The organism is Kurthia populi (genome assembly GCF_042686175.1).
Taxonomy (GTDB): domain Bacteria; phylum Bacillota; class Bacilli; order Bacillales_A; family Planococcaceae; genus Kurthia; species Kurthia populi.
On the sequence record NZ_JBHUOR010000139.1, the window covers coordinates 1 to 57,671 of the forward strand.

The following is a 57,671-nucleotide window of genomic DNA, read 5'->3' on the forward strand; positions in this document are numbered from 1 at the left end:
CCTGTTGATTTTGGTGTAGGAACTTTAATTATACAGGCTCATATTGAATGGGTCTTTTTTTATTTATTTTGAGTGGTGCACTTAATATTACAATTCGTCTTATAATAAAATGACTGATTTATGAAAATAATCGTTTATTATCGATGCCTTTCATGTCATTTCATTTTTAAATAGAAGAAACTCAAAATTTTTAGAGATTTCTGTTCAATTTCCACTTAGATAACTGGACATTTGCCTACACAAAAGACTACTCTTTTTTTATTTCTTTTCCGTTTAAACTTCTACTGAAACTTTACTTAATTCAAATTCCTCATGTAGAGCATTGGCTGCTTTTAACATATCTTCATGCGCTACTACGACCGACACTTTGATTTCAGATGTACTAACCATCTTCACACCGATGCCTTCGCGGTATAGACGGTCAAACATCGCCGCCGCAACTCCTGGATTAGAGGCCATACCTGAGCCAACAATCGATACTTTTGCTAATTGACTCTCATGCTCGATATGGTCATAGCCTAATGTACTTTTATGTGCTGCTAAAACGGCTAATGTCTCTTGTAACTGTGATTCTTTAACAGAGAATGACACCGTTGGACTGCCTTGTGCGACAAGCGCCTGTACAATAATATCAACATTGATATGATTTTTAGCTAATGTTGTAAAAATATTGGCAAGTGAGCCAGTATAGCTTTCATTATAATAAACGGTCATACGCACGATTTGCTCTTCAAAGGCAACTCCGCGCACTACTAGATTTTTTTCCACTATAACTTCCTCCTTCAAAATCGTTCCCTCAACTTCTTCATAACTCGAGCGAACGGTCATCGGCATACGATGATTTTTAGCGACCTCCACGCTACGTGGATGAAGCACACCCGCGCCTAAACGTGCGAGTTCAAGCATTTCATCATAAGACATCTCCTGTAGCTTACGCGCGCCTTTAATATAGCGTGGGTCACTTGTATACACGCCGTCCACATCGGTGTAAATATCACAGCGTTCTGCGCCAAGAGCTGCCGCAAGTGCCACAGCTGTCGTATCTGAGCCACCTCGACCGAGCGTCGTAATATTCCCTTGTGCATCAATGCCTTGGAAACCCGCTACAACGGCAATTTTATGCTCATTTAATGCTTGCTGAATCATTTTTGCTTGAATGTTTTCAATACGTGCATTGCTCGGTACTTGCTCCGTCACAATGCCCGCTTGCCACCCTGTAAAAGACTGTGCTTCAATGCCTAAAGATTGAAGCGCCATCGATAATAATGAAATTGTCACCTGCTCACCTGTTGTTAGCAGAACATCCATTTCACGTTTTGAAGGAGTCGTTGCTATCTCATTTGCCATTGCGACAAGTTGATCGGTCGTTTTCCCCATTGCAGATACAACAGCCACAATGCTATGCCCTTTTTTATATTCCTTTTGAATTCGCTGTGCTACGTGCTGAATTCGTTCTGTTGTCGCTACCGAAGTACCGCCAAATTTTACAACTAAAGTACTCAAATTTATTCGCTCCCCACATATTGTCTATGTCAGGCAGTCAACATGAATCGAAAAAAGGCCGACCTAAATTTTAGGCCGACCTTCGCATGTACGTTCATCGTTCGAACATTCATGTGTGATAGCCCTCCAGAACCATTGCTGATTCTGACAATTCCACATTTCTTAAATGTAGAACCAACAGTTAGAAAGAATAGATTTCCTAACCATTTCGGCGGCCTCCCCTTTCAACACTCCTCACCGGTTCTATCCAACCTAAGAATGTTTACTATTAGAGTTCCGCGCCTCTATCATCACTAATCTAGTGATTTCATTTGGTGCTTTAACATTATCACAATATTTGGAAAAGGACAATTATTTTTTTGAAAAATACGCAATTACGGTATTACTTAATGATTTAGGTAGTCCAGCTTCTACTAATTGTGCCTCATCTGCTTCTTTAATTTTCTTAATCGAGCCGAAATGACGCAGTAGTTGCTGCTTTCGCTTTGGACCAACGCCTGGTATCTCATCTAATACCGACGTAATGGCATTTTTTTGGTGCAACTGACGATGGAACGTAATCGCAAAGCGGTGCACTTCATCTTGTATACGCTGTAATAAATAAAAGGCCTCACTATTATGCTTGAGTGGCACAAGCTCCGGTGGCATACCGTATAGCAGCTGCTTCGTACGGTGCTTATCATCCTTTGCCAGACCAACAATCGGAATATCGAGCCCTAGCTCATCCTCTAGCACCTCGCGCACGACCTCCATTTGCCCTTTACCGCCATCTGTGACGATTAAATCAGGCCAAGGCTGGTCATCACGTAACATCCGTGTATAACGACGACGTACGACCTCACGCATCGCTCCGTAATCATCATGCGCCTCTGCCTGCTGAATTTTAAATTTACGATAATCCTTTTTACTCGGCTTACCGTCAACGAATACAACCATTGCAGAGACGGTATCGGCACCAAAAATATGTGAGTTATCAAAGGCTTCGATGCGCAGCGGTGTAACGATTTGTAATGCATCCCCTAGTTCCTCACAGGCTCCAATCGTGCGCTCCTCTTGACGCTCAATCAGCTTAAATTTCTCATCAATCGAGTTTTGCGCATTTTGCGTCGCAAGCTCTAGCAATTCTTTTTTCTTACCCTTTTGTGGCTGTAGTACAGTAGCATGCAGCGCCTCTTCTAGCATCTTCGCATCAATTTGTTGTGGGACGAGTATTTCCTTCGGTAGCAAATGCCCTTTTTCATAAAAGCGCGCCACAAATGTTAAGAATTCTTCTTCCGGCTCTCCGTAGGACGGGAACATCGATACTTCACGCTCGATTAGCTTGCCTTGACGTACAAAAAAGACCTGTACACAAATCCAGCCCTTATCGACCGCATAACCAAAAATATCGCGATCTGTGAAGTCATTAATAATAATTTTTTGATGTTCTACAACTTTTTCGATATGCGCAATTTGGTCTCGAAATTCCTTTGCTCGCTCAAAATCAAGCTGCTCAGAGGCTTCATACATTTTCTTCGTTAATTCTTTTTTGACATCATCCTGCCCACCCTTTAAAAAGCGTGAAATTTCCTGCTTCATGTCATCATAGGTTTCCTTAGGAATGTCTTTGACACAAGGCGCAAGACACTGGCCGATATGATAATAGAGACAAACGCGATTTGGCATCGGATCACATTTGCGTAATGGATATAAACGATCTAGTAGCTTCTTCGTTTCAGCAGCGGCATAGCCGTTTGGATAAGGACCAAAGTATTTTGCGCGGTCCTTTTTCACCTTACGCGTAATCATTAGGCGTGGGTAGCGTTCATTTGTTATTTTCAAATAAGGATATGTTTTATCATCCTTCAGCATAATATTATATTTTGGGTCATGTAATTTAATTAGATTAAGCTCTAGTAAAAAGGCTTCCATATCCGAGGATGTCATAATGTATTCAAAATCGACAATTTCACTAACTAAGCGCTCCGTTTTCGCATTATGTGAACCGGTAAAATACGAGCGCACACGATTTTTTAAAACTTTCGCTTTCCCTACATAAATAATCGTTCCTTGTCGGTCCTTCATTAAGTAGCAACCCGGCTTATCCGGTAAGATAGCGAGCTTTTGTTTTAATAAGTCATTCAATGACGTTCCCCCCTCATATACTCATTATACAAAATCGAACAGGCGTTCACAAAAAAAGAGCGCTTATGCCGTAGCACAAGCGCTCTTCTTTCTATATGTTGTTGCGTATTAAGCGTGTTTTGATACGAATTCAGCTAAAGCTTCTTTTGGTTGGTAACCAACAACTTTATCTACTAATTCGCCATCTTTGAATAATACAAGTGTAGGAATTGACATAATACCGAATTCAGCAGCTGTTTGTTGGTTTTGGTCAACATCTACTTTTACGATTTCTGCTTGTCCTTCGATTTCAGGTGCTAGTTCTTCAAGAACTGGCGCGATCATTTTACATGGTCCACACCAAGTTGCCCAGAAATCTACTAATACTAAACCTTTTTCAATATCGCCATGGAATGACGCGTCTGTTGCATGTTTAATTGCCATAATTATATAGCCTCCTTAGTTCTCATTACCGAAAGTTTAGCACATTTCAAGGGTGCCTGCGACTTTTTTGCTTGATATAAAGATATATCCGCATAATCTAGCGAATGAATCTTCCGGTATCTCTTTTATCCAATGCGGATTTCCTATAAAGTCGTCTCTTTCATATCTTTTTTAATATAAAACGGGGAACCACATTGCTGTGATTCCCCAGTGTTTTTAAAATTACGCGTTCACTTGAAGCGCTTTAACTTCTTCGATTAGAAGAGGTACTACTTCGAATAAGTCGCCTACAATACCGTAGTCAGCCACATTGAAGATGTTTGCTTCTGGGTCTTTGTTAATAGCAACAATGACTTTTGAATTCGACATACCCGCTAAATGTTGGATTGCACCAGAGATACCTGCAGCGATATAAAGGTCTGGTGTTACAACTTTACCTGTTTGGCCGATTTGTAGTGAGTAATCACAGTATTCTGCGTCACATGCACCACGAGATGCGCCAACCGCACCGCCAAGAAGATTAGCAAGCTGTTTTAATGGTTCGAAGCCTTCAGAGCTCTTTACGCCACGACCACCAGAAACGATTACTTTCGCTTCTGAAAGGTCAACGCCTTCTGTCGATTTACGAACAACGTTTTTCACGATTGTACGTAAGTTTGTAATATCTACTGATAATGCTTCAGCAGAGCCCGACTTCGATGCATCTTTTTCAAGAGGCTCGATGTTATTCGGACGTACAGATACTAATAGTGGAGAGCTTTGAGATTCCACTTTTTCAAACGCTTTACCAGAGTAGATTGAGCGGATAAATTGTGCGCTATCGCCTTCACCCTCGATTTTTGTGACGTCTGAGATAAGACCTGCTTCTAGTTTTGCCGCAACTTTTGGTGATAAATCTTTACCAAGTGCTGTGTGACCAAACACGATTGCTTCTGGGCCTTCTTGGTCGATTACCGCGTTAAGCGCTTGACCGAAACCATCAGAAGTATAATGTTGTAAGTGTGGGTGCTCCACTGTAATAACACGGTCAGCACCATAAGCGAATAGCTCACCTGCTAAGTCACCTACTGATTGGCCGAATAATGCTGCAACGACTTCGCCGCCGCCAGAGATCGTTTTACCTGCTGCGATTGCTTCAAATGATACATTTCGTAACGCGCCTTCACGTGCTTCTGCTAAAACAACTACTTTTTTTGACATTGTAAATCCTCCCATCAATTTGTTTACTTAGGATGTTAAATAACTTTCGCTTCAGAATGTAGTAATGATACTAATTCTTTCACTTGAGCTGGTAATTCACCTTCAAGTACGCGACCTGCTGCTTTTGTTGGTGGAAGGAAAATTTCCACAACGTTTGTTTTTGGTTCTACATCGTCTTCATCGATGTCTAAATCATCTAACTCTAATTCTTCAAGCGGTTTTTTCTTCGCTTTCATAATCCCTTGTAGTGAAGGATAGCGAGGTTCATTTAAACCTTGTTGTGCTGTGATTAATAGAGGTAGAGCTGTTTCGATTTCTTCTGAATCCCCTTCAACGTCGCGAACGATGTTTGCTTTACCGCCACTAATTTCAAGAGAAGTAATAGTTGTTACATAGTTAATGCCTAATAATTCTGCTAAACGTGGAGCTACTTGACCTGAGCCGCCGTCGATTGCAACGTTACCGCCTAGGATTAAGTCTGCTTCTTTATCTTTTAGGTATTCTGCTAAAATAGCTGAGATTGTATATTGGTCTAAATCATCTAAATCTTCTTCAGCGTTGATTAATACGGCTTTATCTGCGCCCATTGCTAATGCTGTACGAAGTTGTTTTTCTGACTCCTCATTACCGATTGTCAGTACTGTTACTTCGCCGCCCTCAGCGTCGCGGATTTTAATCGCTTCTTCGATGGCATATTCATCGTACGGATTGATGATGAATTCCGCACCGTCTTCTTGAATTTGACCTCCGTTAATAACGATTTTTTCTTCCGTATCAAAAGTTCTTTTTACTAATACAAAGATGTTCATAATCGTAAACCTCCCTATGTGTATTATCTATTTTCCCTTAAATACTGGCTTGCGTTTTTCTACAAACGCTGCGATGCCTTCTTTTGCATCTTCTGTCTTAAAGCATGCTGCAAAGTGCTCGGCTTCCGCTTCTAATGTTTCCTTTAGATTGGGTGTATCGCCTAAACGAAGTAGGTCGATGGCTGATTTTAATGCTAGTGGACTCTTTTCAGCAATTTTTTGTGCTTTTTGAAGTACACTCGCTTTCAGCTCCTCTTCTGGAAAATGAGCATTAGCTAACCCCCACTGTACAGCTTCCTCACCTGTTAATGACTCAGACGTAAACATCATTTCTGCTGCTTTAGCAAGTCCAACATGGCTCGGTAATCGTTGCGTACCACCATACCCTGGAATTAATCCAAGGTTAAGCTCAGGAAGCCCAAGCTTGGCATTAGACGCGACATATCGGATATGGCAACTCATGGCTAATTCCAATCCGCCACCTAGCGCAGCACCATGAATGGCCGCGATAACTGGTTTCTCGAAAGTTTCGATTTTTCTGAAAATTTTATGCACAGCCATTGTCTGATCATGCATTTGTTTTTCCGTTTCAACTTGCGTAAACTCTTTAATGTCTGCACCAGCTGAGAAAAATCGGCCTTCGCCGTGAATAACGACAACACGTGTATCTGGATCGTTGGCAATTTTATCAAATAGACCGTCAAGCTCGACGATCAGCGCATAGCTCATTGCGTTCGCGGGTGGGCGATTAATCGTAATGACTGCTAGGGCGCCTTGGTTCGATAATTGTAGAAAGCTCATTCGCTAATTCCCTCCTATATGTAAGAGGCTGAGCAAAAGCTCAGTCTCTAAATTATGACTTAATACCATTTAGCAATAACTCATATACTTTGGGTGCTAGTGCGAGCAAATCAAATTTTTGGTCTTTCATCACCCATGAAGTCGTTACTTCATCAATGGTTCCAAAAATACATTGTCTCGCCAAACGAATGTCCATATTCGCTCTGAAGTCACCTGCATTAACACCTTGTCGTAAGATTTCATCGATTAAATCGAGATAACCTTTTAAAATAGCATTAATTTTCGCTCGAACTTCAATATTGGATTGGCGCAATTCTAGTTGTGTCACGATCCCGAGATGTTTATTATCCGTTTGTACTTTAAAGTGACTTTCAATCATCTTTTGCAGTTTCTCAGAAGCTGTTTCATTGCGATCTACAATCACTTGTAAGCGGTTAATAAAAACTGCCATCTTATCTTCAAAAACGGAGATTAAAATATCCTCTTTATTTTTGAAGTATAAATAAATGGTTCCATCCGCAACACCAGCCTGCTTCGCGATTTTCGAAACTTGCGCTTGATGATAGCCGTTTTCTGCAATAACAATTACTGCAGCGTCTATAATTTGCTTATACTTCGGCTTTTCTTTCCTCACTTTGTATCACCACCATATCCAAAAAATGAATGGTTATTCATTCACATCTTTATAATAAATGCACCTGGTAAGTTTTGTCAAGCAAGGTTATCATTTTGTTTTGCTTTTTCTTCATCAACAAGCTGACGACGCAAGATTTTCCCTACCGCGGTCTTCGGTAACTCTTCTCTAAATTCGTAAATACGTGGTACTTTATATGATGCTAAATTTTTACGGCAGTAACGATTTAATTCGTCATCACTCACCTCTGCACCTTCTTTTTTCACGATAAAGGCTTTTACAGTTTCACCGCGATACGGATCTGGTACTCCGATAACGACACATTCTTGAATCCCTTCATGCTCATATAACACCTCTTCGACTTCACGCGGATAAATATTGTAGCCACCTGCGATGATGATATCTTTTTTACGGTCCACAACGAAGAAATAACCATCCTCGTTCATATACCCCATATCACCTGTCAATAGCCATCCATCACGTAATGTTTGTGCTGTTTCCTCAGTACGATTCCAGTAGCCCTTCATAACTTGTGGTCCTTTAATGCATAACTCGCCCACTTCTCCAACGGCTACTTCCGTCATCGTCGTTGTATCCATAATCGCCGCATCAGTATCTGGCCAAGGCACACCAATCGAGCCTTTCACACGTCGGTCAATCCATAAGAAATTACTATGCGTTACTGGCGAAGATTCTGTTAGACCATAGCCTTCTACTAGCTTACCGCCTGTCACTTCCTCGAACTGATCCTGTACTTCAACTGGTAGCGGTGCTGAGCCACTAATACATGCCTTAATCGATGATAAATCATACTTCGCAATATCCGGATGATTTAAAATGCCAATATAAATTGTTGGTGCTCCTGGGAATAATGTCGGCTTATGCTTATCAATTGTTTTTAAAAGCTCTGTCGCATCAAACTTCGGCACTAAGAGCATTTTAAAGCCCATCATGACACTAAGTGCTAATACCGTTGTCATGCCGTACACATGGAAAAATGGTAGCACCCCAAGTACCACATCCGGCTCCTGCTCATCCTCTGGAGTACGATAATCATTCGTCCACATTGCACAGGCCTGCACATTCGAGACAATATTACGATGCGTTAGCATAACCCCTTTTGGGAATCCTGTCGTGCCACCTGTATATTGTAATAATGCCAGATCCTCATTAAAATCAAATGCTTCATCGATTGGTATTGCCGTATCTGGGCTTGTACGTAAAATTTCAGTAAATAAATGATTTACCCCTTGATGTTCCACTGAAACTTTGAAACCATACTCTTTTCGTTGCATGAACGGGTAGACGACATTTTTCGGGAATGGTAAGAAATCTTTTAAGCCCGTTACGACGATATGTTCTAAGTCTGTATCCTTCCATGTTTTCATAATACGTGGATACAAAATATCGAGTGTAACGATTAATTTTGCACCAGAATCTTTTAGTTGATACGCCACTTCACGCTCGGTATAAAGTGGATTGGTCATCACAACCGTACAGCCGGCATACATCGCACCAAAAAAGCTGACTACCGCCTGTGGTGTATTTGGGAGCATAATCGCAATGCGATCCCCTTTTTGAAGGCCAAGTTTTTGAAGATAATTTGCAAATTTATACGCGTATTGTTGTAACTCTTTGAAGCGAACTTCTTTTCCCATAAAATAGATCGCGACATTATCTGGTGTCTTATCCGCCATCTCTGATAAATACTGTTGCAGCGGTATCTCTCGGTAATCGAGTGATGTTGGGACTTCTTCCGGATAACTTTTTAACCAAAGTTTCTCAGTCACTTGCGAACACCCCTTTGCAATAATAAGTTAAAAACTTACATTAAGTATATCGGACGGAAATAGAACTTTCAATGAATAGTCACTCATTTTTTCGTTTTTTCGAGAAAATTCGTAACCAAAATAGAATTTTTTATTTTCGAACGTCCGATTTCTAATTATTGATACACGATTATGGATGTTTGCCCGCAATATTTTTTCTGCATGTATTACCAAAAGATTAGCTAGCACAAAATGGTCAGAACCTCAGAAAGCGTGTTTTAGCTACGACATATTTCAAAATAAGTGTCAGCTAGCGACCATTGTCGGATAACTTTTTAGCGTTTTCCTAATGATGTTGCAAAAACTGTCAACAAAAACAATTAAATTGCGACAAACGCGCAAAAATATAGCAACGCTGCCCAGTCAACCGAAGCATTTTTGACCCAAAAAAACATAAAAAGGGCTGTTTTGCGCTCTCCGCCGGTTCTTTAAAGGACCGTTTCAGACGATACATTCACTTTACAAAAAAATAAATGACAACTTTTTATAAAAACAGCTTCCTAAGCAGATCTCATAAAATACCAGACCATAGCGCAACAAAAATACCCCTTAATTTATTAAAATCGGACAAAAATAGCCCCTTAGAGCACCTGAAACGGGTCATTTTTTTATCTCTCGATTACAATAATGTCGTAACTATCGCCAGTAGTTTGATAATTATTTTTCATTTTCTTATTTTTATGCAGATGTTTAACAAAATAGCATGGCTATATTCTTAGCGATGGCACATATTTAAAGATATGTCGTATCCAAAAGCCGCTTCTTAGTGTAATGAGCGATTTCAAATGAATAAAAAAAGAGACTGCTTTTACGCAGTCTCTTTAAAACTTATGGAATCGTCGAACCGATAACAAATGACAGACCTAACGAAATTGCAAATGAAATAAAGCCAACTGCCATATTGCCCTTTGCAATCTCCTTATCAACGTCAAGTCGCGGTGTAACAAATTCAAATAATAAGTACGCAATAATTAATAATACGAAACCAAACATACCCCAGCCAATTGTTGCGAGTAATGTGGCGTGATGCTCAATCGAATAGCGAAAGACATTACAGATACCAATAATCTTCCCGCCGGTCGCCAGTGCGACAGCGACGTTTCCTTTCTGAATTTCCTCCCAGTTTTTATAGCGTGTTACCACTTCAAACATTGCCATTGCGACAAGCAAGCATAGTAGTACAACGGTATAATAACCGGTCATTTCTACAACTGGATGTTGCCAAAATGCGTCCATGAGCACCGTTCCCCTCTACTTAAATTCTACAACCGTTACGCCATAGCCGCCTTCATTCGCATTACCAAAATGGTAGCCTTTTACGCGAGGATGTCGTTTTAATAATTGTTGAATTCCTTCGCGGAGCGCGCCTGTTCCTTTACCATGAATAATCGATACTTGGTGATAATTCGATAGTAAGGCATCGTCTAAATATTTCTCCGTACGGTGCATCGCATCTTCATAGCGCTCACCACGTAAATCAAGCTCAAGTTTTACTGCTTGGCTACGATTTCGAACACTTGAGACATTAACGGTATCTTTCACTTTTTCAGGCTTGATGTATTCTAGATCTTCCTCTGGTAATTTCATTTTTAAAATACCAATTTGAACAGCCCATTCACCTGACTTATCTTTTTTCAGCAATGTACCGCGCTGACCATAGCTAAGCACTTTTACTTCATCGCCTGCTTTTAATTCCTGTGCACGCGCATTTAGTTGGCGTTGTTTTTTCAGAACGCGATTTTCCTGTGCAGGTGTCGCATCTTCAAGACGTTTTCTCGCATCAATAATTTCATGCTCCTTGACCGCTTCATTCGCACGGTGCTGCATTTTATGAAGCTCATCAATAACATCCTCTGCCTCGCGCTTCGCAGCATCAACAATTTTACGCGCTTTTTCTTTTGCTTTTTTCGTTAGCTCTTCTTTTGTCGCTTCGTATTCCGCTATTTTACGGTCTAAGTCGGCACGGAGCTCATTTGCTTCTGCCACAAGGCGTGCTGATTCTTCCGCATCTTTCTCTGCTTGAATACGAGACGTTTCAAGGGACGCAATCATTGATTCAACTTCATGCGTTTCTGTACCTGTATAATTTTTCGCCGTATCAATAATATGCTCGGGTAAGCCTAAGCGCTGTGAAATTTCAAAGGCATTTGAGCGCCCTGGTACCCCGATTAATAAACGATACGTCGGACTTAATGTATCGACATTAAACTCCATACTCGCATTAATTACACCTGGACGATTATAGCCATATGCTTTTAATTCTGGGTAGTGGGTCGTCGCCATTACACGCGCGCCGCGACCATGCACTTCGTCTAAAATCGAAATGGCAAGTGCAGCCCCTTCTTGTGGGTCTGTACCCGCACCTAATTCATCAAATAACACAAGCGATTCATGGTCAAACTCATGTAAAATATCGACAATATTCACCATATGACTGGAGAATGTTGAAAGGCTTTGCTCGATTGATTGCTCATCGCCAATATCAGCAAATAGTTGCGTAAAGACAGCAAGCTCTGAGCCATCTAATGCAGGAACCGGAATCCCCGCTTGCGCCATTAAGGTACAAAGACCAACCGTTTTTAGCGTAACCGTTTTACCACCTGTATTTGGACCAGTAATAACGATTGCTGTAACATCATCGCCAAACTCAATGTCATTGGCAACGGCCATATCCATATCTAGTAACGGGTGGCGCGCCTTTGTTAATTTCATATAACCGCGGTCATTCATTTTAGGCATCGTGCATTTATTCGCTTGACCGTATTTTGCCTTAGCAAGGACAACATCAATAGCACCTAAAATTTGTACGAGTATAAATAAGCTATGTGCGACTTCTTGCACTTTTGCAGATAACTCCATTAAGATGCGATCTACTTCTGCTTTTTCTTTTACTTTTAGACCTTGAATTTCATTATTCGCCTGTACAACGGCATCTGGCTCAATGTAAAGCGTTTGACCTGATGCGGATTGGTCATGAATGACACCGCCGTAATGACTACGGTACTCCGCCTTTACAGGAATAACAAAACGGTCATTACGAATCGTAATAATTGAGTCTGACAGCATTTTCGCTGCAGCACTACCGCGTGTTAAGCTCGCTAAACGGTCACGCACTCGGCCTTCTTGTGTACGCAGTTGTGTACGAATGCCGCGTAATGCTTGGCTCGCTGAATCCATCACTTTGGCATTATCATCAATACAGCTGTTAATTTCATGCTGTAAACCAGTTAAAATTGGTAACTCCTCTTTTTTTGCTTCAAATAATGGAATGGCAACTTCTTCGTCTGCCACTACGGTTTCAATAAATTCGCGTAAAATACGGCTTGCGCGAATCGTGCTTGAAATCTCCATTAATTCTTTCGGACTTAGCATCCCACCAATTTGTGCGCGGCGTGCGTGTGGACGAACATCAAAAATGCCGCCCATTGGCACACTTCCTTTTAGACGTAAAATAGATAAAGCTTCATCCATTTCCGCTAGTAAACCTTGTACGGCTTCAAGTTCTGTTTCTGGTGCTAGTTTTGCTAATCCTTCTTGTCCAAGTGAGCATGTCGCAAAACTCGCTACTTGCTCACGTACTTTATCAAACTCTAGTGTTTTCAATGCGCGCTCGGCGATCATTCAAAACGCCCCCTACTTATTATTTAAAAAATCCATGAACTTCTCAAAGCTCCATGTGTTGACAATCATGTCTTTGTAAAGCCACGCTTTTTGTGCGTATTTCGTTCCAATATCCATATAACGTAGTTGTTCAATCGCATGTGCATCGGTATTAATCGCTACGGGTACACCTGCTTTTGCAGCCATCTCTAAATGCTCAACACATAAATCAAGGCGATATGGATTTGCATTCAACTCTAAAATTTTACCATATTCTTTCGCCCATGCAATGAGTTGTGCCATATCTGGGTTGTAACCGTCACGCTGATGAATAACACGTCCTGTCGGATGCGCAATCATATCGACATGCGGATTTTTTAGTGCAGTATGCAAACGCTCCATAATTTGCTCCTGCGGTTGTGAGAAGCTTGAGTGAATCGATGCAATAACAAAATCTAAGCTACTCATCACGTCATCACTAAAATCGAGTGAGCCATCCGGTAAAATATCCATCTCTGTACCGCGTAATAAATGAAATTCTGGATGTGCGTGATTGAAAGCATAGATTTCTTCTTTTTGCTGTTCTAAACGTTCTGGCGTCAAGCCATTCGCCACTTTTAAATAGTGTGAATGGTCGGTAATTACCGCATAGTCATAGCCGCGCTCTATCAACGCCTCACCCATTTCGCGAACAGTATGTGCGCCGTCTGACCACGTCGTATGCATATGTAAATCACTGCGAATATCCGCAAGCGTTACGAGATGCGGAATATCGGCATGGCGTTCAAATTCTGTATGTCCGGCACGTAACGTCGGTGGTATAAACGGTAAATCGAAATGATTGAAAAATGCTTTCTCTGTCTCAAATGTTAACACAGAACCATCCGGCTGCTCGACGCCATACTCGCTAATTTTTTCATCGCGCTCTTTAGCGATTTGACGCATGCGTACATTATGTTCTTTTGAGCCTGTGAAGTGATGCAGTGCTGTTGGGTACTCCGCATCCGTCACAATACGGAAATCGGCATTCGCGGCATCATCTCCTGCTAAAATAACCGAAATTTTCGTATCACCCGCCGCTACAATTTCGGTATACGATAATGCCGCTAATAATTTGTCCTTCACGACAAGCGGCTGTGCAGAGGCAATAATAAAATCAATATCCTTGCTCGTTTCTGCTACACGTCGAAATGAACCCGCTACAGAAAAGCGCTCAATCTCTTCAATGGCCTCTAAAACAGCATTAATCTCTTTAACATTTTCCTCAAGCTGCCAAATCGGATGGCGCTCTGAACGCTGACCAAACGTTTCAAGCTCTTTTAATAGCTTTTCAACCGTTTTCTTACCAAAGCCCGCAAGTTCACCTACTTTCCCTGATTCACAAGCTGCCTTTAAGCTATCTGCCGAATCGACACCTAGCTCCTGATAAAGCTTCGCGATTTTTTTACCACCAAGACCAGGAATTTTCAGTAGTAATGGTAAGCCTGCTGGCACTTCCTCTTTTAACGAGGTCAAATCACTTGATTCACCTGTTTCTAATAAATCATGGATAACAGCGGCTGTCCCTTTACCGATACCTTTAATTTTTGTGACATCTTCTATTTCTTCGATGCTACGCGGGTCATTCTCAAGCGCAGCTGCTGCCTTACGAAAAGCAGAGATTTTAAACGGATTTTCACCCTTTAATTCTAAATACGTTGCAATCGTTTCTAATGTGTTAATAATTTTCTTTTTATTCATACTGAGCATCCCCTTATTAAAAAGCGAGCGCCCACAACAGTAGGCGCCCGCTTTTCGTTATTATTTCGTATAAACGAACCACAATTGTTGGAACATTGTCGAAATGAGTGGTGTATATTTAAGTATTAAGTTTGTTAAAATAGAACTGTCAATGAAGTTCTGAATACTTTCAATTGGTAGTAATGCCAAAATGTAAAGTAAGAAGAATAACATGAAGTACACCTGGATAAAGCCTAATAAACCACCTAGAAGACGGTTAAAGCCCCCTAGCACTGGTACGTACTGTACGAAATTGAATAGTGATGCAATAATTTTAAAAACGAATTTGACAATAAAGAAGATCAAGACAAATGCCAAAACGTTATAAAATGTTTGCATTAAGTCTGCACCATCCATACCAAATTTCAGCGCAGTATCATCGGCAACTGTTGGATATGGTACGTACATGACAAATTTTTCAGCTAACGATTTGTAGCCGATAAGCGCAGCAATAATCGCCGCTACTAATCCTACTAAATTAACAAGCTGATACAGTACGCCACGACCGACGCCTGTAAGAATACCTGCAATTAGTACTATAATAATGATTAAATCAATCATTCACGTCATCCTTTAATTTTTTAAGTTGTGCTTCTAATTCTTCAATGCGTTGCTTGTAGTTCATCGAATCATTGACCGCATTAACTGCTGTTAGGACAGCTAACTTGGCAATATCTAAAGAAGGGCTGGCACTGCGAATACCTCGCATTTGTTCGTCGACGGTGTTTGCTACATGCCGCATATGACTCGGCGATTCCGTTCCCACCATGTTATAGGTTTGTCCATAAATGTTTACAGAAATACGATTTAAGCGTTGCTCTGACAATGCCCGTTCCCTCCTTTTAAATCCTATTTCTAATAATACCATGAAATGCAATATCATGTGAATAATCTACTAAAAGAAAGGGCGAGAAATTATGTCTACAATCGTTTTAAAGTTATCTGCTCAAGATCAACAAAAAGTTCATGACTACTATGATGCACAAGCTGTTCCAACAAATGCACCTGGAGCCGTCTTTATGGCGAAAACCCCGCATGCAACGATTACCTCTTATAAGTCTGGAAAAGTAATGTTCCAGGGTACGGAGGCGGAGCAAGAAGCAAATCGCTTCGGCGAATTTGAAGCACCTACTACTACGACGTCACCAAAGGGTGATAAGCTCCCAGAAAAATTCGCCAATATGAATGTACTCGGTTCAGATGAGACAGGAACGGGTGACTATTTCGGGCCGATTACGGTAGCGGCGGCGTATGTACCTCAAGATAAAATGGCGTTACTCAAAGAACTTGGCGTCAAAGATTCAAAAATGCTAACCGATGCTAAAATGCGTGCTATCGCCCCTGCCATCATGGAAGCCGTCCCTTACAGCGTGCTGACACTGCATAATGATAAATACAATAAAGTAAAGGCACAGGGCTGGTCCCAAGGGAAAATCAAGGCGCTCCTACATAATCAAGCACTGCGCCATGTGTTATCAAAAATTGCGCCAACAAAGCCCGATTTTATTTTAATCGACCAATTCGAAGAGCGTGACACATATTATCGTCATATCCAAGAAGAAAAAGATATCATTCGTGATAACGTTTTATTCTCAACAAAGGCAGAACAACTGCATCTTTCTGTCGCTGCCGCATCGATTATCGCACGCTATGCTTTTCTTTCTGCGATGGACCAATTATCGGTGGAAATCGGTGTTGAGCTACCAAAAGGTGCCAGTGCGAAAGTAGACCAAGTCGCTGCAAATATCTTACTATCACAAGGTGAGGAAGCGTTACAATCCGTTACAAAATGGCATTTCGCCAATACAACAAAAGCATCGCGTATTGCCGCGAAAAACCGTATGATTTAACGAACAAAAAAGAGGAATGGCCCGCTATGGACCATTCCCCTTTTTTTGTGTTCTAAATCTTATTTTGCAGGAGCGTCTTCAGTTACTTCGATATCTTGTAATTGTGCGCCATCTACGTATTTAATATCGTAGTTTTTCACACGGTTGTTTACAGGAACGATTTCTGTACGGAAGTATGTTGGAACAGTTACTGCTTGTTCAAACATATACTCTTGCCAAGCTTTGAACGCTTCACCACGGTGATCAGCATCTAATGATTCTTTTGAATCGATATCTGCTAATAATGTTTCTAACTCAGGCGTTGTGTAACGGCTGTAGTTAAATTGTGCATTTTTCGCATATAAGCCCATTGGTGATGGGTTTGTACCTGTACCCCATGCAGCCATAAACATGTCGATATCTTTATCATCTGCTTGTACTTTATCGTAGAAGCTGTTGAATTCGATTGGACGACCTGTTGTTAATTCAACTTTAAGACCAACATCTTTCCAGTTTTGGATATAGAATTGAACGATTTTATCATCTTTATCCGTACCAGCCATTGTTGCCATTTTGATTGTGAATTCTTTACCGTCTGGATCTTCTACAAAACCATCATCATTTTTATCTTCGTAACCAGCTTCTTTAAGAAGAGATTTCGCTTTTTCAGCATCATAGTTAAAGCCTGTTAATGAATCATCATAGAATGACTCGAATACTGGTGGAATTAATGAGTTACCACGTGTACGTAAGCCATCGTAGTAAGCTTTTGCTACTTCTTCGACGTTCATTGCGTAAGCAACTGCTTGACGTAATTTAACATCTTTCATTTTCGCATCTTCATTTACAACAACTTCGCCTTTTTTAGAATCCCATTTACCCATTTTGAAACCTAGGTAAGAGTAAGCTAATTCTGGGCGACCAAGAATTTGTGCGTTTTTAAGATCTTTTACATCTTCGTATTGGTTTGCTGCATAGCTTTGTAAAATATCGTGCTTACCTGCTTTCATCGCTGCTGCTGCAGAAGATGAAGGTACAACTTCGATAACGACTTTATCTAATTTTGGTTTGCCACGGAAATAGTTTTCGTTTGCTACCATTTGAACAGACTCACCATTAACAACTTTATCAACAACGAATGCACCAAGTGTTACTGGATTTTTACGTACTTCATCAGATTTTACTAAATCTTTTGCTTTAATGCCTTCAAGTTGGTGCTTAGGTGCTGCGTAGCCCCATAGACCGTCACCACCAGAGTAAATTGCTGGTGAAACTTTCTTAAGTGTTAACTCCATTGTGTAGTCATCCACTTTTTTAATACCGCTAATATCTTTTGCTTTACCATCGTGGTATTCTTTTGCACCCTCGATGTTTTGGAAATCAGAATCATAACGTACACCTGTGTAATCTTTGTCGGCAATAATATAGTACGGATAAATAACATCTTCGATTGTAAATGGTTTGCCGTCAGACCATTTTACATCTTTTTTAATTGTAACAGTTGCCGTGTTTTTATCTTCATCTACTTTTAAAGATGCTAAGCCTTCATCACTAATTAAGAAGTCTTCTTTTGTATCAAAAATCGAGTTAGAAGTCCACTCCATGATTGTTGCATCATAAGCATCCTCGTATAATTCCCAGTTAAAAATCCCTTGGAATGGTGAGTCACTTACAAGACCAACTTGTAATGTACCGCCGCTTTTTGCTTCTGCATCATTTTTCACAGTATCTGCTAACTTACTTGTGTCTACCTCTTCTTTACCACTATCTTTGCCTTTTTCACTGTCACTACCGCCGCCACAAGCTGCAAGTACTAACGTAATGATGCCGACAAGAAGTAGCATCAGCCAATTCTTTTTCTTCATCCAATCTCCTCCTCTTTTTTCCCTCTTTGTTACCCCAATCTTTGTTTAGCATCTGCTGAACGTCGTAGAGCTTGTCCAATATAATTTATGCCAAGCATCAATACTAAAATCAGCAGCGATGCTGGTAACCATACCCACCACTTCTCAGCGATTACCGTTTGATTATTGGCAAAGCTGACAAGGGTTCCTAGACTTGGTGTCGTATCTGGTAAACCAAAGCCTAAGAATGTAAGACCTGTTTCAATACCGACATTGCCGGCGAAGTTAAGCGTTAATTCGACGATTAATAATGAGCTCAAGTTTGGCATAATACCTTTGAACATAATCGCGAAGTCGCTTGTACCCATCGTTTTTGAGGCGCTAACATAATCACGTCGACTTTCCGACAATGCTTTACTGCGGACAAGCCTTGCGGTACTTACCCACATAAACGCGCTCATAATAAGAATGAATGACCATACATCATATTTTGGAATGATCGTCACGAATACGATGATGATCATTGTAGATGGTAATGTAATGATGAAATCGATTAGACGCATAAAGAAGTTATCAATGATGCCACCGTAGTAGCCACAAATAATCCCAACTGCAACGCCCAATATACCGGTAATTACTGTAATGGCAATGGCGATAACGATAGAGTTACGCGCCCCGATAATTAATTGCCCTAAAATATCACTACCGCCTTGGTCTGCACCAAGGATGAAGCCATTTTCACCTGGCTTCGCAAATTCATCTAATAAACTAATTTTCATTAATGCTTCTTTGTCGATAAATGGTGCCCAAATAATCGACCCTAATATAATGAATGCGACGATGATTAAAGAACCCATCGCGATTTTATCTTTTTTAAACTCACGCCAAATGACCCGAAAACCAGTCGCTGGCGTACTTTCTAACTCATGTTCAGTTAATTGTTCATTGTTAAATTGTTGTTCCATCGTATTCACCTCTTCTTTCGGTTTAAGTTATTATTCGATACGGATTCGTGGGTCGACGATACTTAAAATAATATCTGACAATAGACTACCTAATAACGCAAGGAAGCCATATAGCATAACAAGTGCCGTAATAACACTATAGTCACGCCCCATGATTGACTGAATGAATAATTGTCCCATACCAGGGAAACCGAAAATTGTCTCGATGAATACAGAACCACCAAGAATACCTGTAATAGAGAACCCTAGAAATGCCGCAATCGGTAATAATGAGTTACGGAAAATGTGACGTGTATACACTTTATTCATCGGAATCCCTTTACTGCGAGCTGTTTTTACAAAATCCTGCGTTTGTGCGTCAATAATTTCAGAGCGTAAGTACTGAATGATACTTGTTGTCGCTAAGAATGCGTACGTAATCGCTGGTAAAATTAAGTGATACACCTTACTCCAGAAGTACCCCCATGTACCAGGGTCCTCCCCTACAGATACAGTACCTGACGTCGGGAACCATTGTAACTGGTAGCCGAAAATATAAAGGAAAATTAGCGCTAATACGAATGTTGGAATCGCATAGCTGACAAAGCTATAAAGCACAATTGTTTTATCGCGTAATGTATTTTGATAACGACCTGCAATCACACCTAATGGAATTGCAATTAAATACGTTAAAATAACACTTACAAGTGATAACCATAGTGTATTTAGACCACGGTCACCAATTAGTGAGGCAACACTTACTTTAAAGGTATAGCTATCCCCGAAGTCCCCGCGGAACATATTTGTTACCCAGTGCCAGTACTGTACATACCACGGATCATAGAAGCCTGCTTGCTGACGTAACTCTTCTAAACGCGCCGGATCCGTTTGTGGTGTAATTAAGCCTGTAAATGGATCCCCTGGCATAAATTTCGCCAAAATAAAAATCAACATACTCAGCACGAATAGCTGTGGAATCATAATTAAAAATCGTCTAACAACTGTTTTCCACATATTATTCAGCCCCCTTTTCGAGACCAATCATCGCCGTTTTATGCGTCGATGAAATTTCTTTTAATGGATATACTTTACCGTCTTGATCGTAGTAACGATGTGAATCGGCTTTATAAATGGCTTCGACCTTTTGACGCTCGATTTTACGCTCGATGCGTGTCTCAGGCTCGATATTTGGAATCGCTGATAATAAACGGTTCGTGTAAATATGTTGTGGGTTGTTGAAAATATCATTTCGTGTACCCGTTTCAACAAAGCGCCCTTTATACATAATTGAAATATGGTCACACATATGACGTACAACGCCCAAGTCATGTGAGATAAATAAATAGCTAAGACCATATTCCGTTTGAATATCCTTCATAAAGTTCAGTACCTGTGCTTGTACCGATAAATCAAGTGCTGATACCGGCTCATCCGCAATAATCATTTTCGGATTACAAGCAACTGCGCGTGCAATACCAAGACGCTGCTTTTGACCACCAGAGAATTCATGCGGGTATTTCACCATTGCTTCCTCAGATAAGCCGACAATTTCAAGCAGCTCGATAATGCGGCGTTTCTCCTCTTGCGGTGATAAGTTCAAGAAGTTGCGAATCGGTTCTGCGATAATTTCCTGTACGCGTTTACGTGGGTTCATTGCAGAATGGCTATCTTGAAAAATCATTTGGATATCACGATTATACGCACTATCACGTTTTCGACGTTGATTCGTCACATCCTGTCCTTCGTAAATCACTTTTCCAGATGTGATTTTTTCAAGACCAATAATCGCCTTCCCTGTCGTTGATTTTCCTGAACCTGACTCGCCTACAAGGCCATATGTTTTCCCTTTTTCAAACTCCATTGATACACCATCAACCGCATAAACATGGTCAACGACTGTATTAAAGAAGCCACCGCGAATCGGATAATGCACATTTAAATCTTTTACTTCCATAAACGACGTCATTGTACGACACCTTCCTTCGTTTCTTGCTCTTCAAAATTGAAGGTTTGCCAGCATGTGCAGCGTACAAGATGTCCTGGTGAAATTTCATGCATTTGTGGTTCCACTTCATGTGCATTTTCGCTCACCCATGGAATACGTGGCGCAAAACGACAACCTGATTTTGGCATTTTCGTAAGCGTTGGTACCATCCCTTGAATCACTTGCAGACGGTCATGATCACGTTCTGTTTGTGGAATCGAATTTAATAATGAACGTGTATATGGATGCTTCGGATTTCTAAATAGCTCCTCAACTGGTGCTACCTCGATTACTTGTCCTGCATACATTACAGCTACGCGTGTCGCAACTTCTGCTACAACACCTAAATCATGCGTGATTAACATAATTCCCGCATTTGTTTCTTGCTGTAGCTCGATTAATAAGTCTAAGATTTGTGCTTGAATCGTTACATCAAGTGCCGTTGTTGGTTCATCCGCAATCATGATACGTGGCTTACACGCAATCGCAATCGCGATCATTACACGCTGACGCATCCCGCCTGATAATTGGTGTGGGAATTGACGCGCAACACGCTCTGGATTAACGATTCCTACTTGGTCAAGCAGCTCTAGCGCACGTGCTTTTCGCTCTTGATCGGTCATCTTCGTATGGAACACAAGCCCCTCTTCGATTTGGTCACCGATACGCATTAATGGATTTAGTGCAGAAAGGGGATCTTGGAAAATAAAACCGATGTCATTTCCTCGTATTTTATTTAATTTATCCTCCGAATAATTAACAAGGTTTTCTCCTTTGTATAAAATCTCGCCAATTACGGTTGTATTGCCCGGTGGGTGTAGACCTACAATGGATGTTGCAAGTGTACTTTTACCACATCCTGACTCTCCAACAATCGCAAGTACTTCATTTTCATTTAATGTTAAGTTCACATCGTGAATTGCATCATAATATGTATCCTTAATTCGAAAACTTGTAAATAAATGATTAATTTCTAACAATGGCTTTGAAAGTGTCATCATGCCCACTCCTTTCTGTTTATATTCACAAAACTATTACGAAAGAAAAATATTTCGGTAATTAAAATGTTATATTGTTTATTAATATAACATAAATTTCTAAATTGTCTATATATTTAGAACATTAAAATGAATCATACCTATATAAAATTTATTTTTAGTCCAATAGGCGCTTGAAAGTTTTTTGTTATATTACAATTATTTACACATTTATTGTATTTTTCAAATTAACATCTATCTTTATACAATAAAATTTAGTTAAATTTTCTCATTAATGTTTTATATCATCTATCTATTCCTCATTTTACTATAAAATCAAACCTAAAAAATCCCTTTTTATACTTTTTCAAGGTCGAAAAAGCAACAATCATACGCAGTAATACCCTGACATATTTTTACGCACAAAAAAACACCTCCAACAAAATTTTGTTGGAGGTGTCTTACATTGCTTATAGTATTAACGTAATGTTACGCCATTTTCTTGTAATGCAGCAACAACTTTGTCATGTACTGCTGTGACATCTTCATCTGTTAATGTACGTTCAGGATCGAAGTACGTTAAGCTAAATGCGATTGATTTTTTACCAGCTTCCATATGGTCGCCTTCATAAACGTCGAATACATTGACTGCTTTTAGTAATTTACCACCAGCAGCTGTAATAATTTCTTCTAATGATGCAGCAGTTGTTGTACGGTCTACAACTAATGCGATATCACGAGAAATTGATGGGAAGCGAGGAACTGCTACATATTGTAATGGTGCAATGTCAGCCGCAAGTACTTGCGCTAAATTGAACTCTGCTACAAATGTATCTTTCACGCCAAGATTTTTTTGTTCTTGTGGATGTAATTGACCTAAGAAACCAATACGTTCACCATCTAATAAGATGTCCGCAGTACGTCCTGGGTGCATACCGTCAACTTTTGCCGCTACGTAAGTGATGCGGTCTGCTACGCTTAATTTTTCAAATAATGCTTCAAGCGCGCCTTTTAAGACGAAGAAATCCACTTGTTTGTGCTCACCTTGCCAAGCATTTTCTACCCATTTGCCTGTCATCGCAAGTGCTACATGTTCACGTTCTAGTGGTAGGCCTTCTGCTGTTTCACCTAAGAATACTGAACCAATTTCATATAACGCCACTGTGTCAGCTTGACGAGATATGTTATAAACAAGTGATTCGATTAAGTGTGGTAAAACGGATTGACGTAATGTGCTACGTTCTTCACTCATTGGCATTAGAAGGCGTGTTGTTGGTGCTGTTTCTAATGCATATTTTTGTGCTAATGCATCTGATGTTAATGAGTATGTTAGTGCTTGGTAAAGACCTGCTTCTTCTAATTGGTAACGGATTGTACGACGGACTTGTTGATTGCGATTCAAGCGACCTGGTACGATTTCAGCAACTGGTAATGTTGTTGGAATTTCATCATAGCCGTACAAACGTGCGATTTCTTCAACGATATCTTCTTCGATTTTAATATCTTGACGGCGTGTTGGCGCATCAATAATTAATAAACCATTTGCAGGCTCAACATCAAAGCGTAAACGTTTTAAAATAGATACCATTTCGTTTAATGAAATTTTCATACCTAAACGGTTGTTAATAAAGTCAGGTGACACAACAACGCGTGCTGGTTCTTTATCTAATTCATCAACTAAAACTGTACCTTCTAAGACGTCTCCGCCAGCAAGCTCTGCCATTAATTGTGCGGCACGTTCTGCTGCTGGTAATACGCGATTTGGATCTAAGCCTTTTTCAAAGCGAGCTGATGCTTCGCTACGTAAGCCAAGGTCTTTTGAGGTGTAGCGTACTGATAAGCCATCGAAGTAAGCTGATTCAATGACAACCGTTGTTGTCGCTTCTGTTACTTCTGAGTCAAAGCCACCCATAACGCCGGCAACTGCTACTGGTTTTTCACCATTTGTGATGACTAAGTTTGTCGCTTTTAGCGTACGGTCTTTTTCATCTAATGTTTTAATTGCTTCGCCTTCTGTTGCTAAACGAACAGCGATTTCACCAGTACCTAATTGGTCATAGTCAAAAGCATGCAGTGGTTGGCCATATTCTAAAAGAATATAGTTTGTAATATCAACGATGTTATTTAATGGACGGATACCTGAAACCATTAAATATTGTTGTAGCCATAATGGAGATTCTGCCACTTTCACATTTTTAACAACTTTCGCTGCATACATTGGATTCAGTTTTGTATCTTCTACTGATACTTTGATGACATCTGCTGCTTTTTCAGCAATTGTTTCATGTGCTGTATCTGGTAAAGTAATTTCTTGGTCTAAAATTGCCGCTACTTCATACGCTACACCTAGCATAGACATCGCATCTGCGCGGTTTGGTGTTAAGCCTAATTCAAGCACAACATCATCAAGACCTAATACTTCAATTGCGTCTGCGCCAACAGGAACATCATCTGATACGACATAAATACCATCAGCATAAGCTTTTGGAACTGTTTTACCGTCGATACCTAGTTCTTGTAAAGAGCAAATCATCCCCATTGAAACCGTACCACGAAGTTTACCTTTTTTGATTTTTTTGCCGCCTACATAACCATTTGGACGAACAGCAACGATTTTTTGACCAACTGCTACATTTGGTGCGCCACAAACGATTTGTGCTAATTCTTCTTCGCCAAAATCAACTTGGCAAATATTTAAGTGGTCTGAATCAGGATGCGGAGTTGCTTCTTTGATTTGACCGATTTGTAATTTTTTAAGCCCTTTTGATAAGTGATTGACTGCTTCAACTTCGATACCTGAACGCGTAATTTTTTCCGCTAATTCTTCTGGTTCTAAGCCACTGATGTCAACATATTGAGATAACCATTTTAATGATACTAACATTGTTTCGTCCTCCTCCTAATCTTCTGCGCGGTGGAATTGTTCTAAGAAACGCACGTCATTTGTATAGAAGTGACGAATATCATCCACACCATATTTCAGCATTGCAATACGTTCTGGTCCCATACCAAATGCGAAACCAGTTACTTTTTTCGGATCATAGCCAGCCATTTCAAGTACGTTCGGGTGAACCATACCTGCACCTAGAATTTCAATCCAACCTGTGCCTTTACATACGTTACAGCCTTCGCCGCCGCATTTGAAGCAAGAAATATCCATTTCAACAGATGGCTCTGTGAATGGGAAGTAGCTTGGACGTAAGCGAATTTCGCGGTCCTCGCCGAACATTTTCTTAGCGAATAAATCAAGTGTTCCTTTTAAGTCGCTCATTGCGATATCTTCGCCCACAACTAATCCTTCGATTTGGTTGAATTGATGTGAGTGTGTCGCGTCATCATTGTCACGACGGAATACTTTACCTGGGCAAATAATACGGATTGGTTTACCTTGTGCTTTCTCCATTGTACGAGCTTGTACTGGAGATGTATGTGTACGCATTAAGATTTCTTCTGAAATGTAGAATGTATCTTGCATATCACGAGCAGGGTGACCTTTTGGAAGATTTAATGCTTCAAAGTTATAATAATCTTTTTCTACTTCTGGACCTTCCGCCACTTCATAGCCCATACCTATGAATAAGTCTTCGATTTCTTCAATGATACGTGTTAATGGGTGATGATTCCCCACTTTCACCGTACGACCTGGTAATGTGACATCGATTGTTTCAGATTCTAATTGCGCATCTAATGCAGCTGCTTCAAGCTCCACTTTGCGAGCATCTAAAACTTCTTGGACTTGTGCGCGTGTTTCATTTACTAATGCACCCATTTTTGGACGTTCTTCTTGAGGAAGTTTCCCCATACCTTTTAATAAATCCGTGATTGGTCCTTTTTTACCTAAATAAGCAACACGGACATCATTTAACTGTTTCAAGTCTTGTGCAGCAGCGATTTTTTCCAGTACTTCTGCTTTTAATTGTGCTAATTGCTCTTGCATTTTTTTGCTCCTCCTTCCAAGTGTAGGGTCTCTTCAACCCCGATGCATTTCTAGGTTTCGTTACATTCAATCGCAGTAAAAAAAGAAAAACCCCGCCCCCAAAAAGGGACGAGGTTAAAATTCGCGTTACCACCCTAGTTACTGCCAAAGCAGTCACTCATTTGAATTAACGGCTCATCTGCCGGCCAACCTTTACAGCGTGATGCTGGTCCCGGTGGCTGCTAGCGGGGTGAACTTCTAAGAATGCGGCACTCGCCTCGCTTGCAGTCTATGGCGCGGCGTCCCTACTAGTCAACATCCTTATACTTTTCCCGGTCAATGCATTTCCATTATGTTTCCCATTCATTATAAACAAGTCATGTCATAACTTCAAGTGTTGTTACAGTGCAAAATGGTAAAGAACGATTCCTGTCGCTACCGCTACATTTAATGATTCTGCAGCGCCTTTAATTGGAATAATGACGTTCGCATCCGTTTGTGCAAGGAGTGATGCATCAATACCACTACCTTCATTACCCATAATTAAAGCAAAATCATGCTCTTTTTCTACTTCATTGTAAACAACTGAATTTTCAAGCGCTGTACCGTATACAGGCACATTACGCTCTTTTAAATCGGCTACCCAATCATGTAAATCACCACGTACAACAGGAATATGGAAAATAGAGCCTTGTGTTGAACGTACTGTTTTTGGATTGTATGGATCGGCTGAGCCTTTGCCTAAAATAACGGCATCAATCCCTGCTGCATCGGCTGTACGAATCATCGTACCAATATTTCCTGGGTCTTGTACAGCATCGATTAATAATAGACGTGTCCAGCCTGCTTGTGCCGCTTCGTCCACTTCTTTTTGTTTACATTGTGCAAAAATACCTTGTGAGTGCTCTGTTTCCGATAATTCTTTTGCAATCGCCTCAGATACTTCGATCAAGAAAACATCATCTAAATTCCATGATACGGGAATCGCTACACCTTCACGAATGATTAAATGTAATACTTCTGTATGTTTTAGCGCTTCTTCAACTAAGTGGAAACCTTCAACAAGGAATTCTCCTGATTTATCGCGTTCTTTACGAGTTGTCGCAAGTTTTTTCCAATATTTCACGAGCGAGTTTTGGTTTGATTCAATATATTTCATGTTTTTACCGCCTTTAGTTTGTAGTCCTCCAAATAGTATACACGAAAAAAGAAGATGTCCCCATTATTTCGAGAACATCTTCTGATGGATTTTACGCAATCGGCTCCTGCACAGCAAAAACATATTGTTCAATTGCCTGTGCGACACCGTCTTCATCATTTGTGGCCGTAATATAGGTTGCCATCGCTTTTAATTCATCATTGGCATTTCCCATTGCGACTGCCGTACCACATTCTTCAAACATTTCCATATCATTATAGCTATCACCAAAGCACATCACGTCATCAAGCGAAATCGAAAATTCAGTCGCTAGCTCTGCTAAGCCATGCGCCTTCGATGTACCATATTTCATTACCTCAAGATTCAATTCATCCGAACTTGTAATTTCTATATCTGGTAGAGCATTAATTTCTGCGCGAACAGCGGCTAGCTGGTGCTCGTCTTCAAAGAAAGCACCGAGCTTCATTGGCGGGTTTTGTAATACCTGCTGAAACATTTCAGGTGAAAAATCGCCCTGTTCATCATTGCCCCACATATGCTCCACACCGTAACGTTTAAAAATATGGATAATCTCTTGCCCCGTTTCAACCGGCATAAAACGACGTGCTAATAATTCAGCAGCATTTTTCCAAATTTCGGCGCCATTATTACAAATGAGTGGCTGCTCAAGCGCTACTTGATCCGACACACATTGTAAAAAGCTTCGACTGCGTCCTGTTGAAATCACGACGTAAAGACCGCGTGCTACCGCCTCATGTAGTACTTGTCGTGTACGTTCTGTCACGATACCCTTTGAATTGGCCAGCGTCCCATCCACATCAATTGCTAGTAATCGAACTGTCACTCCATTTGCCTCCTAGTTGTTCACTTCAAATACTAGTTTACCAAATTGTTCGTTGATTTCTAAATATTTAAGCGCGGCTGCCGCTTCATCTAGTGAATACGTGCGGTCAATTACCGGGTGCATATTTTGTGCTTCAATCCATTGCAGCATCGCACGGAACTCATCGCGGCTCCCAAGTGTACTGCCTTTTAACGTTTGTTGCGCATAGAAAAATGTACGCAAATCAAAGTCCACCATATCTTCTGTTGTAGCACCGAAAACAACTAGCGTACCACCACGTTTTAGCACCGCTAATGAACGATTAAACGTCGCACGACCAACACTTTCAATGACGACATCAACTGTTTCATCGGCGAGCTCCTGTAGCCAGTCTGCATCATTAGCTAACGCCATATCGGCGCCTAATTCCAGTGCGGCCTGGCGTTTTTCTGCGGAACGAGAGGATACGATAACACGTGCACCAAGGCTTTTCGCTAAAGGAATCATAAAGGTCGCAACACCGCTACCTGCTCCTGGAATAAACACCGTATCACCAGCCTTTACTTGCCCCTTTGTCACAACAGCTCGGTAGCCCGTCAGTGGTGCAATGCCGATTGTTGCCGCTTCAACAAATGATAACTGCGCAGGCTTTATCTCTACCTGCTCCTCTGAAATCGCTAAAAACTCAGCAAAGGTACCATGATCCGGCAAGCTTAAAATTTCAAAGTCATCTGGTGGTACCGCACTTTCGTCGTACCAACGAAGCGATGGATTAACGATAACCGCATCTCCAACTTGTACGCGCGTAACTTCATCTCCTACCGCTTCAATGATGCCCGCTGCATCACTTCCTAAAATAAGCGGCGCATCATCTTTTGTAAGACGCTTCGGTGTATATAAATCACGACGATTAAGCCCCGCTGCCTTAATTCGTACTAATACATCTTTTGCGCCAATTTTTGGTACCTCAAGCTCTCCTACACGTACTTGTTGCTGCTCCACATACACTGCCTTCATATCCAAAACCCCTTTTTTCTAAATAATCAATCTATTTGTAAGTGTAGCAAAAAAAGAGCAGTCTCTAAAGCGTTTCGGACTGCTCTTTTCATTATTTTTCAGCTTGATAGCTTTTCTTAACTTTCGCACTCGTATTTTTACCTGCTTCTGTGCGGGTAATCACGAGCTTCCCACCTTTTGCTTTTAGCGACTTCAGCTTAAATGTTGCCGTAGATGACGTTGCACTCACGCGGCCTAGCCCATTACCAAGCGTATCGTAAAACTTCACGACATCCCCCTTTTTCAGCCCCTTCACAACAACTTTGTCATTGGCTTTGCCTTTTTTATTTGTAATTGTGACATTTTTTGCAGATACCGCTTTACTAACAGGCTCTGCTTTAAATGCAATACGTTTTTTCACTGATTCTTGCTCACCAGCTGCTTGTGCTGTAATGGCGATTTTTCCTGCTTTTTTGCCTAATTGCTTCACTGATAATTTCGCGGTAGATGACGTTGCGGTCGTCGTTGCTAACACCACGCTACCACGAGAGACACGCACTGTATCGCCTTTTTTAACACCTTTTACCGTTACGGTATCACTTTTCGCTACACGGTTTGTAGCCGTTGCTGTGAGTGTACGCTTTGTTTTTGGTGCCGCAGTTGAAATCAATGTCGATTCATCAAATTTCAAATCCATATCATAGTAGTGATCGTAATTGATTTCCGCAACGACAATATGGAACTTCGCTTGAATGCCATTTGCAATGACATTTTTGCCACTAACCGTTAATGTGGCCGTGCCGTCTGCATGTCGCTCAAGTGGGATTTTCTTGCCATTTGTATCAATGATATCCTGATAGCTTGCTCCATTAAGTAACGAAATCTTCACCGTTTCAACACCGTCTTGCACGGTCAATTGTGCTGTCGGATTCATATTTGCTTGCGTATTTTTTGATAGCTCACCTTTATAATACGGTGCCACCTGTACCGTATATGCCCCGTTATCGATTGTTGCTGCCTGTGCGGCTGCTGGTGTCAACGTTAGCGTTGCTGGTGTAATTGCTGCGACACTAAGTGCTGCCGTCAAACAAAATGTAGACCATTTCTTCATGTCGTTCGCTCCCTTTAAAAAGCGGCCATCGCCACATTATATTATTTTTCTTTTGAGAATTTCACAGTTGTTTTTGCACTAATATGCTTGCCATCTTGAATACGCGCCACTGAAATTTTACCGGTTGCTTTACCTAATTGCTTAATGCTGATTTTTGTTGTTTTCCCTGTTGCCGTTACAGTTTTCAATGATTTACCCGCTGCATTGTAGACACGAATTTTTTGACCTTTTGCTGTTCCTTTTACAGTCACAACATCCGCCTTGCCTTTATTGTTTTGTACGCTAATTTGCGTTTTCGCAACTGCTTTCGCTACAGGCTCAGCCTTGAATGCTACTGCTTTTTTCGCTGATTCTTTTTCATCTTTAGCCTGTGCTGTCACATACACTTTACCAGCAGCTTTGCCTAAGCTTACATCTGCAACACGTAAGTATGCACCAGTCGCTGTTGCTGTTTTAAGCACTTTCCCTTTAGCGTTATAAAGACGGACTGTATCCCCTTTTTGCAGACCATATACTTTTACGATATCTGCCGCACCTTTTACATTGCTCACTTTACCTGTTAATGTACGGACTGTTTTAGCCTTTTCTACTGGTGTCACTTCTACTGGAGCCTTCACGCCAGCTTCCACTACTGCCTTTTGCGCTGCTACATTTGCATAACCAGCTACCCCTGCTAAATCTGTACGCTCAGTTAAACCTGCAGCTACCGCATTTGTAATGGCTGCTTGCGCTGCTTGTAACTGTGCTGTTGCTTCTGTTAGCTGCGCTTTTATTGTAATTGAATCTGCCGCTGTAAATGTTAATTTACTAAATGCATCCGCTGCTTTTGTTGTGAACGGTGCTTTGTATGCTGCAATCGCCTCTTGTTGTGCTGCATAGCCTTCAGGTGCTACAAATGCCGCTGCATCTGCTGCTGACAATGATGCTGTTGCTGATGCAATGATACTATCAATATTTTTTAGTTGTGCCGCCGCTGCTGTAAGATCCTCTTTTGTTTTCACTGCATCTGCTGCTGTGTAGCTAATTGCTGATTCTTTGTCAAAAAAAATTTTATATTCTGTCGCTGTTGGCGTGAAATCAAATGTGAATTCATGCGACATCACGCCCATTGGACCTGCTGTGTATGCAATTTTAATCGTTGGATCTTCTTCTAATGACGCAATTGTAAACGTCACTTTTTGTAAGTCTTTATCTGTTGCCCCTTTTTCTAGTACAACATCTTTACCGTTTACTTGGAATAATGTGAATAGACTGCTAACATCCATTGTTACTTTATATACATCGCCATCTTTGACAACCTCTGTGTTCGCAAACATTGCGTTATAGCTTGCTGTTGGAACACCTTTGTATAAAATTGTTGGTGTTACCGCTGTTGCCTGCGTTGCTTCGGTAGTCGTTACGCTTTCTTCTGCGTGTGCCATTGTTGGTGCAATTGCTGATAATGCGATTGTTAGTGCAATTGGTGCTGTGAATAATTTTTTATACATGTCAATAAAACCCCTTTTATTATGTAAGTTACTAACAGTTTAACAAGGGTATTTTCAAAAAGTAAACACCTAATTGAAAATAATTATCATTTTCAAATAGATAATCGAATTTCGTTGTTTTTTACCATTTTTTAGGGGTAAAATTAGCTATTTACACTATTTATTCAGTATGCACCGAACTTTTTTTCTGTCAATTAAAATTTCAATAAAAAAAGACATGAAATTCATGTCTTAAAACGTTTTCCAAAATAATACAAAGAACACCATTGTAATAATCGCAAATACTGCAATCATGACCTTTTTACGAATATCTAATGGCATAAAACGTAATGTTACCATTAACACCGCAACGAATGACGATTGCCCACGATGAATCGCGTTCTTCTCGTCTCCTTCATCTTGCGCTGTCCATTTTGTTGTATCATACGTCAATTTTAAAAACGTCAATGCAACAAGTAAATAGATAAAGCCTTCCACATTATTTCCTCCGTTCTACCTTCACTTATTGTAGAGAAAAATAGGCATATTTTCAATGATTAGCAATGCCGATAGATGGCTATTTGTTTAGGTGACTAAATTATAAGAACGTTTTTCACTTCATCTATCAAGTAGTTAGTTTCCTATTTATTGCATGAAAAGAAGTATGCAGTTGAAATTATCTGGATTCAAACACCAGTGCTTCGAGTCGTTTTGTTCATTCCGACTCGACGAAGAACACCGCTTATTTTCTCAAGGAAGATAAGCGTCCAGCGAATTTGTCCGGATTCATCGACTAGATTCGATTCATCACTTAGATTTATCCGAATGCAAGCGCTAACTCTTTGGGCTGTTTCGCACTCTTTTACGTGACATAGATCGTCACTTGCTTTATTTTTTCAAGGAAGATAAGCGTCCAGCGAACTTATCCGGATTCATCGACTAGATTCTTGGGTCAAATCACTTCTTCCTACGCGGCTAGACACCGCTTGTCAGAAGCTTTATTTGCCCTTCGAATCTGAACGAGTCGATTCATCACTTAAATAAAAAAAAGACCAACTTGTCCTCTGCCAAGTTGGTCCGGGTATAATAGCGGCTGAGTGTTCATCCCCCTCTGTAGACTACGACTCAGTGAACTCCCTATTAGCTTGCATGATCATTGACGTTCTCTGACGCCTTTTAATGATTGTTCGTATTTATTAGTCTGCTAAAAGTGACACAAGTACAGCTTTTTGAGCGTGCATACGGTTTTCAGCTTGATGGAAAATATATGAATGCTCTGGGTTATCAATAACAGCAGCTGTTACTTCTTCCTCGCGATGTGCTGGTAAGCAGTGTAGGAACATATAATCTGGTTTTGCATGTGCTACTAATTCCTCGTTAATTTGATAGCCTTCGAAGTCTTTTAAGCGTTTCGCTGCTTCTTCTTCTTGACCCATTGATGTCCACACATCTGAGTAAATAACATCTGCATCTTTTACGGCTTCAACAGGATCTGTTGTCACCGTTACGGTACAGCCATTGCTTGCGGCAATTTGTTGTACTTTAGCGATTACTGCTGGATCTGGTTCATAGCCAACTGGTGCAGCAATAACTGAATCCATACCAACATGTGCACAAGCAGCTACTAATGAATGCGCTACGTTGTTACCGTCACCGATATACGCAACTTTTAAGCCTTCAAATGAGCCTTTTACTTCAGCAATTGTTTCAAGGTCAGCTAATGCTTGGCATGGATGTGACACATCTGTTAAGCCATTGATTACTGGTACTTTTGAATACTGTGCTAATTCTTGTACCATTGTATGTTCATTTGCGCGAATCATGATGCCATCTACATAGCCTGATAGTACAAGCGCTGTATCGTGAACTGTTTCGCCACGGCCGATTTGTAAGTCGCGGGCATTCATGTACATGCCTTTACCACCTAGTTGGTGCATACCGACTTCAAAAGAAACACGTGTACGAGTTGAGTTCTTTTCAAAGATCATCGCTAATGTTTTACCTTCTAATAATTTAGGTGAACCTGATTCTTTTGTGACAATTTTCATTTTGATAGCTAATTCGACAAGCTGTTTGATTTCATCGCTTGTGTAATCGACTAATGACAATAAGTGTTTGCCCTTTAATGTATGAACGGGTTGTAATTCAATTTCTTCTAGTAATTTCATTTGTCATCGCTCCTAAACGTTTAACTTTATGTACCTATCATACAACTGTATATTTATGAAGTCAACTGCATTTTTATGTTTTTTCTAAAAAATTTTAATTTTTGCATTTTAAAAACGCTATAAACATTGATTTAACAATATTTACAGCGCTTATTATTTTTCTTTTTTATTTTCAAATTTCAAATTTCATTATGCAAAATATACTGTTTATACACTTTATTTTGTATATTATTCATCTTTCAGGCGTTTCACATACAATAGATAGGCGGCGATACAGGCAATAATCGTCCAAATCGAAATGTTTATAATAACAGCTGGCGCACCTTTTTCACCTAAATCAAGTAGTAGTAGCTGTGCACTCGGTAAATAATCCGCTACTTTTAAAAATGGAAAACGGTCAGCAAAGCTACTTAGCATACTACCTAATGAGAAAATAAATAGTACAGGTAATACTGTCAATGTTGCTTCCATTACTGATTTCGCATACAGACCACAAATTGTACCAAGCGCAATAAATAAAATCGTCATCAAAATAAGGGCTATTGTCATCGGTGCATCCGGTACAAAATCCATCACAAAGGCAACTACTGCAATAATAAATGCCGTCATCACAAATACTAAACTGCTTTTACCAATTAAAATATCTAGTGGCGATGCCGGAGTTAAGGTCAGTGAACGCAAGGTATTGCGCTCTTTTTCCTCCGCAATTAACGTTGCCTGAACAAACGCTGTCAACATACCAAATGTTAAGTTTAATACGACAATAATGAATTCTTTTTCAAACATGGCGGCAAAAATAATCGGTGCCAATAACATAATCGAAATCGCATAATTACGTGTAAACTCTTTATAATCCTTCATAAAAATAGCCTGCATTCGTCTTATCGATAGATTCATATTAAATCACTCCCTGTTACTTTCATAAAAATATCACCTAGCGTCGGTTCCTTCGTTAAAATACGCTGAATCATTCCCTGACGCATCCACTCACTTACCTTTGTAGCTGTTTCTTCACCATTTAAAGCTAACTCATGTGAAGCGCCACCTTCTAACTCAACAACTATCAATTCCTCGCGGTACTGATCCTTTAGTTCCTCTACGGTACCAATCGCTTGAATCAGACCATCATGTAAAAAGGCTACACGATTACATAAATTTTCGGCTTCAGCCATATCATGTGTCGTTAAGAAAATGGTCGTTCCTTGCTCATTTAACGCACGTAATCCACGATAAATATGTGCCGTATTTGCTGGATCTAATGCTGAAGTCGGCTCATCTAAAAAAAGGATTTTTGGCTTATGCATAATGGTGCGGGCCAATGTTACACGCTGACGCATCCCTTTTGATAAATGCGTGACACGTTTTTTGCGATGCTCTGATAAATTAACAAAAGCAAGTGCTTCGTCTACCGCTTCCTTCGGCAAATTATATAAATCCCGGTATAACACTAAATTTTCTTGAATCGTCAACCGTTCATATAGACCACTATTATCTGATAGCACACCAATTTCTTGACGCATCACAGGCTTCGTCATATCTTTTAACGAATGTCCTAGTAACGCTCCAGTCCCTGCATCTGGACTAAGTTGTCCCGTTAATAATTTAATTAACGTCGTTTTCCCTGCGCCACTTGGACCAAGAAAACCAAAAATTTCACGTTCTTTAATCGAGAAGGTTACATCATTTAATGCGGTTTGCTGCTTAAAATGCTTTTGAATATGCTGTACATCAACTGCTAGCATGTCGCTCACTCCTTGTATTGTTTGTACCTCAACAATACGCAACAAAAGCCCATCTGACTGCTGTTTTTTGCTTAACAGTAGCAAATACCGGCTGAATGGTACTTATTTTTCCGTAAAAAAGTTTCCCGGGAAATTAAATATGTAGCAACTCTTTCAACTCTTGCAGCTTTGCTCTTGATAACGGCACAACAGCTTCTTTCCCTGTTGATAAGCGTAAGCTATAGCTATTTTTTGTCCACGTAATAATCTCACGTATTTTTTGCAAGTTGACAATATACGAGCGATGACAACGATAAAAGCCATAGGTCTGCAATTTCGCTTCCATTTCTGTCAGCGTCATTTGGCATATATAGCTCTCACCCGCCACATGGACATGTACAACACCTTCAATACTCTCAATAAAATCAATTTCAGGTGGATTAAATAAAATAACTTTATCATTTTTCTTCGTCTTAATTTTCTCGACAACAAGTGGCTTTGAATTTTCTTCAACTACCTCATCCGCGTCATCCGAAATATCCATACTATGTAATCCTGTCTCATCTAAACGATAAATTTCGTCACAAGACAATACATCCTCTAAATTAGCCGATAAAATCACTATGTTTTTATGTTGTAAATCCTCAAACAATTGAAGTCCTTTTTGTCGTTCTGCATCCATTAATTCTAAAAAAGGTTCTTCTACAACAATTAATTGCTGTTCGGCAAAGCCTATGCGTAGCAACTTTAAAAAGGCTCGTTCACTTTCTGATAGTGAGCCTACCTTCATGCGTTTTATTTCTTCTAGTTGATAACGCTTTAGCCATTCTTTGTCCTGTTGCTTCGTCGTGCTCAATTGGCATAAAAACCGTACTGTCTCACGAACCGTTAGGCGCTCATAGTCTCCCTGATTCGCTGTGAAAATATAGCCTTCTCTATTGGCTAATTGCTGCAACAAGCTTTTTTTGCAGGCAACATTCGCATGAATGCCGATAAGCCCCCGTTTTATTGGTAAATGAAATGCTGGATAAATGATTTTTTGATGTTGAATCACTGTTGGAATATTCATGGATGGCCCCTTTCTTTTTCAATATTTTACCACAAAAAAAGAACTAGCCTGAAAGCTAGTCCTTGTTCTAATTAATCAAATGTAATGCGTTTCACTGTCTCAGCATCTAATTTTTTAATAACGGCTACAACTAAATCCACCGTATTATCGAAGTCATCACGATGTAAAATACCTGCATGTGAGTGAATATAGCGTGTTGCGATGCCGATTGATAATGCGGGTACACCATTCATCGTTAAATGAATTGATCCTGCATCCGTACCACCGCCAGGAATGGCTTCGTATTGGTATGGAATATCATTTTCTTCCGCTGTCTCTACAACTAATTCACGTAGACCGCGGTGTGACACCATTGAGCCGTCATAAACGATAATTTGTGGTCCTTTACCAATTTCACTTGCCGCTTCTGATTTCGAAATTCCCGGTGTATCGCCTGCAATACCAACATCAACCGCAAAACCGATATCTGGATTAATTTTATGTGTCGCTGTTTTTGAGCCACGTAAACCAACTTCTTCTTGTACAACACCACAGCCATACACTACATTTGGATGCTGTTCATCTTTTAAGCGTTTTAATACTTCAATTGCAATCGCACAACCAATACGGTTATCCCATGCTTTTGCTAATAAATGTTTATCATTTTTCATGACAGTAAATTCGAAGTATGGTGCAATCATATCCCCTGGACGAATACCCCATTCTTTTACTTCTTCATCTGATGTGGCACCTACATCAATAAACATGTCTTTAATTTCATATGTTTTTGACCGCTGTGCTGCCGGTAAAATATGTGGTGGTTTTGAACCGATAACACCGACAATTGTTTCCCCTTTTGATGTCACGATTTGAACACGTTGTGCAAGCATGACTTGACCCCACCAGCCGCCTACCGTTTGAAATTTAATAAAGCCTTTTTCTGTAATTTGTGTTACCATAAAGCCGACTTCATCTAAATGTCCAGCCACCATAATTTTCGGACCATTGGCATCGCCGACCTTCTTCGCGATAACTGAGCCTAAATTATCATGATCGATTTCATCCGCATAAGGTGTAATGTATTTTTCCATAACCTCACGTGATTCTTTTTCATTTCCCGCAATGGCGCGTGCATCTGTTAACTCTTTTAGCATGTGCAATGTTTCATCTACTTGTTGTATCATCTTCGCATCCCCTTTATTTTTACTCATTCTTACTAATTATACTACGAAGTCCGAACTATCACATTAAAAAAACGACTCAGTATTACTAACCGAGTCGCATTCGATTAAAATTTGCCGCTTGAACCAAAGCCTGCTTCCTTACGATCTGACTCTAAATTTACAGGGCCTTCTTCCATCGTAATATTCATGACAGGTGCAATGACCATTTGAGCCATTTTCATGCCTTTTTCGACGATAAATTGTTCTTTCCCGTGGTTGATTAAAATAATCTTCACTTCGCCGCGGTACCCTGCATCAATTGTACCTGGTGCATTTAATACTGTCACAGCATGCTTCAGTGCTAAACCGCTACGTGGACGTACTTGCGCCTCTGTCCATTCAGGCAATTCCATACGAATTCCTGTAGCGATGCCACGTGATTCACCTGCTGGAATTACTACTTCTTCATTTGCAAATACGTCAAAACCTGCATCACTTGCATGCGCTTTATACGGAAGAATCGCATCTTCCGTTAATTTCTCTACTTTAAACGTTGTCACTGTCTTCACTCCTATCTACTTTATCGTAACGAAATTCGATAAAAAGAAAAAGACTTGAATAAAAAAAGACTGCACCTTTTTAAGTACAGTCCTTCATTTTAATGATAAAGTGCTTTTTCTGCCCCAACAATTGAATGATCCGCTAACACAAATTTCGGATAGCCATTCGATGTGTACACAATACTTTTCACAGCAAGTGATGTGTTTGCTGCAATTGTATTTGTGATTGATGCCTTACCAAAGTATAAACCATCATAGGCATATGTTGGTGACTTCGTTACAACTTGCTCGGGAATCTCTGTATAGAACTCATTAATATTCGATGCCACTTTTTGCATAATTGTTTTTTTCGCTGTCATATACTGCCCACTCGTTAATTTCAAACGTGGTACCCCACCACTTGAATAAGTCACAGCAGCTACTTTAATAATTTTATTTTTTGGAACGGCTTCACCACGTGTAGATGTACTAAATGCCATTGTTTTGTATTTATACTCATCTTGCTTCACTAATACTGCATTGACATGATCTACAGATGTATAATAGTTTACTGGTGTCGCAGAATCTTTTACTTTTTGAACAACTGTTTTCTTTGCCGTCACATAACGACCATTTGAAAGTTTTAAACGTGGTGTACCACCAGCTGTATAGGAAATATCATTTACTTTAACAACTTTGCCCTTTTCGATCGAATCTGCTTTTTTTGAATCTGTGAATTCAACACTTGTAAATGTCGCATTCGATTTTTTTAATAATGCATAGTTCACCTTATCTTTTGCTGTGTAATAATCATCCACATCAATCGCTGGATTTACTTTTAAAACATATTTCTTGTTTGCTGTAATATAGCGTCCATTTGAGAGTTGTAAACGTGGTGTCCCATTAGCTGTCTTCACTACACGTTTTACTTTCACAATGTCACCTTTTTTAAGTGTACCTTTTTTCGTTTTTAATGCCGTTGTTGTAAACTGTGGAATGGACTGCTTTGTCACAATTTTACCTGGGTTCGTGTTGTAATAAGTCGTTGTTGTCGGCTTGCTTACTTGTGTCACCGATTCGCCTGTAAAGAAGCTTAGTGACACGCCTGATGCAAGACGATTTAAATCAACGCCACCTGAAATCCCCGGCACACGACCACTATCTGTATACTGCCATAAATGATGCGCATGACTAGGTTTTTGTGAACTATAACGCGGGATCCAAACAAAATCGAAATCTGACGTCTTTAAATTTAATTTACTATATAAGTGATTGGCTACATATAAGCCAACTTTTTTATTTGATAAGCTTCGTAATTCATCTACATAAGCCTCAACAATTGCACGCATTGTGTATGGTGTGCGCTCATTTGTAAATTCCTCTACATCTAACACATAAAATTTTGTGTTTTTTGAAGCACGATTATAAAAATTACGCGCTTCTGCACGTGCACTTGCAGGTGTGCTAGCTAATACATATGAATAAACACCAAATGGCACATCATACTTTGTTGCACTCTTTTCATACGAATCATGCATATAATCTTCCATGCCTGAACCATACTGTGTACGAATAATAACTAAGTCTAAAGATTTAGATGCTTTTGACCAATCAATATTTCCTTGCCACTTTGAAATATCTGCAATGACAGGACTTGTTGATAATGGCTGAATAGCAGATTTCGGTGTCTCCGGACCATATTCCCAAGGCACTGTACTTTCTGGTTTTGCTGTGTTTACATGCCCATCATTTTCTGCTGTTAATGTTTTTGCAGCAGCTTGCTCATATCCAATAAAAGAAATTGCAGCAATAATTAAGCACACAACAAAATACTTCACTTTTCCCATATTACACTTTCCTTCCTCGAAACAATTTAGTATAAATGACTTAAAACTATTAATAATATAGTACCATTTATACTCTTTTTTTACTTTAACAAAATGGTTACAAATTTATTACAATAGCTAGCAACTAATTCCACATTATAACATAGTTAGTAGAAACATTGGAGAATACACAGGATTTTTGCCACGCAAAGAGGCTTTGATATACGTATAAAAACAACCGTTCATATGAGCATAAAAAAACCGGAATCGCGCTGTAGCGCGGTTCCGGTTTTTCGTTGCGAACGCTAAAAAAGGAAAATGACGTGTTTTGTCCCAGCCTCTTCTTTTGTTTTTATAGCGCCATTGCTGGACCAAAAAATTCAAAATGAATATTTTCTTTTGACATACCTAATGCTGTTAAGTGTTGAATCATCGCTTCCATGAAGCCAACTGGACCACATAAGTATACTTCGCCAGTTAAATCAACTTGTGCAGCTAAGAAGTCTTGGTCAATATGGCCTGATGCTGCTGTTGTTACAGGAACGTATGTCGCATTTTTACTTGGGAATGCAATGCCTAATAATTCGCGTTCGAATGGGTGTAATGGAATATGAGATGCACTATGAATGAATTTCACTTTTGCATCATTTTCTTTTACTGCAGCTTGATACATTGCTACAAGTGGTGTAGCACCAACACCTGCTGCTAAAAATGTTACAGGTGTTCCTTTTGCTGTATTGTAAACGAAATCACCTGCTGGTACAGATACCATTAATTCATCACCCACATTTAAGTTTGCGTGTAAGTAATTTGAGACGACGCCAGCTGGTGTAGCTTGTTTTTCAGCTTTTACAGAAATACGGTATTCTTGACCGTTATACGCTTGTGATAATGAATATTGGCGGTTGTGTGTATATGGATGCCCCGGAATATTTACTTGTACAGAGATGTATTGACCTGGCAAATATTCTGGTAATGCCGCGCCATCTGCTGGTACTAAGTAAAATGATGTAATTAATTCATTTTCCACCACTTTTTTCGTTACTTTAAATGGTTTGAAGCCGCGATAGCCACCATCTTTTTGCTCTGCCTCTTGATATAAGACCTCTTCTGTTTGAATGAATGCATCTGCGATTACCCCATATGCTTCGCCCCATGCGCCTAAGATTTCATCCGTTGCAGCATCACCTAAAACTTCTTTAATTGCTGCAAGTAAAAATTGTCCAACGATTGGATAATGTTCCGGTAAAATTCCTAATGAGCGGTGTTTTTGGCCGATTTGATGAACAACTGGTAGGATCGCTTCTAAGTTTTCAATATTGACTGCTGCAGCATAAACTGTATTTGCTAAAGCTGTTTGTTGACGCCCTTTTGATTGATTTGTATGGTTGAAAATATTTAATAGTTCAGGATGTGCTTCAAATAAATTTTTATAAAATGTTTTTGTAATAGTAACACCATGTACTTCTAATACTGGAGCAGTTGATTTAATAATGTTCATTGTTTGTTGTGATAACATGTTCGACACGTCCTCTCTTCTTTTAACACCTTTAATATACTCCGCTAAAGTTTTAAAAGCAATATATAAAATACATCTTTAACAGAAAAGACATATTTTAAATACATCTTTAAATACAAGACTCTTTTTCATTGCTCTGTTATACTATCTATGAATAGGTGGTGAATCAAGTGCGATTAACATTGTACACAGACTATTCATTGCGAGTTCTTTTATTTCTTGGTGCTAAAGAGCCTGACGCTTTATCAACAATTAAAGAAATTTCAGATGCGTATGGTATTTCAAAAAATCATTTAATGAAAGTATCGCATGAGCTTGGTAAGATGGGCTATGTCGAAACGATTCGAGGTCGTGGCGGTGGTATTCGTCTTGCAAAACGCCCAGAAGAAATTGGAATAGGCGAAGTCGTCCGTCAAACAGAGGAAGATTTCTATTTAGTCGATTGTTTTAATCCCGAATCAATCGGGTGCGTAATCTCTCCAGTCTGTAATTTAAAAGGTGCTTTAAATAAAGCACTTCACGCATATATAACGGTACTTGATGAATATAAGCTAAGTGATTTTCTTCATAACAAACAGGAAATTGCCGCATTATTATTCAATGAGTAAATGAAAGGACTTAAGCCATGTGCTTAAGTCTTTTTTTACGCAAAAAAAGGCGCAATCCTAAGATTGCGCCTTTTAAAGAAGCATCGGTGCTTCTAATTATTTAGCTAATTGAGCTTTTGCAGCTTCAGCTAATTGAGCGAATGCAGCAGCATCAGATACTGCTAATTCAGCTAACATTTTACGGTTAACGTCGATGTTAGCAAGTTTTAAACCGTGCATTAAACGGCTGTAAGATAAACCGTTGATACGTGCAGCTGCGTTGATACGAGTGATCCATAATTTACGGAAATCACGTTTCTTTTGACGACGGTCACGGTATGCATATTGACCTGACTTCATTACTGCTTGGTTAGCTACTTTGTATAATGTGTGTTTAGAACCAAAGTAACCTTTAGCTAATTTTAAAACTTTTTTGCGACGTGCGCGTGTTACTGTACCGCCTTTTACGCGTGGCATACTAATTACCTCCTGCTATTCATCTCTATGTAAGATGAATATTCTATATTTTTTATGTTGTTTGAACGATCTAAATGATTATTTGTAAGCTAATAAAGATTTGATACGTTTGTAGTCGCCTGCTGATACGATACCAGCTTTACGTAGGTGACGTTTTTGTTTTGTAGATTTGTTTGCGAATAAGTGGCTTCCGTAAGCACGGTCAAATTTTAATTTACCGCTACCAGTTTTTTTGAAACGTTTAGCAGCGCCACGGTGAGTTTTCATTTTTGGCATTTCGAATTCCTCCTAAGCTTGTTCAACTAAAAAGTTATTTTTTTTCGTTCTTAGGTTGTAATACTAAGAACATGCTGCGACCTTCCATTTTCGCACGTTGTTCAACGGTTGCTACTTCTTTACAGTCTTCAGCGAAACGGTCTAATACACGTTGACCGATTTCTTTGTGCGTAATTGCACGACCTTTAAAGCGAATAGACGCTTTAACTTTGTCTCCTTTTTCAAGGAATTTAATCCCGTTACGTAATTTTGTTTGATAATCGTGTTCATCGATAGTAGGACTTAAACGTACTTCTTTTAATACGATTACTTTTTGGTTTTTACGTACTTCGCGATCTTTCTTTTGTTGTTCGAATTTGAACTTACCATGGTCCATAATACGAGCAACCGGTGGCTTAGCTTGTGGAGCCACAAGGACTAAATCCAAGTTTGCACGTTCTGCAATTTTCAAAGCATCATTACGTGTTTTAACTCCTAGCTGTTCACCATTTTGGTCGATAACACGAAGTTCACGGGCACGGATACCGTCGTTTACATACATGTCTTTGCTAATGATAATCCACCTCCAAGTAGTGTCGCGAATACAGTGTTTGGGCTTGATTGCCCGAAAATCGGTCGGTATTTCGATGTCCACAAAAAAAGGCGGACATAGTCGAAATTCGAAATGTCCGCCCGCAATATATATGTTCATGCGAAATGCGCATGTGCGATTTGTTTTCATAACCCGCTCGTACTAATTAAAGACGAGAACTAGGTGAGAAGCGGGCAGCCTCTTCTTAACCTCAAACTATTGTATTCATTAACCTCACTTATATTATCACATAGAAAAAGGGGTGTCAAACTTATTTTCAATAAAAGTTTCACATCCCTTTTTTTCTACTATTTAATAACTAATCGTTTCCCCGCTACTAAATGATTGGTATTCGCTAAGCCGCTTCTAGCTGCAATGGTACGTTCTGGCACACCATATTTCACCGCAATACTCGATAATGTCTCACCAGCACGAACTGTATGTGTAACACGGCCTGATGTTGAAGTAGATTTCACCTTGTAGCTTACTTTCGTTGTTTTCGCTTGCTTTGTATCATAACGTGTTAAGCCATATTGTGCAATAATGGCATTTAATTTCGAGCTATAATAACGGTCTGTTGCATAAACCCCTTGTAGTGCACGCGTTGCTTGGCGGTAGTTTGATGTATTTGATACCCAAGCGACGCTTAAGTGGCTGCCTTGCATCACTTTCGTGTAATCAACCATTGATGCCCATTTAGACGGATATGAACGGAAATGATCTTTAATTGTTACGAGCTTCTTCCCTTTTTGCTCCTGTGTTTTAAGCACAATTGATTTACCGCCATAACTACCTTTGACACCAAATAAATTATTTGCTGATTGCGTTAGTCCACTCGTACCGTAATTACTTTCTAAAGCCATTTGCGCAATCATAACAGATGGATATAAATTCATTTGATTCGCAAGTGTTTGGGCACTGCCAGCATATGTATAAACAAAATCTGATTTATAATCTGCATGTGCGTCCATTACTCCCGCTGATAATATTCCTGTAAAAGCCACAGCGGTAGCGGCTCGTTTCCACATTTTTTTCATAAAATCCCTCTTTCAATTAAATTCTGTACTTTATCTATATCCTTCTACATTCCTCTATTTTCACAAAAATATGTACAAACAAACCATAAATCATACATTTGTATTATTTTTTATGTAAATGTTACAAATGACATCAAAAAAAGCAGAAAAAATCGCATAAAAGAAAGAGGCTTTGACATATGTGTAAAAACAACCGCTTCTATGAGCATAAAAAAACCGGAATCGCGCTGGGGCGCGGTTCCGGTTTTTCGTTGCGAATGCTAAAAAGGAAAATGACGTGTTTTGTCACAGTCTCTTTTTATAAAATTTAGCGATTTGCTTCTGCCACTAATTTTTCTAAGAACTCAGCAAACGCTACTGTTTCAGAATCTTTAGAGCCATATTTACGTACGTTTACGCTGTCAGATTCTACTTCTTTATCCCCTAGTACTAACATGTACGGAATTTTTTTCATTTGTGCTTCACGGATTTTATAACCAAGTTTTTCTTCACGGTAATCCATTTCTACGCGAATACCAGCAGCTTGAAGTTGTTCTTCTACTTTTTTCGCGTAGTCGAAGTGAACGTCATTTGATACTGGGATTACTTGAACTTGTACAGGAGCTAACCAAGTTGGGAATGCACCTTTGTATTCTTCGATTAAGAAGGCTACGAAACGTTCCATTGTTGATACAACACCACGGTGAATAACAACTGGACGGTGTAATTCACCATCTGTACCTACATAGCCAAGGTCGAAGCGTTCTGGTAATAAGAAGTCAAGTTGTACTGTAGATAATGTTTCTTGTTTACCAATCGCTGTTTTTACTTGAACGTCTAATTTTGGACCATAGAACGCTGCTTCGCCTTCAGCTTCGTAGTAATCTAAGCCAAGGTCATCCATTGCTTCTTTTAACATGCTTTGTGCTTTTTCCCACATCGCATCGTCATCGAAGTATTTTTCAGTATCTTGAGGGTCACGGTAAGATAAACGGAATTCGTAGTCATTTAAATCAAAGTCTTTATAAACAGCTAAGATTAATTCAACTACTTTTTTGAATTCTTCTTTAATTTGATCCGGACGTACGAAAAGGTGGGCATCGTTTAAAGTCATCCCACGTACACGTTGTAACCCTGAGACAGCACCTGACATTTCATAACGGTGCATCATACCAAGCTCTGCGATACGAAGTGGTAAGTCACGGTATGAGCGCATTGCTGATTTGTATACCATCATATGGTGAGGGCAGTTCATTGGACGTAATACTAATGTTTCGTTATCCATTTCCATTGGTGGGAACATATCTTCTTGGTAGTGATCCCAGTGACCAGAAGTTACGTATAAATCTTTAGAGCCCATTACTGGAGTGTAAACATGTTTGTAGCCTAGTGAAACTTCTTTATCAACGATGTAGCGTTCAATTGTACGACGGATTGTTGCGCCGTTTGGTAACCATAATGGTAAACCTTGACCTACTAATTTATTGGTAGTGAATAATTCTAATTCTTTACCTAGTTTACGGTGGTCACGTTCTTTTGCTTCTTCAAGCATTTGAAGATGTGCTTTTAAATCTTTTTTATCGAAGAATGCAGTACCGTATACACGTTGTAACATTTTGTTTTTAGAATCTCCGCGCCAGTATGCACCTGCTACTGATAATAATTTGAATTCTTTAATTTTACCTGTTGATGGTACGTGGATACCGCGGCAAAGGTCGAAGAATTCGCCTTGTGAATAGATTGATACTTGTTCGTCTTCAGGAATTGCTTCAAGAAGTTCTAATTTATATTCATCATCAATTTCTTCAAATTTCGCTTGTGCGTCTGCACGAGATACGTCATGACGTACGATATCTAAGTTTTCTGCAACGATGCGTTTCATTTCTTTTTCAATTGCCGGGAAATCTTCCGCAGTAATTGGTGTTTCAGAATCAACATCATAGTAGAAACCATTTTCAATTGTTGGTCCGATACCTAATTTAATGCCAGGATATAGACGTTTTAATGCTTGCGCTAAAAGGTGCGCAGTTGAGTGACGCATAACATCAAGTGATTCGTCATCTTGCTGTGTTAAGATGGCGATTGTACCGTCTTTTTCAAGTGGTGTTTTTGTATCAACTAGTTCTCCGTTGAATTTACCAACAAGTGCTTTTTTGCGTAATCCTGGGCTAATTGCCGCTGCTACTGAATCTGTAGTGATCCCTTTTTCAAACTCTTTTACAGAGCCATCAGGGAATGTTAAGTTAATCATGTCTGCCATTTTAAAATTCTCTCCTTTGGTATGTTTCGAGCGCTCTAGGCCACAAGCTGGAGATTTTTTGCATAAAAAAATCCCGTCCGCAAAGGGACGAGATGTATACTCGTGGTTCCACCCTTCTTCCTTCCATGTACCCACTGGTGGCGTACAAAGACGAAGCTCTCGATCGGCTAACGGGCCGCTACCGTCGACAATTACTCATACTTCACTGCCGCTGCTCCAAGGTGGTAAATCATTTGCCGTACTAAGAAGCTCGCACCTAATACTTCTCTCTCTGAAAGTCGTACAAATCATTGTTGTCCTTTTCGTTGCATTTATTCATTTTATGAAACAAATTATATACGTTTTTTTATAAAACTTCAAGAGGTGATGATTAAAAGCTACGACGATTTTCACCTGTCATATCAACAGATTTTGTAATTGTGCGAATACGCTCCATAATTCGGCCTGCTTTGACAGGGTCAATATCCCCTTTTGTTCGTGCCAAATGCTGCTCAAGCTCTTCATAATTTAAATTCGATGAAATAAATGTAGGCAGGCTCTCCGCCATACGATAATGGAGAATCGTTCCCAAAATTTCATCACGCGTCCACGCTGTTAATGTTTCCGCACCTAAATCATCTAGCATTAAAACAGGTGCTTTTTTCACGAAATCAATCTTTTCTTCTAACGAATTTTCACCAATTGCACTTTTTAGCTCACGTAAAAATTCTGGCACATACACTAAAATCGTACGTACTTGCATCGATGCAAGCTCATTTGCAATCGCTGCTAGCACAAAGGATTTTCCGACACCAAAACTCCCGTGCAAATAAAGGCCAATATGTGGCAAATGCTCCGGATCTTTTTTCGTTTGGCTAATAAAGGCCATTGCTTCTTTATACGCATTAAGCCGCTGTTCACTATCAACTTTAATATCTTCAAGTGTCGCCTTCATTACTTCACGAGGCATGTGCATACTCGAAATCATTGAAGCCATTTTACGACGGTCATCCTCTATGCGTTTCGTCTCACATGGTACATACTCTAAATCGATATTGCCACGTTCTACAATTAGTTGCGGTACAAGGCCATTAATTGGATTTTTACACAGCGCCACCGACTCACATTGACTACAGTCATGTTGTTGTGATGTGTATTCAAATAACTTATTCATACCACGTTCTATTGTTGTTTTTGATAACTGATGTTGCTGAATAAACGCCTGAATCGCTGGATGTGCCAGCACACCTTGTTGCATCTTCGCTAAACGTTCTTCAAATGCGCCATCCATTTTCTTTTGGATTTGATTTTTTATCGGTTCCACGGCGTTCACCTACCCTTCATCAAGGCCGAGTTCTTCTAATATTTTCCGACGTTCCGCCTCAAAATCTTTTTCGGTCGTTTGTTCAGATTGTTCTTCCACATGTTTTTTATGCTGACCATCTTTAAACCAGCCCGGTAGTTTTGTTTCATCTACTTGTGGTTGTTTCGTATAGGATGTTTTATAATATTTCGTTGATTTTGATTGCTGGTACGCCTTTGCATAATCAAGTGCTGCTTCAGCAGTCGCAATATTTTCCTTACGCCAGCTCCCTGCAATGGCCTCTAAGAAATTCAGATTAATTGAATTCGTGCTCACAAAATAAGCGTAATGAATCAATGCATTAAACACTTCTTGCGGCATATCAAATGATTCCAACGCTTTTTGAATCACTTTTACATCATTAGAAAATGGTTCTTTACCGTCATTCAACATTTGAAGGAAGGTCATGGGCTCTGTTTGCTCAAAAAGCTCAATCGCTTTTGTTTTCAATTCATTTTCTGAATACGCATCATCTTTTGCCAATTCGATTTGATAAAAAGCGCCCGCTGCAGCACGCAGCACTTTATATTGTTTATGCATCGCATCACTTGCTACTAATGTCTTCGGCTCTTCCTTCACTTGCTTTTTATGCTCAAAGTCACGTGCCATCTTCATCGCTTCTTCTGCTGTTTCAGCACCTGAGTAGCGCCAAGCACTCGCGATTGCATGCATATAATTTTTATTCAAGCGACCATTATTTCGTAAGCACGTATAATGAATCAATACATTCACGACAGGCATTGGCATATCATACGACATAACTAATTCTTCTACTAACTCAATATCTTTTGGAAAAGGTGGTCTATCTCCTGCAAGCGCACTTAGCGTTTCAATTGGTGACAATGCATTGAAGTTTTCAATCACGCCATCCTTTTTCGTCTTACTTTCTTTTTGTGGCTCTTCAGTTTGTATCTTTTCTTCCACCTTCACAAATTTTTTCATTGTCGGTGGCTCTGTAGAAATCGTCATCTTATAATAGCCGGATGCTGATTTTTTTAATTTTGCTTCATTAATGTGCATCGTTTCATCTAAAGCCATCATAATAATTTGCTGCATATCTTTCGGTGATAAATGATATAAAAAGGCCGTTTTTGCAATTAGCACTTTCATTTCCGGTGTCAAAACAGACTGCGGCACTAATTGCTCTGACAATCCTTGACGTAGTGCCTCAAAGTCAAAATCATGTGTATCAAATGGGATGTCTTTTGGCTTCTCTACACCTGTAGACATCTGCAAGTCATTTGGTGGCATATGTTGCTGCACCGGCTGATAGACATCCATAAATGAGCGCGACACATCACTATAACCTGCCGTTGTCGACCCTTTCACAATAAAGCGCTGTCTTAATAAACGATACGCATGCTCCCCAATCTTGCTATATAAAAACATCGATAAAATAGGGTCATCAAAAAATAATTTCGCATCAAGCGGTGGCATGACATCATAAATAAAGGATCGCATCGTATCTTCCTCACGACGCCAGCTACGTAATAATCCTATCGCTTCTAATGCAATACGTGATTCAAACACTTGTGCAATCGGCATATCAAGTGCATTCATTAAATGATAATGCGATAGATTTGTTTCGATCATATCCTCACCCTCAGCCCATAGCATAAAATATAAGCTAACAGCATCGGGACCGATTAATGGTTGATAAAGTAATGTAATTAATTTTCGTTCATAGCTTGATAATGGGAAAGGAATACGAATCGACAGTCGGTCTACTGGCTGTAATTCTCGATATAAATTTACCACTGTAATGCGCCTCCTTATTGCCCTTGTTTACTATTCATCATTCGATTGCTCTTTTTCCTTCGTTTGCTTTTCCAGCAAATCACGCATTTCCTCCAAGAACACCGAAATATCTTTAAATTGACGATAAACAGATGCAAAACGCACATAAGATACCTCATCAATTTTTGCAAGGCGCTCCATAACCATTTCCCCAACATCTTCTGATTTTACTTCTGCATTACCTTGTCGTCGTAATTCTTTTTCAATATTAAAAACAATTTCTTCGAGTACAGACAATGCAACCGGGCGCTTCTCACACGCGCGAATTAACCCTCGTAGCACTTTTTCATGGCTAAATTCTTCACGAGAACCATCTTTTTTCACAACGATCAATGGCATTTCTTCTACTTTTTCAAATGTTGTAAAACGGAAGCCACATGATTCGCATTCACGACGGCGGCGAATTGCCTTATTGTCATCTACAGGGCGACTATCAATTACTTTTGTTCCGTTATATTGACACGTTGGACATCTCATAGTTTTCTACTCTCCTGATATATATCTTATAGTTTACTTATTATATCAAAAAACCACATTAAAAATCGAATAGATGTCGTTATTTCTAAAGAAAAGTCTGACTTTCTTCCGTTTTAAAACGCAAAAAGACCGAGTGGCATTCTCGGTCTTTTTCAATACATATGAATTAGGATTTTTTTAGGGTTTAAATTAAGCGTTAACTGCTGTTGCTAAACCAGCGATTACTTTTTTCGTTAAATCAACAACACGTGAAGAATAACCCCACTCATTGTCATACCATGCAAGTACTTTTACCTTTTTATCGCCCATAACCATGGTTGTTAGGCCATCAATTGTTGCTGATGCAGGATTTGTGTTGAAGTCGCTTGATACAAGTGGCTCTTCTGTGTAATCTAAGATACCTTTTAATGCGCCTTGAGAAGCTTTCTTGAATGCATTATTTACTTGTTCAACCGTTACTGTTTCATTTAAATCAACAACTAAATCTACTAATGACACATTCGGTGTTGGAACGCGTAAAGCCATACCATGTAATTTACCTTGTAATTCCGGTAATACAAGTGTTAATGCTTTTGCAGCACCTGTAGAAGTTGGAATGATTGATTCTGCGCAAGAACGTGCACGACGTAAATCTTTATGTGGGTTATCGATATTTTTTTGATCATTTGTGTATGAGTGCACAGTTGTCATTAAACCGTTGTCGATACCAAATGTGTCATTTAAGACTTTTGCTACTGGCGCTAAGCAGTTTGTTGTGCATGATGCATTTGAAATGACATCATGTTTTGATAAATCTAATTTATCATCATTTACACCCATCACAATTGTTACGTCTTCATTTTTACCAGGTGCTGTTAAGATTACTTTTTTTGCACCGGCTTCTAAATGCTGTGCAGCTTTTGAACGTTCATTGAATTTACCAGTTGCTTCGATCACGATATCTACGTTCATTTCTTTCCAAGGTAATAAAAGTGGGTTACGCTCAGCTACTAATTGTATGCGCTTACCATTTACAACTAAGAAATCTTCACCGGCTTCAACAGAACCATCGAAACGACCATGTGTCGTGTCATATTTAATTAAGTGAGCTAAAGTTTCTGAAGGATAGCTAGCATTGATTGCTACAATATTTAAATCCTCTGCCATAGCCTTTCTAAATACCATACGACCGATGCGGCCAAATCCGTTAATCGCAATTGAAACTGTCATTATATAAATCCTCCTATGTGGTTGTGTTTGAATTGAACATCTTATTTGCAATTAGTATAGCACATTAAACGAAAAGGAAAACCTTTTTTCACTTAAAATTTAAAGATTTTATTTTCTGACAATTTAATAAACAAAAAAACAAGAGCTTTTTACAGCTCTTGTAGAACACCCCATTTTTTTAAAATATAATGTAATTGTTCTTTTGTTGAGGCAACCGAATCATTGTTATAAATGACCGCATCTGCTCCTTTTTCTTTTACTGAAATCGGCAGTTGTGAGCTAATGCGTGCGCGTGCCTCTTGCTCGGTTAAATCATTTCGAGCCATCAAGCGTTTTAATTGATTTTCCTCTGAAACAGAAACGACAAGAATATTCTCGACATAACTTTGAAGACCACTTTCAAACAATAACGGAATATCCATAACAACGTGTGGATGCCCGTCAGACAAGTGTTTGTCGCGTTGTCGAAGCATTTCTTTTCGAATCGCCGGATGAATAATCTCATTCAATTGTTTTCGCTTTGTTGGGTCATGAAAAATCAAATCTCCTACTTTTTTACGATTCATATGGCCATCTTCTAAAATGACATCGTCGCCAAACTGAGCCGCAATTTGCTGTAATGTTTCACGACCTGGTTCGACTACAACACGTGCGACTTTATCCGCATCAACGATTGGAATATTTAAATCTGCAAACATTTTTGCGACCGTACTTTTTCCACTTGCAATACTTCCTGTTAAACCGATAATCATTTTTCTTCCCCCTAGCGTTGACAGTTTGGACAATAAAAGGAGTTTCGTCCAGCGATAATTTGTTGCGCTGTATTAGTATGACACATTGGGCATTTTTTCATCCCATACATTTGCAAATGGTGTTGCATGCCTCCTGCTTCACCGTTAATATTTCGATAATCTGAGATAGAAGAGCCACCAAATGCAATGCTTTCTGTCAAAACTGCAACAATTTCTTGAAATAACTGTCGTAATTGGGCTTTATCTATTTGGGACACTTTTCGTCCCGGATGTATTTTTGTTCTAAATAGTGCTTCGGTTGCGTAGATATTCCCACAGCCGCTTACGACTTGTCCGTCCATAATAACAGCTTTGATGGCTTTATTATTGTACTTTCTCTGCGTACATTTTTCTAGAAAATAATCCATTGCAACGTCGTCAAACGGTTCAGGTGCCATTGCAAGTAGCGGCGGATAATCCGCAACTTCTCGCAATAAGCGTAATTCGCCAAAGCGACGAATATCCGCATAAATTAACCATTCTTCCGCTGCTAACTGCCACATCACATGCATATGCTTGTGAAATTTCCCTTCTATCACATCATCCGGATGTGCAACATGAAACCATGCTCCTGACATCCCTAAATGATTGACGATTAATTGTTGTCCGCCGTTTTTCGACATCGTAAAGAAAATATATTTTGCATGTCGTTCAATATGTTCAATCGTCATTCCTTCTACTGCTGCAATAAATGCTTCTGGTGTTTGGCCTTTAATAATTGCTTCTTTTCCAGCCGCTTTTGATGCGTAAATAACCGGAGACACGATGACACGTTGAATTGTTTTATGTTCAACAGCTGGTTTCAGCATACGAACAACACCTTCTACTTCTGGTAATTCAGGCAAAATCTCTCCTCCTATTTCGCGTCGTACCATGTATTACCAGATGCAGCATCTGCTTTTAATGGTACTTTTAATTTAACAGCTGCTTCCATCACAGCTGGCACAAGCTCTTCTAAAATAGCTAATTCTTCAGGTGGTGCTTCAAAAATCAACTCATCATGTACTTGTAGAAGCATTTTTGCTTGTAAATTTTTCGCTTTTAGTGCAGCCGCCATATCAATCATTGCTTTTTTTATAATATCTGCTGCTGTCCCTTGGATTGGTGTATTCATTGCTGTACGTTCTGCAAAGCTACGTACATTAAAGTTACGGCTCTTTAAATCCGGTAAATAACGACGACGATTTAGTAGCGTTGTAACATAACCGTCCTTTTTCGCTTGTTCAACAATCGAGCTCATATAGCCCTGTACGCCTGGGTAACTTTCAAAATAGCGTTCAATAAATTCGGCCGCTTCTTTACGCGTAATACCCAAGTTTTGTGATAATCCATAATCACTGATACCGTATACAATACCAAAATTTACAGCTTTTGCTTGGCGACGCATATTTGATGTCACATCTTCTTTCGCTACACCAAACACATCCATTGCTGTTTTCGTATGAATATCTAAATCATGCTTGAAAGCATCGATTAAGTTCGCTTCATCTGCCATATCCGCTAATACACGTAATTCAATTTGTGAGTAATCGGCAGAAAACAACTTCCAGCCCTCATGACTTGGCACAAATGCTTGACGAATTTTACGCCCTTCCTCTAAGCGGACTGGAATGTTTTGCAAATTCGGGTCAATCGAGCTTAGACGCCCTGTAGCAGTTAATGCTTGCTGATAACGTGTATGAATTTTATGATCCTTTTCATGTACGACCTTTAATAAGCCTTCGATATACGTTGATTTTAACTTTCCAAGCTGACGAAACTCTAGAATGTAATCAATAATGTCATGCTCAGGTTGTAGCTTTTCAAGCACATCCGCTGCTGTTGAATAACCGGTTTTTGTTTTTTTAATAATAGGAAGTTCCAGTTTTTCAAATAGAACAACGCCTAGTTGTTTCGGTGAATTAATATTAAATTCTGTTCCTGCTAATGCGTAGATTTTTTGCTCAATCGCATCTAATTTTAATGTAAGCTCCTCACCCATTTCGATTAGACGTTGCTCATTTACAACAACCCCAGCACATTCCATGTCACATAAAATAAGTGCTAGTGGTAACTCAATCGTTTTGTATAATTCAAATTGCTCTTTATCTTGTAATGCTTTCTCAATCGTCGGAAGCGCATGCCAAACAGCTAATGCTTTACGTGCTACATGCTCTGCTAGTACGACTTGCTCTGGTATAGCACGTTTTGCGCCCTTACCATAGACTTGCTCCGCTACTTGCACATCATAATAGCCATAGCTTTTCGCAACCGTAGCCACATCGTCTAAGTTTTGACCTGCTTCATCAATATAGGCAGCTAATAGCATATCGGCTTTGACACCATTTAATGCGATACCAAAGCGGTGAAGTGCAGCTCGTTGTGCCTTCACATCATAAACATATTTTATTTTCGTATCATCTGCTAAATATGCTTTGACTACTTCAGATTGCTGTACCGCTTCAAATGGCATATAGTAAGAAGCTTCACCAGCCGTAAAACCAACACCTAAAATCGCACAGCTATGATAATGCTCATCCTCTAGCTCGACATGCACAGCCATTGTGTCCGTTAATTTATCCGTCATATCATCGACGATTTCCCACGCGATATCTTTTTTCTCTGTCGTTTCCTCAACAGCTAAATCACTTTTTTCAATTAATGATTTAAATGACAGCTCACGCCAAATACCAAATAACGCTTCTGTATCTGGTGCACTCCATGCCAAATCATCAATCGATAACTCAAGTGGTACATCACGGTTAATTGTCGCAAGCTCTTTACTCATTAAAGCTTGCTCCTCATTCGCCATAAGTTTCTCTTTTAATTTTGCACCTTTGACGTCCTCAAGATGTGCATAAACTTCTTCAACGGTCGGATGCTGCGTTAATAATTTAATAGCCGTTTTTTCACCCACCCCTGGGACACCTGGAATATTATCTGATGAATCGCCCATTAAGCCTTTCATATCAATAATTTGCAGCGGTGTTAAACCGTATTTTTCCTGAATATGTGCCGGTGTATAGTGCTCAATATCGGTCATGCCTTTACGCGTAATATAAACTGTTGTATTATCCGATGCTAATTGTGTTAAATCCTTATCACCTGAAATAATAATCGTTTCAAGGCCTTGTTCATCTGCTTGACGGCTCAATGTTCCAATAATATCATCCGCCTCATACATTTCTAATTCATAGCGCTTCATATTATACGCATCTAATAATTTTCGTAAATACGGGAATTGTTCTGACAGCTCAGGCGGTGTCTTTTGACGACCTCCTTTATAGTCTTTAAATGTGCTATGGCGGAATGTCGTTTTCCCTGCATCAAAGGCAACTAAAATGCGCGTTGGATTTTCTTCTCCTAAAATCTTTTGTAGCATCGTCGTAAAGCCATATACGGCATTTGTATGAATGCCTTGCTCATTTGTTAAAAGTGGTAACGCAAAAAATGCGCGATAGGCTAAACTGTTGCCATCTAATAATAGTAACTTTTCTTTTGTCATCGTTACATTCCCTTCCTAGTAAACTTATCTCTTCTATCTTACCATGCCAGCAACAAATCGTCGCACACACGTTCTTTTTAACGCAAAAAAAGACCGGTAGAAGTCTCGGTTACTTCTACCGGTCAAATGGTGAAAAAATAGCAGCCGTTCTCGTCACAGAACGCCCTCGTTTCTGTCCGTCTGCGATTTCGTCACGATTTTCGCCACACACAAGTAGCTCCAGACGCAAAATTACCAATTGGCAACAAGGGGATCGTCTGAATAAAAGGGAATTTGAAGGGGGCCTTCGCTATTTATAGTACCAATACTCTTTGAAGACTTTATAAACGAATTGTAAAGATATTGTTAAGATGGTATTTTCGGTAGCATAACACGCATCGTTGTACCCTGGCCTACTTCACTTTCAACCTGGATTTTACCGTGATGAATTTCAATTAAATGCTTCACAATCGCCAGGCCCAGACCTGTACCACCTGAATTTCGACTACGCGCACGATCAACACGATAAAAGCGTTCAAAGACGCGCGGAATTTCTTCTTTCGCAATCCCAATCCCTTCATCTTTCACTTCTAAAATGCCAAATTTCGAATTGTCACTTAGTCGCATCGTTATCGTCGTGTGCTCAGGCGAGTAGTTAATGGCATTAAATAATAAATTCACAATAACTTGCATCAAACGATTCGCATCACCTAATATAACAATGTCATCGGGTGCTTCAACCTGTAGTATCATTTCCTTTTCTTCAAGCTGCTGTGCAGACATCTCTGCTGCTCGCTTCACTAAATCATTCAAACTTGTCGGCAATAAATCTAGCTGAAAGCCATGTTTTTCAAGCTTCGAAAGCTCTAGTAAATCATTGACAAGCATTTGAAGACGATTGCTTTCCTGATTCATAATCTCAAGGAATGTTAGTAATGTTTCTTCATCCTTATATGCGCCGTCAAGCAATGTTTCGGAGAAGCCTTTCATCGACGTAATCGGTGTGCGTAATTCATGTGAGACATTGGCAACAAAATCTTTACGAACCTGTTCTAGCTTTTTAAGCTCTGTAATATCATGCATGACAATGACCACACCTAGCCAGTGCCCATGCTCCCCAATTACTGGCGCACCATACACTTCCATATGACGCATTCCACCATCAAGCGGAATCTGAATTTGTTGGCGATACGCTTCTTCTGTCATAAAGACATGGTCAACAAATTCTTCGAGCTCAAGTGGCATACCTAAATCCCGGAATACATGCTCAGTCACTTCATCATATTCTTTTTCAAATAGCTTTAAAAACACACGATTGACGACAGAAATATCGCCCTCGCGTCCAATCATAATCAACGAACTGCCCATATTTTCAATCAGTGTTTTCAAACGCTCTTGTTCAATCTCACGCGTCATCATCATATCTTGTAAATTTCGGGCTAGCACATTAATGGAGCTACTTAATGAAGCAGTCGGTGCTTCTGCAGATTCATAAGCACGCGCACGGTAATTTCCTTTTGCTAATTCTAAAGCTGTATTCGTCACATGGTCGACAGAAGACGTCACATTATGCAAAATACGATTGCTAAGTAGCATTAGTACAATAAATGCCACAATGAGCGCACCAATTAACACAAGCCAAAATGATAATGCATCATGGACTTGGCGAT

The 57,671-nt window shown here is 39.7% G+C and carries 49 protein-coding genes, 1 riboswitch and 2 other annotated features (1 of these 52 running past the window's edge); of the genes, 2 read left to right on the top strand and 47 right to left on the bottom strand.

Annotated features, from left to right (window positions below):
- Positions 1-273 precede the first annotated feature (273 nt).
- The 13 genes from ACFSY7_RS18085 to zapA all read right to left on the bottom strand — a co-directional run bounded on the left by ACFSY7_RS18085 (position 274) and on the right by zapA (position 15,528).
- Positions 274-1,503: an aspartate kinase gene (locus ACFSY7_RS18085; protein ID WP_380149037.1), complete on the bottom strand. Its 1,230-nt coding sequence runs from the start codon at positions 1,501-1,503 to the stop codon at positions 274-276.
- Between the two features lie 111 nt (positions 1,504-1,614).
- A riboswitch (Lysine riboswitch) is annotated at positions 1,615-1,798 on the bottom strand.
- A gap of 56 nt (positions 1,799-1,854) precedes the next feature.
- A complete protein-coding gene (gene uvrC, locus ACFSY7_RS18090; protein WP_126989271.1) occupies positions 1,855-3,627 on the bottom strand; it encodes an excinuclease ABC subunit UvrC in 1,773 nt (590 codons plus the stop codon).
- 108 nt (positions 3,628-3,735) lie between these two features.
- Positions 3,736-4,050 carry a thioredoxin gene (gene trxA / locus ACFSY7_RS18095; RefSeq protein ID WP_126989270.1) on the bottom strand — a complete coding sequence of 105 codons (315 nt, stop codon included), beginning with the start codon at positions 4,048-4,050 and terminating at the stop codon, positions 3,736-3,738.
- Positions 4,051-4,272: 222 nt separating this feature from the next.
- Positions 4,273-5,250 carry an electron transfer flavoprotein subunit alpha/FixB family protein gene (locus ACFSY7_RS18100; RefSeq protein WP_380149038.1) on the bottom strand — a complete coding sequence of 326 codons (978 nt, stop codon included), beginning with the start codon at positions 5,248-5,250 and terminating at the stop codon, positions 4,273-4,275.
- 35 nt (positions 5,251-5,285) lie between these two features.
- Positions 5,286-6,059 carry an electron transfer flavoprotein subunit beta/FixA family protein gene (locus ACFSY7_RS18105; RefSeq protein ID WP_126989268.1) on the bottom strand — a complete coding sequence of 258 codons (774 nt, stop codon included), beginning with the start codon at positions 6,057-6,059 and terminating at the stop codon, positions 5,286-5,288.
- A gap of 27 nt (positions 6,060-6,086) precedes the next feature.
- A complete protein-coding gene (locus tag ACFSY7_RS18110; protein ID WP_139992565.1) occupies positions 6,087-6,860 on the bottom strand; it encodes an enoyl-CoA hydratase in 774 nt (257 codons plus the stop codon).
- A 52-nt stretch (positions 6,861-6,912) separates the two neighbouring features.
- Entirely contained in the window at positions 6,913-7,494 is a 582-nt protein-coding gene (locus ACFSY7_RS18115) for a TetR/AcrR family transcriptional regulator (RefSeq protein ID WP_380149039.1), read from the bottom strand.
- A 77-nt stretch (positions 7,495-7,571) separates the two neighbouring features.
- Entirely contained in the window at positions 7,572-9,284 is a 1,713-nt protein-coding gene (locus ACFSY7_RS18120) for an AMP-binding protein (protein ID WP_380149040.1), read from the bottom strand.
- A gap of 867 nt (positions 9,285-10,151) precedes the next feature.
- Complete coding sequence (locus ACFSY7_RS18125; RefSeq protein WP_186439524.1) at positions 10,152-10,559, bottom strand: DUF350 domain-containing protein; 408 nt, start codon at positions 10,557-10,559, stop codon at positions 10,152-10,154.
- A gap of 15 nt (positions 10,560-10,574) precedes the next feature.
- Positions 10,575-12,944, bottom strand: coding sequence for an endonuclease MutS2 (locus ACFSY7_RS18130; protein WP_139992567.1), 2,370 nt, complete (start codon positions 12,942-12,944; stop codon positions 10,575-10,577).
- A 12-nt stretch (positions 12,945-12,956) separates the two neighbouring features.
- Positions 12,957-14,663 (bottom strand): DNA polymerase/3'-5' exonuclease PolX, encoded by a 1,707-nt coding sequence (gene polX / locus ACFSY7_RS18135; protein WP_380149041.1) that lies wholly within the window; start codon positions 14,661-14,663, stop codon positions 12,957-12,959.
- Between the two features lie 60 nt (positions 14,664-14,723).
- A complete protein-coding gene (locus ACFSY7_RS18140) occupies positions 14,724-15,263 on the bottom strand; it encodes a CvpA family protein (protein ID WP_126989261.1) in 540 nt (179 codons plus the stop codon).
- On the bottom strand, positions 15,256-15,528 hold the full coding sequence (gene zapA / locus ACFSY7_RS18145; protein ID WP_126989260.1) for a cell division protein ZapA: 273 nt from the start codon (positions 15,526-15,528) through the stop codon (positions 15,256-15,258). The genes ACFSY7_RS18140 and zapA overlap by 8 nt, the downstream gene beginning before the upstream one ends.
- 91 nt (positions 15,529-15,619) lie before the next feature.
- Here zapA and rnhC point away from each other — a divergent pair, with 91 nt between their 5' ends.
- Positions 15,620-16,552 carry a ribonuclease HIII gene (rnhC, locus tag ACFSY7_RS18150; protein ID WP_380149042.1) on the top strand — a complete coding sequence of 311 codons (933 nt, stop codon included), beginning with the start codon at positions 15,620-15,622 and terminating at the stop codon, positions 16,550-16,552.
- A 59-nt stretch (positions 16,553-16,611) separates the two neighbouring features.
- On the opposite strand, the gene ACFSY7_RS18155 is transcribed toward rnhC, so the two are convergent.
- The 21 genes from ACFSY7_RS18155 to hmpA form a co-directional block, all read right to left on the bottom strand.
- On the bottom strand, positions 16,612-18,396 hold the full coding sequence (locus tag ACFSY7_RS18155) for an oligopeptide ABC transporter substrate-binding protein (RefSeq protein WP_380149044.1): 1,785 nt from the start codon (positions 18,394-18,396) through the stop codon (positions 16,612-16,614).
- A 29-nt stretch (positions 18,397-18,425) separates the two neighbouring features.
- Complete coding sequence (locus ACFSY7_RS18160; RefSeq protein WP_380149046.1) at positions 18,426-19,340, bottom strand: ABC transporter permease; 915 nt, start codon at positions 19,338-19,340, stop codon at positions 18,426-18,428.
- 30 nt (positions 19,341-19,370) lie between these two features.
- Positions 19,371-20,333, bottom strand: a complete 963-nt coding sequence (gene opp4B / locus ACFSY7_RS18165) for an oligopeptide ABC transporter permease (protein WP_126989256.1) — start codon at positions 20,331-20,333, stop codon at positions 19,371-19,373.
- Between the two features lies 1 nt (position 20,334).
- On the bottom strand, positions 20,335-21,285 hold the full coding sequence (locus ACFSY7_RS18170) for an ATP-binding cassette domain-containing protein (RefSeq protein WP_139992579.1): 951 nt from the start codon (positions 21,283-21,285) through the stop codon (positions 20,335-20,337).
- Positions 21,282-22,301: an ABC transporter ATP-binding protein gene (locus ACFSY7_RS18175; RefSeq protein ID WP_126989254.1), complete on the bottom strand. Its 1,020-nt coding sequence runs from the start codon at positions 22,299-22,301 to the stop codon at positions 21,282-21,284. The genes ACFSY7_RS18170 and ACFSY7_RS18175 overlap by 4 nt, the downstream gene beginning before the upstream one ends.
- Positions 22,302-22,758: 457 nt before the next feature.
- Positions 22,759-25,164, bottom strand: a complete 2,406-nt coding sequence (pheT, locus tag ACFSY7_RS18180; protein ID WP_380149049.1) for a phenylalanine--tRNA ligase subunit beta — start codon at positions 25,162-25,164, stop codon at positions 22,759-22,761.
- Positions 25,165-25,179: 15 nt separating this feature from the next.
- Entirely contained in the window at positions 25,180-26,217 is a 1,038-nt protein-coding gene (pheS, locus tag ACFSY7_RS18185; protein ID WP_126989252.1) for a phenylalanine--tRNA ligase subunit alpha, read from the bottom strand.
- 101 nt (positions 26,218-26,318) lie between these two features.
- Positions 26,319-26,545 (bottom strand) — a binding site (T-box leader).
- A 51-nt stretch (positions 26,546-26,596) separates the two neighbouring features.
- Complete coding sequence (locus ACFSY7_RS18190) at positions 26,597-27,355, bottom strand: TrmH family RNA methyltransferase (RefSeq protein ID WP_126989251.1); 759 nt, start codon at positions 27,353-27,355, stop codon at positions 26,597-26,599.
- A 91-nt stretch (positions 27,356-27,446) separates the two neighbouring features.
- Positions 27,447-28,199, bottom strand: coding sequence for a Cof-type HAD-IIB family hydrolase (locus ACFSY7_RS18195; protein WP_126989250.1), 753 nt, complete (start codon positions 28,197-28,199; stop codon positions 27,447-27,449).
- Between the two features lie 12 nt (positions 28,200-28,211).
- Positions 28,212-29,195 carry a zinc-binding dehydrogenase gene (locus tag ACFSY7_RS18200; protein WP_380149052.1) on the bottom strand — a complete coding sequence of 328 codons (984 nt, stop codon included), beginning with the start codon at positions 29,193-29,195 and terminating at the stop codon, positions 28,212-28,214.
- Between the two features lie 91 nt (positions 29,196-29,286).
- Positions 29,287-30,285, bottom strand: coding sequence for an NEAT domain-containing protein (locus ACFSY7_RS18205; protein WP_380149054.1), 999 nt, complete (start codon positions 30,283-30,285; stop codon positions 29,287-29,289).
- Between the two features lie 41 nt (positions 30,286-30,326).
- Positions 30,327-31,772, bottom strand: a complete 1,446-nt coding sequence (locus ACFSY7_RS18210; protein WP_380149056.1) for a hypothetical protein — start codon at positions 31,770-31,772, stop codon at positions 30,327-30,329.
- 231 nt (positions 31,773-32,003) lie between these two features.
- Positions 32,004-32,249 (bottom strand): hypothetical protein, encoded by a 246-nt coding sequence (locus ACFSY7_RS18215; RefSeq protein ID WP_380149058.1) that lies wholly within the window; start codon positions 32,247-32,249, stop codon positions 32,004-32,006.
- A gap of 698 nt (positions 32,250-32,947) precedes the next feature.
- Positions 32,948-33,919, bottom strand: coding sequence for an ornithine carbamoyltransferase (argF, locus tag ACFSY7_RS18220; RefSeq protein ID WP_380149060.1), 972 nt, complete (start codon positions 33,917-33,919; stop codon positions 32,948-32,950).
- A gap of 228 nt (positions 33,920-34,147) precedes the next feature.
- Positions 34,148-34,816 (bottom strand): ABC transporter permease, encoded by a 669-nt coding sequence (locus ACFSY7_RS18225; protein ID WP_380149062.1) that lies wholly within the window; start codon positions 34,814-34,816, stop codon positions 34,148-34,150.
- Entirely contained in the window at positions 34,813-35,661 is an 849-nt protein-coding gene (locus ACFSY7_RS18230; protein ID WP_380149063.1) for an ABC transporter ATP-binding protein, read from the bottom strand. The genes ACFSY7_RS18225 and ACFSY7_RS18230 overlap by 4 nt, the downstream gene beginning before the upstream one ends.
- Positions 35,662-35,794: 133 nt before the next feature.
- Positions 35,795-36,709: a LytTR family transcriptional regulator DNA-binding domain-containing protein gene (locus ACFSY7_RS18235; protein ID WP_380149065.1), complete on the bottom strand. Its 915-nt coding sequence runs from the start codon at positions 36,707-36,709 to the stop codon at positions 35,795-35,797.
- Between the two features lie 71 nt (positions 36,710-36,780).
- Positions 36,781-37,869 (bottom strand): M42 family metallopeptidase, encoded by a 1,089-nt coding sequence (locus ACFSY7_RS18240; protein WP_380149083.1) that lies wholly within the window; start codon positions 37,867-37,869, stop codon positions 36,781-36,783.
- Positions 37,870-37,976: 107 nt separating this feature from the next.
- A complete protein-coding gene (gene dut, locus ACFSY7_RS18245) occupies positions 37,977-38,411 on the bottom strand; it encodes a dUTP diphosphatase (protein ID WP_126989240.1) in 435 nt (144 codons plus the stop codon).
- A 98-nt stretch (positions 38,412-38,509) separates the two neighbouring features.
- The gene (locus ACFSY7_RS18250; protein ID WP_380149067.1) at positions 38,510-40,237 is read right to left on the bottom strand and encodes a DUF5776 domain-containing protein; all 1,728 of its coding nucleotides are present in this window, start codon (positions 40,235-40,237) and stop codon (positions 38,510-38,512) included.
- A gap of 331 nt (positions 40,238-40,568) precedes the next feature.
- Positions 40,569-41,735, bottom strand: coding sequence for an NO-inducible flavohemoprotein (gene hmpA, locus ACFSY7_RS18255; RefSeq protein WP_380149068.1), 1,167 nt, complete (start codon positions 41,733-41,735; stop codon positions 40,569-40,571).
- Positions 41,736-41,905: 170 nt separating this feature from the next.
- Here hmpA and ACFSY7_RS18260 point away from each other — a divergent pair, with 170 nt between their 5' ends.
- Positions 41,906-42,343, top strand: a complete 438-nt coding sequence (locus tag ACFSY7_RS18260; RefSeq protein WP_126989237.1) for an Rrf2 family transcriptional regulator — start codon at positions 41,906-41,908, stop codon at positions 42,341-42,343.
- A 96-nt stretch (positions 42,344-42,439) separates the two neighbouring features.
- Here ACFSY7_RS18260 and rplT read toward each other — a convergent pair whose 3' ends face one another.
- The 13 genes from rplT to pnpS all read right to left on the bottom strand — a co-directional run.
- Positions 42,440-42,799 carry a 50S ribosomal protein L20 gene (rplT, locus tag ACFSY7_RS18265; RefSeq protein WP_126989236.1) on the bottom strand — a complete coding sequence of 120 codons (360 nt, stop codon included), beginning with the start codon at positions 42,797-42,799 and terminating at the stop codon, positions 42,440-42,442.
- A gap of 78 nt (positions 42,800-42,877) precedes the next feature.
- Positions 42,878-43,075, bottom strand: coding sequence for a 50S ribosomal protein L35 (rpmI, locus tag ACFSY7_RS18270; RefSeq protein ID WP_010288254.1), 198 nt, complete (start codon positions 43,073-43,075; stop codon positions 42,878-42,880).
- A 34-nt stretch (positions 43,076-43,109) separates the two neighbouring features.
- On the bottom strand, positions 43,110-43,616 hold the full coding sequence (gene infC / locus ACFSY7_RS18275; RefSeq protein WP_126989235.1) for a translation initiation factor IF-3: 507 nt from the start codon (positions 43,614-43,616) through the stop codon (positions 43,110-43,112).
- A 338-nt stretch (positions 43,617-43,954) separates the two neighbouring features.
- Positions 43,955-44,683 (bottom strand): glucosaminidase domain-containing protein, encoded by a 729-nt coding sequence (locus ACFSY7_RS18280; RefSeq protein ID WP_380149069.1) that lies wholly within the window; start codon positions 44,681-44,683, stop codon positions 43,955-43,957.
- A gap of 307 nt (positions 44,684-44,990) precedes the next feature.
- The gene (gene thrS / locus ACFSY7_RS18285; RefSeq protein ID WP_380149070.1) at positions 44,991-46,922 is read right to left on the bottom strand and encodes a threonine--tRNA ligase; all 1,932 of its coding nucleotides are present in this window, start codon (positions 46,920-46,922) and stop codon (positions 44,991-44,993) included.
- 80 nt (positions 46,923-47,002) lie between these two features.
- Positions 47,003-47,237 (bottom strand) — a binding site (T-box leader).
- A gap of 55 nt (positions 47,238-47,292) precedes the next feature.
- Entirely contained in the window at positions 47,293-48,225 is a 933-nt protein-coding gene (dnaI, locus tag ACFSY7_RS18290) for a primosomal protein DnaI (RefSeq protein ID WP_380149071.1), read from the bottom strand.
- A gap of 9 nt (positions 48,226-48,234) precedes the next feature.
- Positions 48,235-50,022 carry a DnaD domain protein gene (locus tag ACFSY7_RS18295; RefSeq protein ID WP_380149072.1) on the bottom strand — a complete coding sequence of 596 codons (1,788 nt, stop codon included), beginning with the start codon at positions 50,020-50,022 and terminating at the stop codon, positions 48,235-48,237.
- Positions 50,023-50,052: 30 nt separating this feature from the next.
- Complete coding sequence (gene nrdR / locus ACFSY7_RS18300) at positions 50,053-50,538, bottom strand: transcriptional regulator NrdR (RefSeq protein WP_126989230.1); 486 nt, start codon at positions 50,536-50,538, stop codon at positions 50,053-50,055.
- A 189-nt stretch (positions 50,539-50,727) separates the two neighbouring features.
- A complete protein-coding gene (locus tag ACFSY7_RS18305; protein ID WP_126989229.1) occupies positions 50,728-51,747 on the bottom strand; it encodes a glyceraldehyde-3-phosphate dehydrogenase in 1,020 nt (339 codons plus the stop codon).
- Between the two features lie 149 nt (positions 51,748-51,896).
- Positions 51,897-52,499, bottom strand: coding sequence for a dephospho-CoA kinase (coaE, locus tag ACFSY7_RS18310; RefSeq protein WP_380149074.1), 603 nt, complete (start codon positions 52,497-52,499; stop codon positions 51,897-51,899).
- An 11-nt stretch (positions 52,500-52,510) separates the two neighbouring features.
- A complete protein-coding gene (gene mutM, locus ACFSY7_RS18315) occupies positions 52,511-53,383 on the bottom strand; it encodes a bifunctional DNA-formamidopyrimidine glycosylase/DNA-(apurinic or apyrimidinic site) lyase (RefSeq protein WP_380149075.1) in 873 nt (290 codons plus the stop codon).
- Between the two features lie 11 nt (positions 53,384-53,394).
- A complete protein-coding gene (gene polA, locus ACFSY7_RS18320; protein WP_380149076.1) occupies positions 53,395-56,022 on the bottom strand; it encodes a DNA polymerase I in 2,628 nt (875 codons plus the stop codon).
- A gap of 345 nt (positions 56,023-56,367) precedes the next feature.
- A protein-coding gene (gene pnpS / locus ACFSY7_RS18325; protein WP_380149077.1) for a two-component system histidine kinase PnpS crosses the window boundary here: on the bottom strand, positions 56,368-57,671 show its 3' portion. The gene runs 160 nt beyond the window's last position; only the last 1,304 of its 1,464 coding nucleotides appear in the window; its start codon lies beyond the right edge, outside the window; it ends in the stop codon at positions 56,368-56,370.

Bases quoted from the DNA above. Each gene is read 5' to 3' on its own strand.
- trxA (WP_126989270.1), bottom strand. From the start codon at position 4,050: ATGGCAATTAAACATGCAACAGACGCGTCATTCCATGGCGATATTGAA.
- ACFSY7_RS18100 (WP_380149038.1), bottom strand. From the start codon at position 5,250: ATGTCAAAAAAAGTAGTTGTTTTAGCAGAAGCACGTGAAGGCGCGTTA.
- ACFSY7_RS18105 (WP_126989268.1), bottom strand. From the start codon at position 6,059: ATGAACATCTTTGTATTAGTAAAAAGAACTTTTGATACGGAAGAAAAA.
- ACFSY7_RS18110 (WP_139992565.1), bottom strand. From the start codon at position 6,860: ATGAGCTTTCTACAATTATCGAACCAAGGCGCCCTAGCAGTCATTACG.
- ACFSY7_RS18125 (WP_186439524.1), bottom strand. From the start codon at position 10,559: ATGGACGCATTTTGGCAACATCCAGTTGTAGAAATGACCGGTTATTAT.
- ACFSY7_RS18130 (WP_139992567.1), bottom strand. From the start codon at position 12,944: ATGATCGCCGAGCGCGCATTGAAAACACTAGAGTTTGATAAAGTACGT.
- polX (WP_380149041.1), bottom strand. From the start codon at position 14,663: ATGAATAAAAAGAAAATTATTAACACATTAGAAACGATTGCAACGTAT.
- ACFSY7_RS18140 (WP_126989261.1), bottom strand. From the start codon at position 15,263: ATGATTGATTTAATCATTATTATAGTACTAATTGCAGGTATTCTTACA.
- rnhC (WP_380149042.1), top strand. From the start codon at position 15,620: ATGTCTACAATCGTTTTAAAGTTATCTGCTCAAGATCAACAAAAAGTT.
- ACFSY7_RS18155 (WP_380149044.1), bottom strand. From the start codon at position 18,396: ATGAAGAAAAAGAATTGGCTGATGCTACTTCTTGTCGGCATCATTACG.
- ACFSY7_RS18160 (WP_380149046.1), bottom strand. From the start codon at position 19,340: ATGGAACAACAATTTAACAATGAACAATTAACTGAACATGAGTTAGAA.
- opp4B (WP_126989256.1), bottom strand. From the start codon at position 20,333: ATGTGGAAAACAGTTGTTAGACGATTTTTAATTATGATTCCACAGCTA.
- ACFSY7_RS18170 (WP_139992579.1), bottom strand. From the start codon at position 21,285: ATGACGTCGTTTATGGAAGTAAAAGATTTAAATGTGCATTATCCGATT.
- ACFSY7_RS18175 (WP_126989254.1), bottom strand. From the start codon at position 22,301: ATGACACTTTCAAAGCCATTGTTAGAAATTAATCATTTATTTACAAGT.
- pheT (WP_380149049.1), bottom strand. From the start codon at position 25,164: ATGTTAGTATCATTAAAATGGTTATCTCAATATGTTGACATCAGTGGC.
- pheS (WP_126989252.1), bottom strand. From the start codon at position 26,217: ATGCAAGAGCAATTAGCACAATTAAAAGCAGAAGTACTGGAAAAAATC.
- ACFSY7_RS18190 (WP_126989251.1), bottom strand. From the start codon at position 27,355: ATGAAATATATTGAATCAAACCAAAACTCGCTCGTGAAATATTGGAAA.
- ACFSY7_RS18200 (WP_380149052.1), bottom strand. From the start codon at position 29,195: ATGAAGGCAGTGTATGTGGAGCAGCAACAAGTACGTGTAGGAGAGCTT.
- ACFSY7_RS18205 (WP_380149054.1), bottom strand. From the start codon at position 30,285: ATGAAGAAATGGTCTACATTTTGTTTGACGGCAGCACTTAGTGTCGCA.
- ACFSY7_RS18210 (WP_380149056.1), bottom strand. From the start codon at position 31,772: ATGTATAAAAAATTATTCACAGCACCAATTGCACTAACAATCGCATTA.
- argF (WP_380149060.1), bottom strand. From the start codon at position 33,919: ATGAAATTACTAGAAGAAATTGAATTACAACCCGTTCATACATTAAAG.
- ACFSY7_RS18225 (WP_380149062.1), bottom strand. From the start codon at position 34,816: ATGAATCTATCGATAAGACGAATGCAGGCTATTTTTATGAAGGATTAT.
- ACFSY7_RS18230 (WP_380149063.1), bottom strand. From the start codon at position 35,661: ATGCTAGCAGTTGATGTACAGCATATTCAAAAGCATTTTAAGCAGCAA.
- ACFSY7_RS18235 (WP_380149065.1), bottom strand. From the start codon at position 36,709: ATGAATATTCCAACAGTGATTCAACATCAAAAAATCATTTATCCAGCA.
- ACFSY7_RS18250 (WP_380149067.1), bottom strand. From the start codon at position 40,237: ATGGGAAAAGTGAAGTATTTTGTTGTGTGCTTAATTATTGCTGCAATT.
- hmpA (WP_380149068.1), bottom strand. From the start codon at position 41,735: ATGTTATCACAACAAACAATGAACATTATTAAATCAACTGCTCCAGTA.
- rplT (WP_126989236.1), bottom strand. From the start codon at position 42,799: ATGCCACGCGTAAAAGGCGGTACAGTAACACGCGCACGTCGCAAAAAA.
- rpmI (WP_010288254.1), bottom strand. From the start codon at position 43,075: ATGCCAAAAATGAAAACTCACCGTGGCGCTGCTAAACGTTTCAAAAAA.
- infC (WP_126989235.1), bottom strand. From the start codon at position 43,616: ATGTATGTAAACGACGGTATCCGTGCCCGTGAACTTCGTGTTATCGAC.
- ACFSY7_RS18280 (WP_380149069.1), bottom strand. From the start codon at position 44,683: ATGAAAAAAATGTGGAAACGAGCCGCTACCGCTGTGGCTTTTACAGGA.
- thrS (WP_380149070.1), bottom strand. From the start codon at position 46,922: ATGGCAGACATGATTAACTTAACATTCCCTGATGGCTCTGTAAAAGAG.
- nrdR (WP_126989230.1), bottom strand. From the start codon at position 50,538: ATGAGATGTCCAACGTGTCAATATAACGGAACAAAAGTAATTGATAGT.
- ACFSY7_RS18305 (WP_126989229.1), bottom strand. From the start codon at position 51,747: ATGACAGTTTCAATTGCGATTAACGGATTTGGCCGCATCGGTCGTATG.
- coaE (WP_380149074.1), bottom strand. From the start codon at position 52,499: ATGATTATCGGTTTAACAGGAAGTATTGCAAGTGGAAAAAGTACGGTC.
- polA (WP_380149076.1), bottom strand. From the start codon at position 56,022: ATGACAAAAGAAAAGTTACTATTATTAGATGGCAACAGTTTAGCCTAT.